The organism is Corallococcus sp. AB011P (genome assembly GCF_003611605.1).
Classification (GTDB): domain Bacteria; phylum Myxococcota; class Myxococcia; order Myxococcales; family Myxococcaceae; genus Corallococcus; species Corallococcus coralloides.
The window spans coordinates 53,934-109,772 of the sequence record NZ_RAVX01000003.1 but is presented as its reverse complement, the minus strand read 5'-3'; the positions used below and the strand labels follow the sequence as shown (position 1 = coordinate 109,772).

Annotated in this window: 54 protein-coding genes and 1 tRNA gene (2 of these 55 running past the window's edge); 21 read left to right on the top strand and 34 right to left on the bottom strand. The window is 69.4% G+C overall.

What is annotated here, in order from left to right; all coding sequences use genetic code 11:
* The 5 genes from D7X30_RS10370 to D7X30_RS41615 all read left to right on the top strand — a co-directional run.
* A protein-coding gene (locus D7X30_RS10370; protein ID WP_120562732.1) for a type VI secretion system Vgr family protein crosses the window boundary here: on the top strand, positions 1 to 1,359 show its 3' portion. Its footprint begins 636 nt before the window's first position; only the last 1,359 of its 1,995 coding nucleotides appear in the window; its start codon lies off the left edge, out of view; its stop codon occupies positions 1,357 to 1,359.
* 26 nt (positions 1,360 to 1,385) lie between these two features.
* Entirely contained in the window at positions 1,386 to 1,976 is a 591-nt protein-coding gene (locus tag D7X30_RS10365) for a toxin-antitoxin system YwqK family antitoxin (protein ID WP_158619227.1), read from the top strand.
* The gene (locus D7X30_RS10360; RefSeq protein ID WP_120562730.1) at positions 1,973 to 2,362 is read left to right on the top strand and encodes a DUF4280 domain-containing protein; all 390 of its coding nucleotides are present in this window, start codon (positions 1,973 to 1,975) and stop codon (positions 2,360 to 2,362) included. The genes D7X30_RS10365 and D7X30_RS10360 overlap by 4 nt, the downstream gene beginning before the upstream one ends.
* Before the next feature lie 42 nt (positions 2,363 to 2,404).
* Positions 2,405 to 3,136 carry a hypothetical protein gene (locus D7X30_RS10355; protein ID WP_120562729.1) on the top strand — a complete coding sequence of 244 codons (732 nt, stop codon included), beginning with the start codon at positions 2,405 to 2,407 and terminating at the stop codon, positions 3,134 to 3,136.
* 313 nt (positions 3,137 to 3,449) lie between these two features.
* Entirely contained in the window at positions 3,450 to 4,067 is a 618-nt protein-coding gene (locus D7X30_RS41615; RefSeq protein WP_147443153.1) for a hypothetical protein, read from the top strand.
* A 52-nt stretch (positions 4,068 to 4,119) separates the two neighbouring features.
* Here D7X30_RS41615 and D7X30_RS10350 read toward each other — a convergent pair whose 3' ends face one another.
* The 3 genes from D7X30_RS10350 to D7X30_RS10345 form a co-directional block, all read right to left on the bottom strand.
* Complete coding sequence (locus tag D7X30_RS10350; RefSeq protein ID WP_147443152.1) at positions 4,120 to 4,437, bottom strand: hypothetical protein; 318 nt, start codon at positions 4,435 to 4,437, stop codon at positions 4,120 to 4,122.
* 78 nt (positions 4,438 to 4,515) lie between these two features.
* Positions 4,516 to 4,680, bottom strand: a complete 165-nt coding sequence (locus D7X30_RS42750) for a hypothetical protein (protein ID WP_233591502.1) — start codon at positions 4,678 to 4,680, stop codon at positions 4,516 to 4,518.
* Between the two features lie 453 nt (positions 4,681 to 5,133).
* Complete coding sequence (locus tag D7X30_RS10345; protein WP_120562727.1) at positions 5,134 to 5,397, bottom strand: hypothetical protein; 264 nt, start codon at positions 5,395 to 5,397, stop codon at positions 5,134 to 5,136.
* A 268-nt stretch (positions 5,398 to 5,665) separates the two neighbouring features.
* On the opposite strand from D7X30_RS10345, the gene D7X30_RS10340 reads away from it, so the two are divergent.
* The gene (locus D7X30_RS10340) at positions 5,666 to 6,493 is read left to right on the top strand and encodes a carboxymuconolactone decarboxylase family protein (RefSeq protein WP_233591501.1); all 828 of its coding nucleotides are present in this window, start codon (positions 5,666 to 5,668) and stop codon (positions 6,491 to 6,493) included.
* An 11-nt stretch (positions 6,494 to 6,504) separates the two neighbouring features.
* Positions 6,505 to 6,738, top strand: a complete 234-nt coding sequence (locus D7X30_RS10335; protein ID WP_120562726.1) for a tautomerase family protein — start codon at positions 6,505 to 6,507, stop codon at positions 6,736 to 6,738.
* An 18-nt stretch (positions 6,739 to 6,756) separates the two neighbouring features.
* On the opposite strand, the gene D7X30_RS10330 is transcribed toward D7X30_RS10335, so the two are convergent.
* The 7 genes from D7X30_RS10330 to D7X30_RS10300 all read right to left on the bottom strand — a co-directional run bounded on the left by D7X30_RS10330 (position 6,757) and on the right by D7X30_RS10300 (position 12,159).
* A complete protein-coding gene (locus D7X30_RS10330; RefSeq protein WP_199724238.1) occupies positions 6,757 to 7,530 on the bottom strand; it encodes a ferredoxin--NADP reductase in 774 nt (257 codons plus the stop codon).
* A gap of 248 nt (positions 7,531 to 7,778) precedes the next feature.
* Positions 7,779 to 8,372 (bottom strand): imm11 family protein, encoded by a 594-nt coding sequence (locus tag D7X30_RS10325; protein WP_199724237.1) that lies wholly within the window; start codon positions 8,370 to 8,372, stop codon positions 7,779 to 7,781.
* Between the two features lie 9 nt (positions 8,373 to 8,381).
* Positions 8,382 to 8,840, bottom strand: coding sequence for an AHH domain-containing protein (locus D7X30_RS10320; RefSeq protein ID WP_233591500.1), 459 nt, complete (start codon positions 8,838 to 8,840; stop codon positions 8,382 to 8,384).
* 91 nt (positions 8,841 to 8,931) lie between these two features.
* Positions 8,932 to 9,741, bottom strand: a complete 810-nt coding sequence (locus D7X30_RS10315) for a sigma-70 family RNA polymerase sigma factor (protein WP_120562723.1) — start codon at positions 9,739 to 9,741, stop codon at positions 8,932 to 8,934.
* A 154-nt stretch (positions 9,742 to 9,895) separates the two neighbouring features.
* Entirely contained in the window at positions 9,896 to 11,158 is a 1,263-nt protein-coding gene (locus tag D7X30_RS10310) for an FAD/NAD(P)-binding oxidoreductase (protein WP_120562722.1), read from the bottom strand.
* A gap of 100 nt (positions 11,159 to 11,258) precedes the next feature.
* Positions 11,259 to 11,720, bottom strand: coding sequence for a DUF6691 family protein (locus tag D7X30_RS10305; protein WP_120562721.1), 462 nt, complete (start codon positions 11,718 to 11,720; stop codon positions 11,259 to 11,261).
* 13 nt (positions 11,721 to 11,733) lie between these two features.
* Positions 11,734 to 12,159 (bottom strand): YeeE/YedE family protein, encoded by a 426-nt coding sequence (locus tag D7X30_RS10300; protein WP_120562720.1) that lies wholly within the window; start codon positions 12,157 to 12,159, stop codon positions 11,734 to 11,736.
* Positions 12,160 to 12,350: 191 nt separating this feature from the next.
* Here D7X30_RS10300 and D7X30_RS10295 point away from each other — a divergent pair, with 191 nt between their 5' ends.
* The 3 genes from D7X30_RS10295 to D7X30_RS10285 are packed head-to-tail and all read left to right on the top strand — an operon-like array spanning position 12,351 to position 14,250.
* Positions 12,351 to 13,052: an MBL fold metallo-hydrolase gene (locus D7X30_RS10295; protein ID WP_120562719.1), complete on the top strand. Its 702-nt coding sequence runs from the start codon at positions 12,351 to 12,353 to the stop codon at positions 13,050 to 13,052.
* A 29-nt stretch (positions 13,053 to 13,081) separates the two neighbouring features.
* Positions 13,082 to 13,393: a rhodanese-like domain-containing protein gene (locus tag D7X30_RS10290; RefSeq protein WP_120562718.1), complete on the top strand. Its 312-nt coding sequence runs from the start codon at positions 13,082 to 13,084 to the stop codon at positions 13,391 to 13,393.
* Between the two features lie 29 nt (positions 13,394 to 13,422).
* On the top strand, positions 13,423 to 14,250 hold the full coding sequence (locus D7X30_RS10285) for a sulfite exporter TauE/SafE family protein (RefSeq protein ID WP_120562717.1): 828 nt from the start codon (positions 13,423 to 13,425) through the stop codon (positions 14,248 to 14,250).
* Between the two features lie 153 nt (positions 14,251 to 14,403).
* Here the strand turns inward: D7X30_RS10285 and D7X30_RS10280 are convergent.
* Positions 14,404 to 14,479, bottom strand: a tRNA-Thr gene (locus tag D7X30_RS10280).
* A 297-nt stretch (positions 14,480 to 14,776) separates the two neighbouring features.
* Between D7X30_RS10280 and D7X30_RS10275 the strand changes: the two genes are divergently transcribed.
* Complete coding sequence (locus D7X30_RS10275) at positions 14,777 to 16,327, top strand: Glu/Leu/Phe/Val dehydrogenase (protein WP_120562716.1); 1,551 nt, start codon at positions 14,777 to 14,779, stop codon at positions 16,325 to 16,327.
* Positions 16,328 to 16,412: 85 nt separating this feature from the next.
* On the opposite strand, the gene D7X30_RS10270 is transcribed toward D7X30_RS10275, so the two are convergent.
* The gene (locus D7X30_RS10270) at positions 16,413 to 16,772 is read right to left on the bottom strand and encodes a PilZ domain-containing protein (protein ID WP_120555309.1); all 360 of its coding nucleotides are present in this window, start codon (positions 16,770 to 16,772) and stop codon (positions 16,413 to 16,415) included.
* A gap of 197 nt (positions 16,773 to 16,969) precedes the next feature.
* On the opposite strand from D7X30_RS10270, the gene D7X30_RS10265 reads away from it, so the two are divergent.
* Positions 16,970 to 17,605 (top strand): DUF6066 family protein, encoded by a 636-nt coding sequence (locus D7X30_RS10265; protein WP_120562715.1) that lies wholly within the window; start codon positions 16,970 to 16,972, stop codon positions 17,603 to 17,605.
* 22 nt (positions 17,606 to 17,627) lie between these two features.
* Here D7X30_RS10265 and D7X30_RS10260 read toward each other — a convergent pair whose 3' ends face one another.
* From D7X30_RS10260 to D7X30_RS10235, 6 genes are all read right to left on the bottom strand, one after another.
* On the bottom strand, positions 17,628 to 19,163 hold the full coding sequence (locus D7X30_RS10260; RefSeq protein ID WP_199724236.1) for a trypsin-like peptidase domain-containing protein: 1,536 nt from the start codon (positions 19,161 to 19,163) through the stop codon (positions 17,628 to 17,630).
* A gap of 81 nt (positions 19,164 to 19,244) precedes the next feature.
* Entirely contained in the window at positions 19,245 to 19,835 is a 591-nt protein-coding gene (locus D7X30_RS10255; protein ID WP_120562713.1) for a nucleotide exchange factor GrpE, read from the bottom strand.
* Between the two features lie 84 nt (positions 19,836 to 19,919).
* Entirely contained in the window at positions 19,920 to 20,168 is a 249-nt protein-coding gene (locus D7X30_RS10250; protein WP_014396380.1) for an RNA polymerase sigma factor region1.1 domain-containing protein, read from the bottom strand.
* Between the two features lie 105 nt (positions 20,169 to 20,273).
* Positions 20,274 to 22,319, bottom strand: coding sequence for an ATP-dependent zinc metalloprotease FtsH (gene ftsH / locus D7X30_RS10245; protein WP_370038138.1), 2,046 nt, complete (start codon positions 22,317 to 22,319; stop codon positions 20,274 to 20,276).
* Positions 22,320 to 22,468: 149 nt separating this feature from the next.
* Complete coding sequence (locus D7X30_RS10240; protein WP_199724235.1) at positions 22,469 to 23,407, bottom strand: hypothetical protein; 939 nt, start codon at positions 23,405 to 23,407, stop codon at positions 22,469 to 22,471.
* 2 nt (positions 23,408 to 23,409) lie between these two features.
* The gene (locus D7X30_RS10235) at positions 23,410 to 23,817 is read right to left on the bottom strand and encodes a (deoxy)nucleoside triphosphate pyrophosphohydrolase (protein WP_120562711.1); all 408 of its coding nucleotides are present in this window, start codon (positions 23,815 to 23,817) and stop codon (positions 23,410 to 23,412) included.
* Between the two features lie 344 nt (positions 23,818 to 24,161).
* Here D7X30_RS10235 and D7X30_RS10230 point away from each other — a divergent pair, with 344 nt between their 5' ends.
* Entirely contained in the window at positions 24,162 to 24,398 is a 237-nt protein-coding gene (locus tag D7X30_RS10230) for a helix-turn-helix domain-containing protein (protein WP_043321491.1), read from the top strand.
* Positions 24,399 to 24,446: 48 nt separating this feature from the next.
* On the opposite strand, the gene D7X30_RS10225 is transcribed toward D7X30_RS10230, so the two are convergent.
* The 5 genes from D7X30_RS10225 to D7X30_RS10205 form a co-directional block, all read right to left on the bottom strand.
* A complete protein-coding gene (locus D7X30_RS10225) occupies positions 24,447 to 25,319 on the bottom strand; it encodes a MaoC family dehydratase (RefSeq protein ID WP_120562710.1) in 873 nt (290 codons plus the stop codon).
* Between the two features lie 59 nt (positions 25,320 to 25,378).
* Entirely contained in the window at positions 25,379 to 26,623 is a 1,245-nt protein-coding gene (locus D7X30_RS10220) for a sigma-54 interaction domain-containing protein (protein WP_370051377.1), read from the bottom strand.
* A 72-nt stretch (positions 26,624 to 26,695) separates the two neighbouring features.
* Entirely contained in the window at positions 26,696 to 28,450 is a 1,755-nt protein-coding gene (locus D7X30_RS10215; protein ID WP_120562708.1) for a hypothetical protein, read from the bottom strand.
* A gap of 187 nt (positions 28,451 to 28,637) precedes the next feature.
* Complete coding sequence (locus D7X30_RS10210) at positions 28,638 to 30,863, bottom strand: hypothetical protein (RefSeq protein WP_120562707.1); 2,226 nt, start codon at positions 30,861 to 30,863, stop codon at positions 28,638 to 28,640.
* Positions 30,864 to 30,959: 96 nt separating this feature from the next.
* A complete protein-coding gene (locus D7X30_RS10205; protein WP_120562706.1) occupies positions 30,960 to 33,320 on the bottom strand; it encodes an FdhF/YdeP family oxidoreductase in 2,361 nt (786 codons plus the stop codon).
* A 228-nt stretch (positions 33,321 to 33,548) separates the two neighbouring features.
* Between D7X30_RS10205 and D7X30_RS10200 the strand changes: the two genes are divergently transcribed.
* The 5 genes from D7X30_RS10200 to D7X30_RS10180 all read left to right on the top strand — a co-directional run bounded on the left by D7X30_RS10200 (position 33,549) and on the right by D7X30_RS10180 (position 38,753).
* Positions 33,549 to 33,986, top strand: coding sequence for a hypothetical protein (locus D7X30_RS10200; RefSeq protein WP_120562705.1), 438 nt, complete (start codon positions 33,549 to 33,551; stop codon positions 33,984 to 33,986).
* Between the two features lie 108 nt (positions 33,987 to 34,094).
* Positions 34,095 to 35,750, top strand: a complete 1,656-nt coding sequence (gene hutU / locus D7X30_RS10195) for a urocanate hydratase (protein WP_120562704.1) — start codon at positions 34,095 to 34,097, stop codon at positions 35,748 to 35,750.
* A 10-nt stretch (positions 35,751 to 35,760) separates the two neighbouring features.
* Positions 35,761 to 36,528, top strand: coding sequence for a hypothetical protein (locus D7X30_RS10190; protein WP_120563258.1), 768 nt, complete (start codon positions 35,761 to 35,763; stop codon positions 36,526 to 36,528).
* A 2-nt stretch (positions 36,529 to 36,530) separates the two neighbouring features.
* Positions 36,531 to 37,796, top strand: coding sequence for an imidazolonepropionase (hutI, locus tag D7X30_RS10185; protein WP_120562703.1), 1,266 nt, complete (start codon positions 36,531 to 36,533; stop codon positions 37,794 to 37,796).
* 87 nt (positions 37,797 to 37,883) lie between these two features.
* Positions 37,884 to 38,753: a class II glutamine amidotransferase gene (locus D7X30_RS10180; RefSeq protein WP_120562702.1), complete on the top strand. Its 870-nt coding sequence runs from the start codon at positions 37,884 to 37,886 to the stop codon at positions 38,751 to 38,753.
* A gap of 1 nt (position 38,754) precedes the next feature.
* Here D7X30_RS10180 and tsaE read toward each other — a convergent pair whose 3' ends face one another.
* The 9 genes from tsaE to tilS form a co-directional block, all read right to left on the bottom strand.
* Positions 38,755 to 39,240 (bottom strand): tRNA (adenosine(37)-N6)-threonylcarbamoyltransferase complex ATPase subunit type 1 TsaE, encoded by a 486-nt coding sequence (gene tsaE, locus D7X30_RS10175; RefSeq protein WP_120562701.1) that lies wholly within the window; start codon positions 39,238 to 39,240, stop codon positions 38,755 to 38,757.
* A 76-nt stretch (positions 39,241 to 39,316) separates the two neighbouring features.
* Positions 39,317 to 40,849, bottom strand: coding sequence for an NAD(P)H-hydrate dehydratase (locus D7X30_RS10170; RefSeq protein WP_120562700.1), 1,533 nt, complete (start codon positions 40,847 to 40,849; stop codon positions 39,317 to 39,319).
* A gap of 14 nt (positions 40,850 to 40,863) precedes the next feature.
* Positions 40,864 to 41,238: a holo-ACP synthase gene (locus tag D7X30_RS10165; RefSeq protein ID WP_120562699.1), complete on the bottom strand. Its 375-nt coding sequence runs from the start codon at positions 41,236 to 41,238 to the stop codon at positions 40,864 to 40,866.
* Positions 41,239 to 41,244: 6 nt separating this feature from the next.
* The gene (locus tag D7X30_RS10160) at positions 41,245 to 41,970 is read right to left on the bottom strand and encodes a pyridoxine 5'-phosphate synthase (protein WP_120562698.1); all 726 of its coding nucleotides are present in this window, start codon (positions 41,968 to 41,970) and stop codon (positions 41,245 to 41,247) included.
* 101 nt (positions 41,971 to 42,071) lie between these two features.
* On the bottom strand, positions 42,072 to 43,466 hold the full coding sequence (gene glmM / locus D7X30_RS10155) for a phosphoglucosamine mutase (RefSeq protein WP_120562697.1): 1,395 nt from the start codon (positions 43,464 to 43,466) through the stop codon (positions 42,072 to 42,074).
* 164 nt (positions 43,467 to 43,630) lie between these two features.
* Positions 43,631 to 44,854: a dihydropteroate synthase gene (folP, locus tag D7X30_RS10150; protein WP_120562696.1), complete on the bottom strand. Its 1,224-nt coding sequence runs from the start codon at positions 44,852 to 44,854 to the stop codon at positions 43,631 to 43,633.
* A 158-nt stretch (positions 44,855 to 45,012) separates the two neighbouring features.
* Positions 45,013 to 47,058: a DNRLRE domain-containing protein gene (locus tag D7X30_RS10145; protein WP_147443151.1), complete on the bottom strand. Its 2,046-nt coding sequence runs from the start codon at positions 47,056 to 47,058 to the stop codon at positions 45,013 to 45,015.
* A 220-nt stretch (positions 47,059 to 47,278) separates the two neighbouring features.
* Entirely contained in the window at positions 47,279 to 49,195 is a 1,917-nt protein-coding gene (gene ftsH / locus D7X30_RS10140; RefSeq protein WP_120562694.1) for an ATP-dependent zinc metalloprotease FtsH, read from the bottom strand.
* A 181-nt stretch (positions 49,196 to 49,376) separates the two neighbouring features.
* The gene (gene tilS, locus D7X30_RS10135) at positions 49,377 to 50,747 is read right to left on the bottom strand and encodes a tRNA lysidine(34) synthetase TilS (RefSeq protein WP_120562693.1); all 1,371 of its coding nucleotides are present in this window, start codon (positions 50,745 to 50,747) and stop codon (positions 49,377 to 49,379) included.
* A gap of 435 nt (positions 50,748 to 51,182) precedes the next feature.
* Here tilS and D7X30_RS10130 point away from each other — a divergent pair, with 435 nt between their 5' ends.
* On the top strand, positions 51,183 to 51,392 hold the full coding sequence (locus D7X30_RS10130; RefSeq protein ID WP_014396356.1) for a TIGR04563 family protein: 210 nt from the start codon (positions 51,183 to 51,185) through the stop codon (positions 51,390 to 51,392).
* Between the two features lie 8 nt (positions 51,393 to 51,400).
* Positions 51,401 to 51,682: a TIGR04563 family protein gene (locus D7X30_RS10125; RefSeq protein ID WP_014396355.1), complete on the top strand. Its 282-nt coding sequence runs from the start codon at positions 51,401 to 51,403 to the stop codon at positions 51,680 to 51,682.
* A 47-nt stretch (positions 51,683 to 51,729) separates the two neighbouring features.
* On the opposite strand, the gene D7X30_RS10120 is transcribed toward D7X30_RS10125, so the two are convergent.
* Positions 51,730 to 52,560: a 5'-nucleotidase C-terminal domain-containing protein gene (locus D7X30_RS10120; protein ID WP_120562692.1), complete on the bottom strand. Its 831-nt coding sequence runs from the start codon at positions 52,558 to 52,560 to the stop codon at positions 51,730 to 51,732.
* Complete coding sequence (locus tag D7X30_RS10115; RefSeq protein ID WP_120562691.1) at positions 52,560 to 55,490, bottom strand: TonB-dependent siderophore receptor; 2,931 nt, start codon at positions 55,488 to 55,490, stop codon at positions 52,560 to 52,562. The genes D7X30_RS10120 and D7X30_RS10115 overlap by 1 nt, the downstream gene beginning before the upstream one ends.
* Before the next feature lie 112 nt (positions 55,491 to 55,602).
* Between D7X30_RS10115 and D7X30_RS10110 the strand changes: the two genes are divergently transcribed.
* Positions 55,603 to 55,839, top strand: partial view of a ChaN family lipoprotein gene (locus D7X30_RS10110; RefSeq protein WP_120562690.1) — the beginning only. It continues 1,323 nt past the right edge of the window; the window shows 237 of its 1,560 coding nt (coding positions 1-237); it begins with the start codon at positions 55,603 to 55,605; the stop codon falls past the right edge of the window.

The window sequence follows — 55,839 nt, the reverse complement described above, 5'->3', positions numbered from 1 at the left end:
CTCACCGAGTGCACGCTGGAGCAGCAGGTCGTCCCGACCGCGCACGCGATGGGGGACTTCGACTTCGAGGTCCCCACCGCGCCCCTGAGCGCGGAGGTGCCCGCGGGCGCCAGCCCCTCGCTGCGGCGCTACGAATACCCCGGCGGCTTCCTGAAGCAGGCGGCTGGAGAGGCGCGCGTGAAGCTGCGCAAGCAAGCCGCCGAGGCGCCGGCGAAGACCCTGAGCGGCCGGGGACGGGTCCGGGCCTTCATCTCGGGAGGCAGGTTCACGCTCGCGGAGCACGACCGGGCCAGCATCAATGGGGACTACGTGCTGCGCCAGGTGGTCCACGCGGCGACGGACGAGGCGTACAGCAACAGCTTCGAGGCCTTCCCGGCGGACGTCCCCTTCCGGCCCGAGCCGCGGACACCCCGCCCGGTGATGGTGGGCGCGCAGACCGCCCTCGTCGTGGGCAAGAGCGGCGAGGAGATCTGGACCGACAAGTACGGGCGCGTGAAGGTGCAGTTCCACTGGGATCAGCAGGGCAAGAGCGACGAGAACAGCTCGTGCTGGATCCGCGTGGCGCAGGGTTGGGCGGGCAAGTCCTTCGGCAGCATGTTCCTGCCCCGCGTGGGCCAGGAGGTGCTGATCACCTTCCTCGAAGGGGACCCGGACCGGCCGCTCGTCACGGGCGGCATCTACAACGCCCAGCAGACCGTCCCCTACGCGCTCCCTGAAAACCAGACGCGGAGCACGCTCAAGACGCAGTCCTCCAAGGAGGGCGACGGTTTCAACGAGCTGCGCTTCGAGGACAAGAAGGACGAGGAGGAGGTCTTCCTCCAGGCCCAGAAGGACCTGAACGTCACCGTCAAGAACGCCCGCACCACGACCATCGAGGAAGCGGACGACACGTTGACGGTGAAGAAGGGCAACCGCGTCATCACCGTGGAGACCGGGGATGAGACCCACGACGTCAAAGGCAAGCGGACGCTGACCGTCACCGGTGAGGAGACGCACACCAGCAAGGCGAAGTTCACCCACGACGTGGGTGGCGACTACGTGCTCACGGTGAAGGGGGACCTGACGCTCGACGTGACGGGCGCGGTGACGATCAAGGCCGGCAAGTCGCTGACGCTCAAGGCCGCGCAGGAGTTGACGGTCACCGCGGGCACGAGCGTCACGCAGGAGTCGGGAACGGACTTCACCAACAAGGCCGGCACCGGCCTGACGAACACAGCGGGGACGGCGCTGACGAACAAGGCGGGAACGAACCTGGTCAACGACGCCGGCATGGAGCTGACCAACAAGGCCAGCATGTCCCAGACCGTGGATGGCGGCGCGATGCTCACCGTGAAGGGCGGACTGGTGAAGATCAATTGAGCCCGCCCGACGAAAAGAACCCCGCGGTGACCGAACGCGATGAGCAGGGCCGCAAGCTCAAGCAATACACGCTCGACGCTGACGGCAAGCCGCACGGCGTGCTGAAGCTGTACGAGGAAGGAACGCTGGCCCAGCAGTTCACCTTCCGCCATGGGCAACTGCATGGCGAAGCGTATGTCTATGAGCAGGAAGAGCCACGACTGCACCAGACCTTCGCCCGGGGGGTGTTGCACGGCCCGTTCACCGCGTTCCACGTCGAGACAAGACAGCCCGCCCTGAAGGCCCACTACCGGGACGGAAAGCTGGACGGCGACCACGAGAGTTTCAGCCCGCGGGGGGCCCTGCTCCGCAAGGCGCGCTACGCGAAGGGCCAGCTCACGGACGAGGTCGTCGAGTTCCATGACAACGGCCAGGTCCGCACCCGGACGCCCTACGTGAGCGGCAAGCCCCACGGCGAGGCCCTGGAGTTCCATCCGGACGGGAAGCTCGCGAGGCGAACGGTCTTCGAGCACGGAATGCCCATCGAGGGACCGGAGGAGTTCGCGCCAGCGGATTCCCGCCCGTGGCTCATCAAGGTCGCAATGGGGCTGCCCCAACTGAAAGGGAAACCGGCATGAGTTTGCAGACCTGCGTGGGAGCCACGATGCAGTGCAGCTTCGGGGTGGCACCGAGCACGCTGGCGGTGTTGCCCACGAACAAGGTGCTCGTCGGAGGTCAGCCGGCGGCGACGATCATGGATCACGCGCCGTTCGTGAACATCCCCCCGTTCGGGATGTGCAACTCGGTGAGCAACCCCACCGTGGCCGCCGCGACGGCCGCCGCCCTGGGCGTACTGACACCCATGCCCTGCGTGCCGGTGACGCCCGCTCCCTGGCTGACGGGAGCGCCCACGGTGCTGATCGGGAACACGCCCGCGCTGAACAACACCTCGAAGCTGATGTGCACCTGGGGAGGCGTGATCCAGACGCTCTCCCCCGGCCAGGCCACGACCCAGGTGCCGTGAGCCAACACCTTTCCCGCAACACCCACCCAGAAGGAGCAGTACATGCCCACGCCGCAGCCGAATGTCGTCGTTTCTCCCAAGCTTCCCCAGGACCTGAACCAGCAGGCCAAGGACATGGAAGACACTTTCAAGAAGCAGCAGAACGATTTCGAGAAGAACCAGCTCGCCTTGGAGACCGCGCAGGCCGAGTGGCAGATCGCCCAGATCGAGGGGGAGTTCGCGAGCGCCGAGTTGGACAGGGAGCGGGCCATTGAAAAGGCCCGCGCCCCGGTCGTCGTGGCGGAGAAGGCCCGCGACGATGCACAGAAGAACTTCCGGGCAATGAAGGGCGAGCCAGGAAAGATCGCCCGCCTTGAGGCCGAGCGCGACAGCAAGAAGGAGGAGTTCGACCGGCAGAAGCGAGCGGCGGACGAGGCTGGCACCGAGCAGAAGAAAGCGGATGATGCCGCCAAGGTGGCGAAGGATCGGAAGGATGCCGCGGACAAGGCTGCCGCCGAGGCGCAGAAGGCGCTGGACAAGGCCGAGAGCGACCTGAAGACCGCGAAGGAGGATGAGCCCAAGCTCACCCCAGACGAGCGCTCCAAGGCCCAGGAGGCGCGGCGCACGTTGGCGGAGGCCGAGTCCGAGCTCAAGAAGGCCCAGGCCCGCTCCAAGGCCGAGGAACTCGAGGCAGAGACGGAGTTCACGAAGGCCGCCAGCGATGCCCGCAAGCGCCAGTTCACCATCATGAAGGCGCTCTCGAGCAAGCCAGGCGCCGTCCCTGCCGGAGGCTAGGAGCGCAAGGCATAACGGACACAAAGCCAGAGTCATACCCAGGAGCGCGAGGGCTCCTTCCGTCCCTCGCGCTCACCGCAGTCGCCATCTGCCCACCCCCACTTCGCGCGATCAGAAGCAGAGCAGTAGCCTTCACTGTTCACCCGTCAGTCCCGCGTCAGCGCCAAGCATTCCCATCTCCTGCATGTCGACATGGGCTCGACGCTCGCCCTTGATGTCTACTCGCTCAATTTCGAAACCGGCTCTGCGCCGACTTCAAGTCTAGCCACCACCAGCGAGGGCCACATCACAAACCCAAATCTTGAGAAAAATCATGAACATGACGCCCGAAGTTAAAACTCCCGCCGGAAAAATAATCACGAACATGGCGACCGAAATTTCCGGAAAGAAAATCACGAAAGAAATGAGAGATCTGGCAGAGTCAACATTCAGGGTGCACCCAGTCGCCATGTGTGTTTGCGTGGGCGTCCGTCACACTGGTGGACGCAAGGCCAAAGGTCGCGCCGTCGATGGAAGGGCGCGGCTTGCCTTCGCTGCCATCAACGGGAAGGAGGGGCGCATCCACCTCATGGACAATCTCACCGTTCTTCAGGAGTTCACTGGCGTCACGGCGGGCACGCTCACGGCCGATCTGATAACAATGGCCAGTAGTCTCAACATCTACGGAAGTGCGAAACGGGGCTCTAAGGCTATCGTCCAGCAGGCGCCATGGACAACACACAATTGCGCCGAATCAAACCTCGCTCTATTCATCTACAAGCTTGGCATGAGGACGCATGATTTCACTATCGCAGCCTATGGCAACAATGATGGGCGGATTGATTTCAAGGCACCGTGCAGCAATTGCGCCCAATGGGTCCGCCAGCACTTCAAAATGCTAACGGAGTATGAGGGTTCCCTCCAAAAAAGTCTGTTCAGGAAAGCGGGATGACCGCAGTGGCAGCGACCGAACTTGGCGTTGTTGATTCGAGCCCACTCGAGACTCAATACTCCCTCCCAGTCAAATCCTTTTCAACTTCAATAAATTGACGCAAGAGCATGGAGCGCCAAGCCCGACTGAGGAAGCAGACGAAACCGGTGAGCGCATAGGCCTCCAACACCCGCACGAAACATCCGAAGCGCCCCGCTCCTCCGCGGTCTACGTCTCTTTGCCACCGCCCCGATCCAAGTGCCTGAGTATCACACACCTTCATCACAGCCCAGCGCAGCAAGAAAATCAAAATGGCAGTCAAAATATACACCTGAAACACCCAGGGCGACCCAACAACCAACGACAACAAACTCAAAATCTTGAAAGACATTCGGCACAACTGCGACATCCTTCTGCCTCAAGAATCCGGCGCACTGAAATATCTTTCCAAACTGGAAACAGGGCGACATCAAAAGAAGATCAAAGAGGTCATCCACACCTGTCCTGCCGGAGCACTAAACATCCGTTGCTCACCAGCAATCATCTCAAACATCAAAGGCGACAAGATCGCATCAATCCACTTGCCGTCAAACACGGGGCGAACCGCGATCGGCTTGAGCTTTGGTCGCCTCACGGTAGCGACTCTCCATGCGGTATCTGGGAAGGGAGGAGCCAGCGATGCATTCCACGCGGCCAGGAAATTGGCCGCGACCGGGACATTTATTCTTGGGGGCGACTTCAATTTCAACAATTGGCGTATCATTGCCGGACTACTTCAATCCAGGATGAAGCGGTGCGAGTTCAACATTGGCACCAAGAACAGGCCAATAACAATTAAACACCATACGCAGCCATTGCAAACTCACTCCAGCGGCGGCATCCTCGACTTCTTTGTAACAAGCAGCAATGTCAATGGATTCACACGCAGACACATCCGAATGGGGGGGGGATCACTTTCCCATCATTCTAACCTGCAAGGTGCATTGAGCTCGCGAACCACCGGTCTTTACCAATACGAAAAAGGCCGACGGCACTGTAGCCGCCGGCCTTGCTCCTCATGAATTCGACGTCAGCTCGAAGACGGGTCTCAGAGCAGGCACTTCAGCGTCGAGGGATCGCACTCGTAACCCTGGTTGCAGTACTTCAACTCGCAACATGGCTGCTTCCAGGCGCCACAGCCCGGCTTGTTCTGGGCGGAGACGTCATCCGAGACCGCATCCGCCGTGGGCGCCTGGACCTCCGCCGAAACGCCTTCCGCCGGGTCGACGTCCGCCGTCTCCGTTCCACCACAGGCCAGCGCAAGGGACAGCCCCATCACAACGAAAGCACTCTTCACGACACGCGTCAGCATCGGGAGCTCCTCTCGGTGAGTACCGCGCCTGTCTGAATATCGGAAACCGGCAACTCCTTGCAATTCAGCAAGGCAAAAAACCAGTCGCACGAAACATCACGTCGCAATGGGATTGAAGCCCGGGTGTAGAGCTTCACGGCGCCCTCATTGTCAAACCTGGGTTCAAAGCCCGTTCACGCCTGCCTCCTGGCGACCGGCGGAAGATGGGCGTACCCATCCCGGCATGAAACCGTGCAACCCGCTGCGTCTGTCATGCGTCCTCGTTGCCGTGACCCTTGCCATCGGGGCCCCCGTGGCGGCGACGCCGGCCCAGGGAGGCCAGGAGATCGCCATCTCGCACGGAGGTTCACGGCCCGTGGGGCTGGCGGAGGCCGAGCACTTCACCGGCACCGTGCACCGGCAAGCCCTCTTCGGAGCGAAACCGCCCGGGCGGACGACCGGTGGCTCCGTCACCTTCGAGCCCGGCGCCCGCACCGCGTGGCATGTCCATCCTCTGGGACAGACCCTCGTCGTCACGGGTGGCACCGGGTGGATCCAGCGCTGGGACGGTCCCGTTCAAGAGTTCCGGGAGGGCGACGTCGTGCGCATCCCCGCGGGCGTCAAGCACTGGCACGGCGCCACGCCGGCCACCCGGATGAACCACATCGCCATCCAGGAGGAGAGCGACGGCAAGGCCGTCACCTGGCTGGAGAAGGTCAGCGACGAGCAATACGCCAAGGGACCGCCTGCGTCCCAGGGAGCCATGAACATGAAGAAGGAACCTTCCGCGCTGAAGAAGCAGATGGGCGACTTCGCGCCCAAGATGGTGCAGCTCACGGATGACGTGCTGTTTGGCGACGTCTGGGAGCGCACGGAGCTCGCGCCCCGCGACCGCAGCCTCGTCACCGTCGCCGCGCTCACCATGGGCGGCAACACCGAACAGCTGCCCTTCCACCTGAAGAAGGCCCGGGAGAACGGCGTCTCGGAGCCGGAGCTCGTCGAGGCGCTCACGCACCTGGCCTTCTACTGCGGCTGGCCCAAGACCCTGTCCGCGATGAACGTCGCCAAGGAGACGTTCAAGACGCCCGCCCCCGCGAAGGACCCGTCCCAGAAGTAGAGGATCGGCGCATGCCCCACGTCACCGTGAAGCTCTACCCCGGCAAGTCCGAGCAGCAGAAGACCCAGCTCGCCGAGCGGATCGTGAAGGACGTCATGGAGGCCCTCGGCAGCGCCGAAGGCTCCATCTCCGTCGCCATCGAGGAGGTCTCCCCGACGGACTGGGCGGAGGCGGTCTACCGGCCGGAGATCGCCGGCCAGTGGGACCGCCTCTACAAGAAGCCCGGCTACAACCCGCTCAAGTAGTCTGCGGGTCGTGGCCGTTCAGCGCTCCGCGAAGGCCTTCTCCGTGACGTAGTGGCCGGCCTCTCCGGGGGTGCCTTCCCGGAAGCCGCGCTCCTCCAGCATGGTCGTCAGGTCCGAGAGCATGCCGGGGCTGCCACAGAGCATCACCCGGTCGGTCTCCGGGTTGAGCGGCGGCAGGCCCACGTCCTTGAACAGCTTCTCGCTCTGGATGAGGTCCGTGATGCGGCCCGTGTTGCGGAAGTCCTCGCGCGTGACGCTCGGGTAGTACGTGAGCTTCTGCTTCACCAGCTCCCCGAAGAACTCGTTGTGGGGCAGCTCGTGGAGGAAGAGGTCGTGGTAGGCCAGTTCCTCTGCCCGGCGGCAGGTGTGCGTGAGGATGACGCGGTCGAACTGCTCGTACATCTCCGGGTCCTTCACCAGGCTGAGGAAGGGCGCCAGGCCCGTGCCGGTGCTCAGCATGTAGAGGTTCCGGCCGGGCAGCAGGTGCTTGAGGACGAGCGTGCCGGTCGCCTTCTTGCTGACCAGTATGTTGTCGCCCTCCTTCAGGTGCTGCAGCCGGGAGGTCAGGGGTCCGCCGGGCACCTTGATGCTCAGGAACTCGAGGTGGTCGTCATAGTGCGCGCTCACCATGCTGTAGGCGCGCAGCAGCGGGCGGGCCTCGACCTCCAGGCCGATCATCGTGAACTGGCCGCTGGCGAAGCGGAAACCCGGATCCCGCGTGGTGACGAAGCTGAAGAGGGTGTCAGTCCAGTGGTGCACGCGCAGCACGGACTCCTTCATGAGACTGCTCACGGTTGTTGCTCCAGAAGAGGGCCGGCGGCGTTCTAGACCACCCGAACGCGCCAGTTAACGGGCGACGTTGTGCGACAGATTCCCCCCTCCGTACCAGAGGAAGAAGCCCGGCGGGCAGCCTTGCGCTTATCGGCGGGTTCAGGTCGCCAGGGGGGGTCCGCCGGCCAGGGCCGCCCTCCTCCGCCCGCTCGGGCGCTTCCTGCCGGGGTGGGCCCCCCCCCGAGCAGCCGCGCCTCGAGACGCCGCCTTCACGCGGGCAGCGCGCGGTCCGGCGCCGTCACGCGCTCGAACGACACGCCCAGGTTCCCGACCCGCTCGAGTCCCTCCTTGACCTCCTCCGAAACGATGAGTGCGGTCTTGAATCTCTTCGGCCTGAAGACACGCGCGCCCTCGGCCTTGGAGGGGTCGATGCGCAGGCCATGGATCCAGCGGTACTCGCCTGCGTACTCAGGAAACGGATCCTCCTCGGAGTAATGCTGAACTTCCCGGCACTTCGCCTCATCAATGCAATCAACAACCTTGACTGCATTGACAACGAAGTAGCTCATTGACTCCTCGCCCACCACCACCGGGAATATCTGCACGTCATCCGGAGCAAGTGCCCTGAAGACGTTTGCAACGGCCTCACTGACAATAGGCACCTGCTCAATCGGACTGAACACGAACGTGCGCTTCGCACCTTGATGCTCAATCAGTGACTTGATGGGCCCGGGGTCCGGAAGGAGGCGGCCCTCTCCAAACATCCAAGGCTCATCAAACTCCCCGCCGGACGCAGGCACCGGTGTCGCGACGAGCCACTGAGGCACGTCAGCCCTGTCAATCCAATAGAAGTCCCGTTCCACCCTGCCCTCCTATTTCACAAGATAGCTACGCAAATCCGAACCCCGCGTAAGCAATTCATCTGCAATCTTCGCAAGCTCATTCATCAACTTGGCCCGACAGGTCTCCGGGGTCCTGCACAGCTTGACGGCCGTCTCCAGCCGTCTCACGACCTCTGCGTGGTATCGCTCGGGATGAGGGCCTTCGTGCCCCTTGAGCCGCACCTTGTTTGCCACGTCCTCAAGTGTCATGGATGCGAGCAGGGCCCTGGAGCGCACCCATCCTCGTTCGTCCGCCGCTTCGGCTTCGCGGAACGCGACCTCCATCCGCATGTCCAGGATGAGCTGCGTGAGGGCGGACTTGAACGCGTCCTCGCTCACCTGGACCGGCTCGACGTCCACCGACTCGTGGACAACCCGCTGCCCGTTCCCGGTATCGACATGGACAACACGGGTGGTCGCGCACCCTGCCGTCAAAAGCAGCAGTGACACCACTGGAACCCATCTCATGGAATCCCCTGGCGGTTCCCCCGGAACCCCGGCGGCGCGGCATCCTGACCCCTTCAATGGGAGCCGCTCCGGCTCAGGCGGGCACCGCGCGAGACAGCGCCTGGCGCACCGCCGCGCGCACGGGCGCGGGCACCGCATCACCGGGAATGCGGCGGCACAGGGACACCGTGCGCTTGAGCGAGTCGCACGCCCCGGTACAGCGCGGGCAGCGCGACAGGTGGTCCTCCAGGCGCACGCAGGTGGCCTGATCCACTTCCTGCGCGGCGAACTCCAACAACTCCTGCGCCAGCTCCGGGCACCCCTGCGCCTGCCCCTGGGCGCCCTCCCCCATAAGCGTGGAGAGGTGCTCGCGCAGCTGGAGTCGCGCGCGGTGCAGCCGGCTCTTGAGCGCCCGCACCTCGATGCCCACCACCTGTGAGGCCTCCTCGGCCGAGAGCCCCTCCACGTCCCGGAGGATGAGCGCCTCCCGGTACGCCTCCGGCAGCGCGAGGATGGCCGCCTGCAGCACCTCCCCCATCTGCCGCGCGTGGGAGGCCATGTCCGGCGTCGCCTCCTCCGCGGCGACGTGGGCCGCCGCGGGTGAATCGAGCGGCTGGAAGTCCTCGGGCACTCCGACGCGCCGGCGGCGCAGGCGGAGGCAGTGCGTGCGAGCCACCTGGTACAACCAGGTGGAGAGCTCCGCGTCACCCCGGAACGCGTGCATGCCCCGGAAGGCCGCGAACAGCGTCTCCTGAAGCACCTCCTTGGCGTCCTCCTCCGAGCCGCACATGCGCAGGCCGAAGCGGTACACCTGCTTCTCGTGGCGGGCGAGGACTTCATCCAGGGCCTTGTCGTCGCCAGCGCGCGCGGCCTCCAGCAACTGCGCATCGGTTCGCGTCGACATCCGTTCGTCACCTCCACCTGGCCTGGCGCCGCCTCCGTGCCGGAAGTGCGCCCGGTCGCCAGGATGCATTCCCAGACGTCTTCCAGGGAAGACATAGCAGGAGCCCGGCGTCAGTGCCGGAGAGACGGGCCTCCCTGCCCCCGGTGCCCGGCCGCTACGCGCGCCCGCGGAGCATGAAATCCCAGTACAGGCGCGGCAACCCATACTTCTTGAGCAGCCACATGTCGCGGCGCTCCACGAACGTGTCGATGAGCGGGATGCTCGGCGCGGGCTTGCCGTCGTAGTCGAACTCGGCGAGCAGCATCTTCCCGTAGCCGGTCACCAGGGGGCAGGAGGCATAGCCGTTGTACCGGGCGGTGAGGGGCTTCCCCTCCATCACCGCGAGCAGGTTCTCCACGAGCACCGGGGCCTCGGCCCGGATGGCCGCGCCGGTGCGGGACGTGGGCAGGTCGCTCGCGTCCCCGAGCGCGAAGACGTTCGGGTAGTCAGGGTGTTGGAGGGTGTGCTTGTCGGCCTTGATCCAGCCCGCGTTCGGGCCCTCCTTGTGGGCGAGCGGGCTCGCCTTGATGAAGTCGGGCGCGCTCTGCGGCGGCGTGACGTGCAGCATGTCGTAGCCCAGCGTCACCCGCTCCTCCCGCCCCTCCCGCTTCACCGCGAAGACCGCCTCCCGCGGGCCGGGGCGCACCTCGACCAGGTCGTGGCCGAAGTGCGTCTCGATGCCGTAGCGCTTCACCACGCCCTCGAGCACGTCCGCGAACGGCTTCACCCCGAAGATGGCCTTGCCGGCCGAGCCGAAGACGACGCGCGACTTTCCCGCGAGCCCGCTGCGGCGCAGGTGGTCCGCCACCAGGTACATGATCTTCTGCGGCGCCCCCGCGCACTTCACCGGCGTGGCCGGGTGCGTGAACAGCGCCGTGCCACCCTGGAACGCCCGCACCATCTCCCACGTCTTCGGCGCCAGCCGGAAGTCGTAGTTGCTGGACACCCACGGCGTCTCCAGCGCCTCGCGCAGGCCCTGCACCTTGTCCCAGTCCAACTGGATTCCCGGGGCGACCACCAGGAAGTCATAGGACAGACACCGCCCACCCCGCGTGCGCACCTCCTGCCGCACCGGATCCACCTCCTCCGCCCGGTCCTGGATCCACTGCGTCCCCTTCGGGATGTAGTCGGCTTCAGGCCGCACGGTGCTCGCGATGTCCGCGGCGCCTCCTCCCACGAGCGTCCACAGCGGCTGGTAGTAGTGGTGGGCCGAGGGCTCGATGAGCGCAACGCCGTGCACGCCCTTGCGCTTCAGCCGTGCGGCGACGGTGAGCCCCGCCGTGCCTCCGCCGATGATGAGCACCCGGTGCCGCTCGGACGCGGGAGCCGGCGTGAGGGAGGGCGGATGGCCATGGGGCTGCTCCTGGGGATTGGACACGCTCTATCTCCATGCGATGGGTCTGCAGGTATGAGCCAGGGCAGGACGAATAGGATTCACCCCCGGGGCCCGATTGTCCGGCGGGCCGTGAAGCCCGGGGCTACGGAGCGGGCGTCGCGCCCAGGCGTGGCGTCCCCGCGCTCGCACCGCGCCGCGTTTGCAGCACCTGGGCCAGGTACATGCCGGCGAACATGGCGGGCACGAAGACGAGCACCCCCGAAGCGCCGCTGGCCAGCGAGGTGAGCGCCGGACCGGGGCAGTAGCCGCCCAGCCCCCAGCCCACCCCAAAGAGGGCCGAGCCCACGAGCAGCTTCCGGTCCAGCCTGCTGACGGAGAAGGTGGGGAACTTCGCGGCGAACAGGGGCCGCTCGCGCTGGTGGATGAGGGGCCGCAGCGCCGCGTGCACGGCGACGGCGCCGCCCATCACGAACGCGAGCCGGAAGTCCCAGTCGCCCGCGATGTCGAGGAAGCCGAGGACGTTGGCCGGGTCCGTCATCCCGCCGAGGCCCAGGCCGAGGGCGAAGAGGAGGCCGCTGAGGAATGCACTGAGGTTGGGACGCATGGGAGCGCTTTCTCTAGAGGACATGGCGGACCAGGAAGACGGTGAGGACGCCGGTGGCCATGAAGGTGAGCGTGGCCGCGATGGAGCGGGCCGAGCCCCGGCTGATGCCGCAGACGCCGTGCCCGCTGGTGCAGCCGTTGCCCAGCCGCGAGCCGAACCCCACCAGCAGTCCGGCCACCACCAGCAGCGAGGCGCCGCCCGCGCTCAAGGACGTGGGGGCCGGGAAGGAGCCAGGGCGCAGCCACGCCAGCAGCAGGCCCCCGGTGAGCAGGCCGGCGAGGAAGAGCACGCGCCAGGCGATGTCGCCGCGCACGGGGGCCAGCAGCGAGCCCACCACGCCGCTGATGCCGGCCACCCGGCCGTTGGCCAGGAGAAGGAGGGAGGCGCTCAGCCCGATGAGCGCCCCACCCAGGAGGGGAAGGAGGATGGAGGAAGTCATGTCCCGTGAGAGCCAGGGTCCGGGGAAGAGGATTCAGCCCGGGGTCCTGCCGCGGGAGGTCCGTTCAAGGCGATGGGGCACGCCCCCGCGCGCCCGGCCGCCACGCTCAGCCTCCGCACGCCGCATCCTGAACGGGGAAGGCCTGAATCCTTTTTCCCGTCCCCCGGCTCTCATGGACAGGAGGCAACGACATGATTTTCCGCCAGCTTTTTGACCCAGAGTCCTCGACGTACACCTATCTCCTCGGTGACGAAGCGACGCGGCAGGCCGTCCTCATCGACCCGGTGCTCGAGCAGGTCGACCGGGACCTGCGGCTGGTGGGCGAGCTGGGCCTCACCCTCACCCACGTCTTCGATACCCACGTGCACGCGGACCACGTCACCGCGTCCGGCGTGCTGCGCGAGCGTACGCGGGCCACGGTGGTGGGGGGCGTGGGAGGAGCCGCCTGCGCCAACGTCCAGGTGCGCCACGGGGACGAAGTGCGCGTCGGCCAGCTCGTCTTCCAGGTGCTCGCCACGCCGGGCCACACGGACGACAGCGTCAGCTACCTGCTGGGCGACCGCGTCTTCACCGGGGACGCGCTGCTCGTGCGAGGCAACGGCCGCACCGACTTCCAGAACGGGAACGCGAGCCAGCTCTACGACAGCCTCACCCGCGTCCTCTTCCGACTGCCGGATGAAACGCTCGTCTACCCCGCGCACGACTACCACGGCCACACGGTGACGAGCATCGGCGAGGAGCAGCGGCACAACCCGCGCGTCGCGGGCAAGAGCCGGGAGGAGTTCATGGCCATCATGGAGAACCTCCACCTGCCCCGGCCCGGGAAGATCGACCTGGCCGTCCCAGCCAACCGCGCCTGTGGGCACACGGCGCCATCACCGCAGGGGGCCTGAGTCCCCTGCCCTTTCAATAGGAGCAAGCCATGACACCCCACCCCTATCAGGACCTCACGCCCTCGCAGCTCGACACGCTCGGCCCCGAGGTGCGGCGCATCGACGTGCGCGAATCGGATGAGTTCACCGGGCCCCTGGGCCACCTTCCCGGCGCGGAGCTCGTCCCGCTGGGCACGCTGGAGGCGGCGGCCGCGTCGTGGCCGCGGGAACAACCGCTGCTGCTCATCTGCCGCTCGGGCGGCCGCTCCGCGAAGGCGGCGCAGGCGCTCGCCCGCGGCGGCTTCCAACACCTCTACAACCTGGCGGGCGGGATGCTCGCCGTACGCGAGCCCCAGGGCTGAAAGCGCGCACCGCGCCGGAAACGGACCCCATGCCCATCCTCGGCTTCTCCCTCGCGGCACTGATTGGCCTGTCGCTCGGCCTGCTCGGCGGCGGCGGCTCCATCATCACCGTGCCCATCCTCGTGTACGTCCTGGGCTTCGGGGCCAAGGAGTCCATCGCCATGGGGCTGGCCGTGGTGGGCGTCACCAGCCTCTTCGGCGCGGCAGGCCACTGGCGCAAGGGCAACGTGCAGCTCCGGGCGGCCCTCGTCTTCGGGGCGGTGGCCATGGTGGGCACCTACGCGGGGGCGCGTCTGTCCGTCTTCGTCTCGGGCGCCTTGCAGCTGCTGCTCTTCGCCACGGTGATGCTCGTGGCCGCCTTCTTCATGTTCCGCAACGGCCGCAAGGAGGCCGCGCTCGCCGCGCGAAAGGAGTCCGCGCCCGTGCCCGAGCCCCGCAAGGCATCCTTCCCCGTCATGGCCCTGGCCGCCCTCGGCGTGGGTGGGCTCACGGGGCTCGTCGGGGTGGGCGGCGGATTCCTCATCGTCCCGGCGCTGGTGCTCCTGGTGGGCCTCCCGATGAAGCAGGCGGTGGGCACGAGCCTGCTCGTCATCGCCCTCAACTCCTTCGTGGGTTTCGCCGGCTACCTGGGCCACGTCGAGGTGCCCTGGCTCTATCTGGGCATCTTCACGGCCATCGCCGTGGCCGGAATCCTCCTGGGCACCTGGGCGTCCCACTACGTCTCGCAGGCGGCGCTCAAGCGGGCCTTCTCCGTCTTCCTCGTCGTGATGGGTGTCTTCATCTTCTTCAAGAACCGGGAAGCACTGACGTCACCGGGCGGAGCGCACGCGGCCCCGGTCGCACCGCACGCACGCTGAGCGGCTCCGGCCGGCGGGTGGCGCTCGCGGAGACAACTCATCGGCCAGCGACACCCGCCGTGCCGCGTCCCGGGCTCGCGGCGACAACCGAAGCCCTGGAGCGCGAAAACGAAAAAGGCCGGCTGCCACAGGGGCAACCGGCCTTTCTCTTCTTGGAGCCGACATCCGGATTTGAACCGGAGACCTACTGATTACGAATCAGTTGCTCTACCAACTGAGCTATGTCGGCGCACCGAAAGCGGCGCCTAAGTACCATCCGCATCCGGACCCGGCAAGGAGTTTCTCCGGGGATTCTCAAGGCCCCGCACGCCCGCCCGCTCCCATCCCCCAGAAGCCCTGACATTGATGACACGGTGCATCCGGTGGGGTGACACACCGCGTCGGCTAAGCCCGCGACTTTTCTCCATAATTTGGAGAAATGGCCTACCGCCAGACTGGTTGAATCCCCGTGGCGGCTGTGCTCATAAGGGCGCCGCTTTCCCCAGTGGCCCCCATCCGGGTGGGCCCTCAAGGAGCACGTTCCATCATGGCCAGCGAAGAGACTTTCATGCGCGCCCCGGCCCCTACGCCCAAGCGCACCATCTACACGGAGGCGATGGAGATCTTCAATTACGCGGCGGATCTCATCGGCCTGGACAAGCGGGTGCGTCTGGAGCTCGAAGAGCCCGACTACGAGCACATCTTCTACGTCACCGCGAAGCTCAAGGACCGGCTCGTGCCGCTGTCCGCCGAGGCGGCGAAGTCCTTCGCCGACCTGTCCGTCACCCAGGTGCGCAACCCCGAAGGCCTGGAGCGCCTGGCCAACGGCAACCTCATCCTGAACGGCCGCGCCCTGCTGGGCTCCGACGTGGCCATCCGCCACGGCCACCTGCGGCTGCCGGACGGGCTGGTGTACCAGCTGGTCCCCGGTGAGTCGCAGCGCTTCAAGGCCTACCGCGTCCAGCACAACCAGGCCCGTGGCCCCTACAAGGGCGGCCTGCGCTACCACCGCGAGGTGTCCCTGGATCTCTTCAAGGCGCTCGCCGCGGAGATGACCTGGAAGACCGCCATCGCGGAGGTTCCGTTCGGCGGCGGCAAGGGCGGCATCCAGCTGGATCCGCGCGAGTACGGCCGCGAGGAGATCGAGGCCATCACCCTGCGCTTCATGTACCGGCTCAAGAGCCTCATCGGGCCGAACATCGACATCCCGGCGCCGGACGTGGGCACCAACCCGGAGATCATGGCGCTCCTCTACCGCCAGTTCTCCGACGGTGAGCGCGAGCGCCACAACCTGCGCGGCATCGTCACCGGCAAGGACGTGCGCATCGGCGGTTCCGAAGGCCGCGGCAAGGCCACCGGCCAGGGCGTCGCGTTCTGCATCGAGGACTACTACGCCGACCGCGGCGAGAGCGTGAAGGGCAAGACCTTCGTCATCCAGGGCTTCGGCAACGTGGGCAGCCACGCCGCCATCATCCTGGGGAACATGGGCGCGCGCCTGCTCGCGGTGAACGACGCCGACGGCTCCATCTTCAACGGCGACGGCATCGACGTGAACGCGCTGGCCGCCTACGTGGCGGACCCCAAGAACCTCAAGCGCTCCGTCGTGGGCTTCCCCGGCGCCCAGCGCATCGAGAAGAAGGACCTCTGGGACGTGCAGGCGGACATCCTCGTCCCCGCCGCCCTGGGTGGTGAAATCACCGCGGACGTCGCGGAGCGCCTCAAGGTGAAGCTCATCGCGGAAGGCGCCAACGGCCCCACCACCCCGGAGGCCGACCGCGTCCTGCAGAAGCGCGGCATCGAGCTCATCCCGGACATCATCGCCAACGCCGGCGGCGTGACGGTGTCCTACTACGAGTGGATCCAGAACAAGCGCATGGAGCGCTGGAGCGAGGCGGAAGTCGATCAGCGCCTCGAGCGCGCCATGAAGCGCAACTACCGCATCATCCGGGACATCTCGCGCAACCAGCCGCGCAAGACGGAGATGCACGACAGCCGCCCGTACTGCATCGGGAAGGCGGTGGACAGCCGCTGCGCCGCGATGATCCTCGCGCTCAAGCGCATCGAGGCCCACTACCTCCTCGAGGGCTTCTCGCAGTAACCGGCCCCAAGCCGTCTCCTGCGTCGCCCCCCGGGGCACGGTGTCTTCCCGCTTCAATGGGGGAAGGGCCGTGCCCCGTGGTGTTTCAGTGCATCACCCGCTCGCGGTCCACCAGGAGCAGCGGCGCGTCGTCCAGGGTCTCGTAGGCCACGATGCGCAGGCCCACGCCGCGGCTGTTGCCGGGCCGCCCGTCCTTGCGGCCAAAGGCCAGCGCCACCTGGTAGCGGACCTCGCACAGGCACGTCATCTCCGTGCCGTCCTCGCCCGCGAACGTCACCTTCAGCTTCTCGCCCAGACCCAGCGAGTCGCGCACCTCGATGAACATGCCCCGCGCGCTGATGTTGCGGCCGATGCCCCGCATCATCCCGTCCTGGGTGGACAGGTACACGGTAAAAATCTTGTCGAAGCGCAGATTGGAGCGGCGTTCCTGGGGCTGCGTGTTCATTCGGGGAGGGCTCCGAAACAGGTGGGGACAGGGGCAAACTACACGGTAGCCAGATGTAGGCAAATAATCACCTACATCCACCCTGACGCACCATGGCGCACCATGTCCCGGTTCACGGGAAAGCGCTGCCCCCGGCGCGGCTGGAGTGGCACCATCCCCGGGCTGCCCTTCCCCCCTTTTTTCCGGAGTTTCCCGCCGTGAATCGCATCCTGGCCGCCGCCTTCGCCCTCCTTGTGCCCACGCTCGCCCTGGCCGACGTCGACTCACGCTTCGCGAAGCTGCGTGACGAGTCCGAGCCCCTGGGCGGGCTGGGGGCCTTCCTGGAGAAGTACGTGGGCGAGTGTGACGGGGCGCTCGTGGATCCGCAGTGCAAGCAGCAGGCGGAGGCCTTCCGCAAGAAGTACACGGGCAAGCGCCTGTACATGATCGTCACCGAGGACGACGCGGGCATGGTGTCCCCCGGTGACTTCAACCCCGGCACCAACGAGTACACCATCAACATCACGCCCTTCTTCTCGGGCGGGAAGTACGGGCTCTGCCACGGGGCGCCGAAGAAGACGGACGCGCAGGGCAACCCGGTGATGAACTACCTCACGGTGAGCGGCACTGCGCCGGACATGTGGAACGGCGGCACGTTCAACCGCATGTTCATGGCTCGGGGCGTGCGCGCGCAGGTCGTCTTCACGCCGCAGTCGGTGTGGACGCTGCCCAAGAAGGGCGGCGGGAAGAACTACGGCGTCAACGCCCGCATCGAGGCCGTCCTCGTCACCGAGGGCCGCACCGGCAACCAGTTGGGGCTGTGGCTCAACGGCAAGGACGCGGGCGGCAAGTAGCGCGCCCGCCTTCGGAGCCGGATCAGCGGGCGATGGCGATGTACTGGAGCGCGTCGCCCCGCTGGACGCGCAGGAGGATGCTGGCCCCGGCGCTGCCCCGCTCCAGGGCGGCCTTCACCGCGGCGGCGTCCTTCACGCGGCGGCGGTTCACCTCCATGACGACGTCGCCCGCGCGCAGTCCGGCCTGCTCCGCCGGGCTGCGCGGCACCACGCCGGACACGAGCGCGCCCAGGAAGGCCTCGTAGCCCAGGGGCGCGGCCACCTCCGGCGTTAGATCCCGCAGCACCAGCCCCAGGTCGTTCGCGCTGCTGCCGCCCCGGTTGGAGAGCCCTTCCGTGGCCTCCTGCGCGGGCCGGGCGACGAGCCGCACCGCCACCTCCTGGGTGCCGCCGTCGCGAAGCAGCGTCAGCTTCGCCTCCGTGCCCGGGGCCAGCAGCGCCACCTTGCGCAAGAGCTGGAGGTAGCTGCCGATGGGCCGGCCGTTCACCGCCACCAGCCGGTCCCCGGGGCGGATGTGAGCCTGGGCGGCGGGGCTGCCCCGGTAGACGTCCTTCACCACCGGCGCCGTGGCGGTGGGGTCCGCGCCGTCCTCGTTGATGACGACGCCCAGCCAGCCGCGCTCCAGCTTCCCGTTCTCCCGCAGGTTGGGCAGCAGGTCCTTCACCAGGTTGATGGGAACCGCGAAGCCGATGCCCTGCCCTTCGCTGATGATGGCGGTGTTCACGCCAATCACCTCGCCCTTCATGTTGAAGAGCGGGCCGCCGGAGTTGCCGGGGTTGATCAGCGCGTCCGTCTGGATGAAGTCGTCGAACTGGCCCACGCCCAGCACGCGCTCCTTCGCCGAAATCATCCCGTGCGCCACCGAGTGGTCCAGGCCGAACGGGTTGCCAATGGCCACCACCCAGTCCCCCACCTCCAGCGCGTCGGAGTCGCCCAGGAACACCGCGGGCAGCGTCCCCAGCCCCGCGCCGTTCAGCTTCAGGAGCGCCACGTCCGTGGAGGCGTCGCGGCCCACCACCTCCGCGGGGAACTCGCGGCCGTCCGCCAGCCGCACGGACACCTGCTGCACCGGCACCTCGCGGGGGCCGTCCCTGGCCGGCGTGACGCCGGAGCCGGTGGGGTTCACCGCCGGGCCCTGCGCGTTGGCCACCACGTGGTTGTTGGTGACGACGAGCCCGTCGGGCGTCAGCACGAAGCCGGAGCCGGTGGAGCGCTTCACCGCGCCCGCCACCGCGCCGGGCCCCACCGTGGTGATGTTCACCACGCCCGCCTCCACCGCGCGGATCAGCGGCGCCAGCGACGTGGGGGGCGTGAAGTGGGGCAGGCCCGCGTAGCCCGCGGGGCGCTCACGCCACAGCGAGGCCACGCCCGCGGTGGCCGGGGCGTCCGCCGGCGCGGGCGTCGGGGAAGCAAAGGAGGCCAGGTGCTCGCGAACCCGGGCCTGGAGCCAGGGCTTGAGCGGATCCTCGGCGGCTCCCGCCACCGGGGCGAGCGCCACCGCGCAAAGGACGCTGAACAGTCGGACGGACACGGGGTGGCAGCTTACACGGCGGGCCATGGCGTCAGGGCCCAACAGACCGGTGGCCTCCACCCTTCCCGGCCCGCGACGCCCGGGGGGTCGCGGGCCCCGAGGGGACTCTCAAGCCTGGGCCGGGGCCACGTACCGGGCCACCTTCACCCGGGCGGGGCGGATGATGCGGTCCTTCAGGCGGTAGCCCGCGCGGAACTCGGCGACCACCTTCTGGTCGTCCGCGGGGACGGGCGTCACTTCCATGTCCGCCGCCTCGGCGACGTTCGGATCGTAGGGGCGCCCCACCACCTGGATGCGCTCGATGCCGGTGGCCTGGGCCTTGGACAGCAGGCTGTCGCGGATCATCCGCACGCCCTGCACCACGGGGGACGCGTCCTGCGGGCTGGCGTTCAGCACCAGGTCCAGCTCGTCGATGGCCTCCAGCAGCGTGCTGGCCACGTTGCCACGCTCCACGTCGAGCATGCGCTCACGCTCGCGGGTGATGCGCTGCTTGAACTCCTCGCGGTCCTTGGTGAGGTCCTGGAGCCCCCGGGCCAGCTCGTTCACCCGGCGGCGCGCCGCCTCCAGCTCCGCCTGGAGCCGCGCCACCTCGCCATCCTGGGTGGCCTCGGCCTGCGTGTCGGAGTCAGCCGCCTCCGCCTGCGTATCGGCGGGGGCCTGCGTCTCCGGGGTTTCGTCGCTGCGGGGATTGCCGTCCATTGTCGAACCTGCGCCAGGGGTTGGAAGAAGCGGACCTCGATGAACGGCGCGAACGTAACCGCGAGGACGGTCCTGTCAACGCGCCTAGTGGTTGGACGGGGCCTGGGGCGGCGCTTCCGCCATGAAGCCGTGATCCACCTGCCCGGTCACCTCGTCGATGATCTCCACCTGCGCGGCGCGAAGGGAGTAGTAGAGGAGCCACCGCTCGGCGGCCGTCAGAGTCCCCGCGGGCAGCGCCTCCTCGATCTCCTGCACCGTGAGCCGGCCGTCCTTCAGGCCCTTGGCGAACAACGCTTTCCGCGCGACGTAGCTCTTTCCAATGCGGTTCTCCACGGCGACGCCTCCTTGTCGTTGGAAAGTAATTTCGCCCACCGGTCACCGCAGGCTGGCGGTGGATCCGGTGGGCGAAGGGCTGCCCGGAGGGCAGGCAGGCACACGCTACGAGTCGAGCTTGCCCTCGGCGTGCTGCGTGGGTGGCACCGGCGGCTCGGACTCCGTGCCCCCCACGGGGTGCGCGGAGATGACCGTGCGCGCCTCCGGGTGGAGCAGGCCGCGCTGCGCCTGCACCTTGGGCCCCAGGATGGTGATCATCGCCTCCTCCTCGATGACCTCCGTCGCCAGGAGCCGCGCCGCCAGCGCCTCCACCTTCTCGCGGTTCGTGTGGAGGACGTCCCGGGCGCGGTCCAACGCCTCGGAGACCATCTTGCGGACCTCCTCGTCGATCATCCGCGCCGTCTGCTCGGAGTAGCTGCGCGACTCCGGCAGGCCCGCGGACCGCAGGAAGCCCGGCCCCTGCTCACCGCTCAGCGCCACCGGCCCCAGCGTGCTCATGCCGTAGTCGCGGACCATCATCTTGGCGATCTCCGTCGCCTGCTTGATGTCGTTGGACGCGCCGGTGGACACCTCTCCGATGAAGATCTCCTCCGCCGCGCGGCCGCCCATCATGCCCGCCATCTTGTCGCGCAGCTCGTCCAGCGACATGAGGTAGCGGTCCTCCAGAGGCAGCGACATGGTGTAGCCCAGCGCCGCCAGGCCGCGCGGGATGATGGACACCTTCGTCACCCGCTCCGCGTAGGGCAGCATCCAGCCCACCACCGCGTGGCCCGCCTCGTGGTGCGCGACGATCTCCTTCTCGCGCTCGTTCATGCGGCGGTTCTTCTTCTCCAGGCCCGCCACCACGCGCTCGATGGCCTCCTCGAAGTCCGCCCGCATCACCGCGTCGCGGTTCTTGCGCGCGGCGAGCAGCGCCGCCTCGTTCACCACGTTGGCCAGGTCCGCGCCGGCGAAGCCCGGCGTGCGCGAGGCAATCACCTTGAGGTCCACGTCCTGGGCCAGCTTCACGCCCTTGGCGTGGATCTCCAGCACCCGCTCGCGGCCGCGCTTGTCCGGGCGGTCCACCAGCACCTGCCGGTCGAAGCGGCCCGGGCGCATCAGCGCGCTGTCCAGGATCTCCGGACGGTTCGTCGCCGCCAGGATGATGAGGCCCGCGCGGCTGTCGAAGCCGTCCATCTCCGCGAGCAGCTGGTTGAGCGTCTGCTCGCGCTCGTCGTGACCGCCGGCCACGCCCGAGTTGCGGCTCTTGCCGATGGCGTCCAGCTCGTCGATGAAGATGATGCACGGCGCCTTCGCGGTGGCCTGGGCGAAGAGGTCGCGGACGCGGGCCGCGCCCACGCCGACGAACATCTCCACGAACTCCGAACCGGAGAGGTTGAAGAAGGGCACGCCCGCTTCACCCGCCACGGCCCGCGCCAGCAGCGTCTTGCCCGTGCCCGGAGGCCCCACGAGCAGCACGCCCTTGGGGATGCGGCCGCCCAAGCGGCGGAACTTCTCCGGCGTCTTGAGGAACTCGACGATTTCGCGGAGCTCCTCCACGGCCTCGTCCACGCCGGCCACGTCCTTGAAGCCCACGCCGGTGTCGGACTCCGCCTGCACCTTCGCGCGCGTCTTGCCAAAGGACATGACGCTCTGCGGGCCCTGGCCCATGCCGCCGGACATCCGGCGCATCATGAAGCTCCAGAAGAGGATGAGCAGGCCCATCGGGATGAGCCAGATCCACAGCACCTCGCTGAAGCTGGACTGCGGCACGGCCTCGAACTGGATGCCCTTCTGCTCAAGCAGGGGCACCAGGCCCTCGTCACCGGGGACGCGGTAGGCCATCCACGGCAGGGCGCTGGGCTCGCTGCGCAGCGTGCCTCGCTCGCCCGGAGGGGGCTGGGCGTTCTCCTTGAGGAAGCCCTTCACCCACTCGTTTGAAATCTGGACACGGCTGAACTGGTTGTTCTCCACCGCGTCGCGCAGTTGGCTGTACGACACCCGGCGCACGCCCGCGTCCTGAAACACGTTCCGGAACAGCAGGAACCCCAGGACGAGCAGGAGGATGTAGCCCAGTGGTGAGCCGAACTTGAACCCACCTTTCGTGGGTGTTGGCTTGTCGCTCTTCTTTCCGCGCGGGCCCATCCCCGGCGGCAGGTCCTGTGGCTTCATCGTCGGCACGCTCGCCCTCCCCCTCCCCCGTACACACCGACACCATGTCGTGTGACGGTTCCCTCAGCCGGCCAAAGATGGTCACCCCCGCCAAGCCGTCAACCGCCGGGCGTGATCGGACGACAACGAACGAGGTCGGGACTGTCCGATCAGCGGCAGTCGACGCGGACCAGGGGCTCGCCCGCGAACTCACTGCCCAACAGGTAGCCGCGGCCGTCCTGGAGGAAGGTCACGGCCTCCGACTGGGCCTGGCTGGCGCCGGGCACCTCCACCACCTGCGCCTGGACGAAGTCCTCCAGCCGCTTCGCGTCCGGGCGGCGCAGCTCCCACACGCGGGTGTACGTGCGCACCAGCAGGCGCTCGCCGGAGGGGTGCAGGGCGGCGGCCGTGGACAGGCGGTCCACGTCATCCGGCACGCGCAGGGTGCCCAGCTTGCGCGCCTTGCCGGTGGCGCCGGGCTTCAGGCCCTCCACCGAGTACAGGTCACCCAGGGACGCGCGCGTCTTGGTGAGGATGCCCACCTGCCCGGAGCGGCTGTCGACGATGAGCGACTCGGCGTCATGGGCGCCGTCCTCGTAGGTGAAGGGCAGCGCCTCCACCGCGAGCGTGGCGTTGGTGACGGACGCGGGCTCCGGCAGCCGGAACAGGCGCACCTCCTTGCGCCGCTCGAAGTTGTCGCCGGTGTCCGCCAGGAAGATGCAGGACTCGTTGCCGCCGGGCGCGCACGGGCCCACGGCGATGTCCTCGATGTCGCGAGGATCCGCGCCGGTGAGGCTCAGCGTGGCCTTCACCGCGCCCGTCTCGTCCAGGGCGAACAGCTCGAAGGCGTTGTTGGAGTCGTTGTGTCCCCAGAAGATGCCCGGGTGGCGCTGGCTGGCGGCCAGGCCGGACAGCTCCGGGACCTGGCGGGGCACGGCGCCCGTCTGGCGGCCGTCCGTGTAGAGCAGGCAGCCCTCGAGCCCCGTGGCGGGCACCTGGTGCATGCCGGCGTCCGGGGCGCTGGAGGCCGAGGGCGTGGGACGGGAGCTGGAGCAGGCGGCGGACAGCAGGAGGCCCGCGGCGGCGACCAGACGCGTGGTGGGGCCCACGGTCAGTGGTCCAGGTCCAGCAGCCGGGCCAGGGTCTTCGCGTCCGCGTCGGGGAAGCGGTACTGGCCCATCTCCTCCAGCGCCACCCAGCGGTGGTCATGCACGCGCAGGTGGTGGATCTCCGCGTCCGGGTGGCTCAGGCGGCAGCGGAACACGCGGAAGTCGATGTCGTAGGTCGGGTACTCGTGGCGGGTGTGCATGACCTGCTCGAGCACCTGGATCTGGACCCCCATCTCCTCGAGCAGCTCGCGGGCGAGCGCCACCGTGTCCTGCTCCCCCTCCTCCACCCGGCCGCCCGGGAACTCCCACAGGAGGGGCAGCGACGCGGTGGGAGGACGCTGGGTGATGAGGTAGCGACCCATCTCGTTCTGGAGCATCGCGCCGACGACGCGCACGTGACGACGGGTCATTCACTTCTCCTCGATTGGGGTCCCACAGATGGAAGACAGGGTGCGGCGGCGTAACACAGCCCCTGTCCGGCGCCAATGCGCAAGGCCCCTCCTGGGCAGCAGCGTGCGCACGGCCGGGACGCGCCGCCACCCCACCCAGCCCTGTCGTCCAGGGGCGGAGCCAGGGTCGCCCAAGCGGGGTTCCGGCGGGCCCGGAGGGGGCCTGGAGCCGCCTGGATCCTGGGGGAAGCGGGCTGTTGGGGACTTCACGTCCCGGGGAGGCGCCCCCCGGCCGGGCCACCGTCCGCGAGGGGTGCGTGTGGGATTCAAGTGACGTGCGGGCCGGATGGCGCCATGCTCGGGGGATGACACAGAGTCGGAGAGAGCGGGCCGAAGCGCTTGGCGCCGCGCTGAAGGCAGCGCGGCAGCAGGCGGGGCTCTCCATGGAGGAAGTCGCGGAGCATCTGGAACTGGGCGTGGAAGTCCTGGCCCGCGTCGAGCGAGGGGTGATGGTCCCCACCATCCCCACGCTGAGCCGGCTGTGCGCCCTGATGAAGCTGGACCCGGACAGTCTGCCGGACCTCCCGGAGCTGAGTGATTGACGCGTCTGGCGGGCCCCTTTCCGGCCCGCCGGCGCGTCGCCCGTCTCTTCAGCCCAGCCGCCCCACGAGGTGCGGCTTCCCCTCCTCCGACAGCACCCGGAACGCCACGCCCGCGGACTCGCGAGCCGTCTGGAACGTCACCCGGGATGGCAGGAAGAGGGGCTTCTTGAAGTCGCAATCCAGTTGGAGCGCGTCCGCGTGGGATGCATCCCCCAGCTCCGCCACGCAGCGCGCGAGCGTCCACATGCCGTGCGCGATGGCTCGAGGGAAGCCGAAGGGCTTCGCGGTGACGGCGGTGAGGTGGATGGGATTGAAGTCGCCGGAGGCCCGCGCGTAGCGGCGCCCGGCGTCAGCGGGGATGCTCCAGGGCGCGGGGCGGCTGGAAGCGAAGCGAGTGTCCTCCGGCGGCGGGGCCTTGCGCGCGCTGTCCTTGTCCTTCCGGTCCGCGTGGCGGCGCAGCATGGTGCTGACGGCCTGCCACAAGAGCTCGCCGCTCTCCTGGGCTTCGACGCGCGTCTCGATGTCGAACTCCTGGCCCGCGGGCACTTCGCGCTGACCGTCGAAGCGGCAGGCCACGGTGAGCGCGGCGGTTTCCAGCAAGCGGTGGTGCTGCTGGATGCGGTTGCGCACGTGCACGGTGCCCAGCACGGAGTACGGGAAGTCGGGCTGGCCCAGGAGCTGGAGGTGCAGCGGCGTGGCCATGACTTGAGGGTACGTGAGCGGAAGGAAGCCGTCGGCGTCGAAGCCGCACGCGGTCCGGTAGCGCTCCAGCAGCACGGGCGACGCGCGACAGCCATGCGCCCGCAGCGTCAGGGCCGGAAGCGTGTTGCGGCCCCGGGTCTTCCCGAAAGGGATGGCCGCGCGCAGGAGCGTGGCGGGCATCGCCGGGAGCGAGTGCAGGTCGAGGATGGGAGCGGACATGCGGAGGATTCTCCGACACCCGCTCCCGCCGCGCGCGGGATTTGTGAGCCCCGCTTGCGTCAGCTCTTGAGCCCGTGCCGGCGCAGGAGCCGGTACAGGTAGACGCGGTCCATGTCCGCGGCGGCGGCGGCCTGGGACACCTTGCCTCCATGCAGCTTGAGGAGCGCTTCGACGTAGTCGTGCTCGAAAACTTCGAGCGCCCGGCGGCGCGACTCCGCATACGTCAGCGAGGCATCCACCGCGCGAGGGGCAGCGTGGGCCAAGGGATTCGCGGCATCCGGCGCCGTGGGCGGAAGCGCGCTCTGGAAGACGAGGCAGCGCTCCAGGTGGTTGCGCAGCTCGCGCACGTTGCCCGGCCAGGCGGCGCGCTGGAGGCGCGTGAGGAAGTCCGGCGTGGTGAGCTTCGCGAGCTGTTCGGGCGTGGCGCCCAGCCCCGCGAGGATGCGCTCGACGATGAGCGGGATGTCCTCCGTGCGCTCGCGCAGCGACGGGAGCGGGATGCCCACCACCGCGAGGCGGAAGAACAGGTCCGCGCGGAAGCGGCCCGCCTGGACCTCCGCGCGCAGGTCGCGGTGCGTGGCCGCGATGACCCGCACGTTGACCGCCTGGTGCGTGTTGGAGCCCACGCGGCGGATCTCCCGGTTCTCCAGCACGCGCAGCAGCTTCGGCTGGAGCTCGGCGGGGAGTTCGCCAATCTCGTCCAGGAAGATGGTGCCTCCGTCGGCCTCCTCGAAGGCGCCCACGCGGCGCTGAATGGCGCCGGTGAAGGCCCCCTTCTCGTGGCCGAACAGCTCGCTCTCCAGGAGGTTGGCCGGGAGCGCACCGCAGTCCACGACGAGGAACGGCGCGTTCGCGCGAGCCCCGGCGCGGTGGATGGCGAGCGCCGCGCGGCTCTTGCCCGTGCCCGTCTCCCCTTCCAGCAGCACCGTGGCGTTGCACGCCGCGGCGCACGCCATGCGCTCGAAGCTGGCCCTCGCCGCGGCGGACGTGGCCACCAGCTCCCCGAAAGTCGCCTGCCCTGTTGCAGGCTCGTGCGTCACCGGCGGGAGCGCCTCCGCGGGCTCCGGAGCGACCTGCATCCGGAGCGCCCGCTGCGCCTCATCGCGGTTCAACGGCGCGGGCGCCACCGTCTCGTCCCGCGCTTCGTGTCGCGCGGCCGAATAGCCGCCCGTGGATCCGCTCCGCACCCGGGCTCGTGACTGGCGCCACCGGACCCCATCCACGTAGGTCCCTGGACCTTCATCCTGGGCCCGCGCGCGCGCCCCCTTCTGCTCCGACTTCATCTCGCAGTGGAAACGCGGCACGGCGGACTCCTCGCTCGGCAGGTTCATTGAGGAAACGGTCCCCCCGGACCGGTGACGGATGGTGGACCGCGCTCAGTAGGCGCGGAGGATCTTCAGGCGCCAGCCCTGCGGCCACAGCTCGTCGTAGGAGCCCCGGTAGCCGCTGTAGTCCGAGCCATACAGCTGGAGCTCGCCCGCGGTGCCAGGCCGCCACACCGCCGTGTAGAGCGTCTGCCCGTTCACCACGTACGGCTCCAGCAGCTTCAGTCGCCAGCCCTGCGGCCACAGCGAGTCATACGTCGCGCGGTACGACGCGTACGTGACGCCGTACACCTGCACCTCGCCCTCGGTGCTGGGGCGCCACACCGCCGTGTAGTACGTCTGCCCGTTCACCACGTACGGCTGCAGCAGCTTCAGACGCCAGCCCTGCGGCCACAGCGAGTCATACGTCGCGCGGTACGACGCATAGGTCGCGCCGTAGATTTGAATCTCCCCTTCCGTGCTGGGGCGCCAGACGGCCGTGTAATACGTCTGCCCGCTCACGACGTACGGCTGGAGGATCTTCAGGCGCCAGCCCTGCGGCCACAGCTCGTCGTACTTCGCGCGGAAGGCGGTGTACGTGGCGCCGTAGAGCTGGATCTCCCCTTCCGTGCTGGGGCGCCAGACGGCGTTGTAGAGCACCTGCGTGCCCACCACGTACGGCTGCAGCGTGTGCAGCCGCCAGCCCTGCGGCCAGAGCTGATCATACTTCTCGCGGTAGTCCGCGTAGGTGCGGGCGTAGGCCTGGATCTCCGACTGCGTGCTCGGCTCCCACACCGCCGTGAAGGTGCCCGGGAGGTTGGGGACGCCCACGTCCGTGTACTGGGTGATGCGGCACGCGGCCGTGTTGGGCAGCGGCACCTCGTTGCGGCGCAGCGCGCAGGCGCGGAGGGCGGCGGCGGCCGCGGCGTTGTCCGCGCTGTAGTAGGTGGAGCCCGGCGTCATCCAGATGGGCGACGCGGGCGAGTGCGGGTTCTTCGCCACCTCCGACGTCGCGGTGGCGCGGATGCCCAGGTCCAGCGCCACGCCGTCGTCGTAGCCCAGCTGGTTGTTCGTGCCCATGCGGTGGCAGCCCAGGCACACGTTGCCGGCGACCTCCACCTTGTAGGCCTTCCACGTGGCGAAGTCGGCGCCGATGAAGCGGTACGGCTGGTCGCGGTTGAAGCCGTAGTCGCCCGCGCCCGGCAGCTTGTTCACGCCCGTCAGCTGCGTCAGGTACGGCGAGCGGATCAGCGCCCCGTTGTCATGGCAGCGCACGCAGCGGATGGACGCCGTGTCCGCGGGCGTCTTCCAGCTCCACGCGCCCGTGCCCTTGGAGGGCGCCTTCACGGCCGCGCCGTAGAGCGTGCCCAGCGCCTGGTAGAAGCAGGTGGCGCCGTTCTTCTTGTTCGTCTGGATGACGGCGATGTCGCCGTAGTAGTTCGCCGCGTTCCCCTGCTTGCGGCAGTGCGCGACGATGGACACGTCCGCCGTGTCCTTCAGCACCTGGAAGCGGCTGCCGGGGTCGCACTGCTCGTTGAGCCGGTTGGGCCGGTCACACTTGCCGTTGACGTGGTTCGTCGTGGGCACGAGCGTGCCCAGCTCGCAGTTGAAGTCCGGCACCGTCGCGCCGATGGCCGCGTCACACTTGGCCGCGTACTGCTCCAGCGTGTCCGACAGCGCCGATGACTGCTGGGCGAGGACGGGCTCGCCGGAGGACGACACGAGCCGGTGCTCGGCGTTCACTCCGGTGCCTTCACCACACGCACCCAGTCCAACCGTGGCGGCCAGACCCAGCAGGGCCCACGCCGCGCGCAACGAAGTCTTCATGACGACTGCCTCTCGCTTCCCTGGAGACACGGCGACGACGCGCGCGTGGAGGCATGCCATCCCGTCAGCCGACGGACGGACCTGTGACCCGGGACCCCTCCCAGGCGTGTTCCAGCACCCCTCGTGGGCCTTTACGCCGGGGCTTCTGGATATTCCCGGACAATTCCCGGGGGCTTTTCCGGCGTGGTCAGCGCACGGTGAGGTCGACCACGAAGCCGGCGGCGGCGTCTCCCTCGCGGGAGGCGTCGATGACGTCGGGGCGTTCGTCGCCCACCCACAGGCCCAGCACGTCGTACACCAGCCACTGCGCCAGGGACCGGGATGCCCCCTGCGCGGCCTCGCGCGGCACGCCGGACAGGGCGCCCTGCGCCTCCATCGAGGCCCGGGCCAGCCGGGCCGGCATCACCCACAGCTCCGGGCGCACGAAGGCGGGCACCAGGAAGAGGCAGAAGGCGGCCTCGGTGCGGGAGAGCAGCGCGTCCAGGCGCTCACGGCCCAGGCGGAACGTGGGCAGCCACTGCCCCTCTCCGCGCTGCTCCAGCTTCGCCACCGGCACGCGGACGACCCGGCGCGTGCGCACGAAGCCCTCGCGCTCCACGGACACGATGAAGGCGATGTCCGACGCGGCTTCCGGCGGAGGTTCGGGGTGGCGGTGCACCGTCATGGACAGTGACAGCGGCGACGCCACCAGCGAACCCAGCGCCGCTTGCACATGCGCCAGCTCCGAGCGCAGCCCTTCGAGCAGGCCCGCGATCAGCTCCGGCGTCTCCTCGCGGAAGCGCTGGAGATGGCGCTGGGCGGCTTCCGACTCCACGCGGCCCACCGCGCCTACGAGCAGGTCCTCCAGGTCGCGGTCGCGCAGCCAGGTGCGTCCGCCCACGGGCACCGCGCGCGTCACGTGCAGGTGGCGCAGGGAGGCCGTCAGCGTCGCGGGCTCGGAGGGCTCGGAGGGAGGTGCGTGCTTGTCCTGCCCTGCTCCGGCCTGGAGGTAGGACTGGAGCGAGCGGGCGCGGAAGCGGGCCCGGGGAGACGGATGCTCCAACATCTTGCGCACCAGCCGCCGATCCGTGGCGTTGCGGACGAGCGACAGCGTGGCCAGCTCCGCCTCCGACGAGGCTTCATCGGGTGCGCACCACAGGAGGAACTCGATGGCCGCCTTGCGCAGCACGGGCTTCCTGCCCATGCGCCAGGTGACCTCCTTGCGCCAGGCGACCAACCCATCCAGCCCGGGCCGCGCGGGCGTGCGGAAGCGCGGCCACATCTCCGCGCACTCCTCCGCCAGCCACACCAGGTGCGTGAAGCCGGGCAGCGACTCCAGCTTCGCGCGGGCACGGGTGCGCCGCTCGAACGCCTCCGGCACGCCACGCCGCACGGAGGCGCGGAACAGGCGCTCCTCCAGCCACAGGAGCGTGAGCGCCAGCGCGGGCTCGGCCTTGCGCATCGTGCCCTGGCAGTGGTCGAGCACGAAGCGCGCGTGGCCCAGGTCGGCGGCGGTCTCGAAGTCGCTCTGCACGAGCGCGCCCAATGCGCCGCGCAGCCCGTCCACCGGAGGCGCGTCGAAGAGCGTGAGCAGGTCGCAGAGGTTCTCCACCACCGCGGGCGGCCCACCCACCTCCACGGTGCGCGCCAGCAAGAGCCCCGCGCGCGAGCACCAGTCCGGCTCCTTGCGCCCGTTGGGATAGCACGCGAGGAAGCCGCGCATGCCGCTGCGGCCGTCCTGCGACGTGGCCAGCGCGAAGAGGCGCTCACCCAGCACCTCACTCGCCTCACGCCACGGCATGCGCGCGGCGCGCGTGCGGATGAAGTCGGTGAGCTTGTCGCGGCCACCGTCGCGGGTGTCGGGGAGCAGCGAGCGCAGCTGCTCCAGCAGGTCCACGGACTTCGCGCCCGTGCCCATGACGTACTTGAGGTCCACCTCCACCGCGTCCTGGAAGCGCAGCGCGCGGCCGTCGTAGGTGCAGGGCACGTCACGCACCAGCGTCGACAGCGTCTCCGGGCGGCGCTTGAGGTAGCGCGTGAGCACCGTGGAGACCGTGACGGTGCTCTCCTTCTGGATTCGCTCGGCGCTCTCCGTGTCGCCCGCCTCGCGAAGCGCCGTCACCGCGGCGTCCCGCCTCGCGAGCAACTGCTTCAACAATCCCGGGCGCGGCTCTTCGTAGGGCCAGAGCAGCTCGCTGAGGGTGGCCAGGAGGAAGAGGAGCTCGGCCGGGGTGCGCTCTCCCGGGGACAGCCGCTCCCACGCGGCGGCCTGGGCGCGCGTGCGCTCCTCCAGCGAAGCACCGCGCACCCAGCGGGCGAAGTCCTCGCGCCACTCCGCGCTCGACGCCACGGCCTCCTGGGGCGCCGCCGCGGCGACGCGCGCGTGGAGGGCCTGGAGCGGCTCCGGCCAGGAGGCTTCAACCAACGGCTGCATGGGACCTCGAGAGGCTCACGCGAATGGCGCGCGGGTGCAAGCCATGAGCGCCACGGAGCCTGGGCGCGAGGCCCACGACCTGGATCATCAACGGCATCACCCGGACCTCGGAGTGCTGACGGGGACCAGGGCCGTGGGCTCCGGACTGGGGGCCACGGTGATGATCACGGACTTCGACGTGGGCGTGCGGCTCTTGTCCGCGAAGCTGCCCACCGGCACCAGCACGTTCGCTTCCGGGAAGTAGGTGGCCGCGCACTGGCGCGGGATGTTGTACGGCACCACCAGGAACTCGCGCGCCACCCGCGTCTCTCCCTGGAAGTGGCTGGTGAGGTCCACCTTCTGCCCCGCCGTCAGCCCGCGCGCCTTCACGTCCTCCGGGTGCAGGAACACCACGCGCCGGCCCTGGTGGATGCCCCGGTAGCGGTCGTCCAGTCCGTACACGGTCGTGTTGTACTGATCATGCGAGCGCAGCGTCATCATCATCAACTGCCCGGGCTCCAGCCGGTGGCGAGGCATCTCGTGCACCGTGAAGTGCGCCTTGCCGTCCTTCGTCGTGAAGCGCCCCTCGCGCGGACCGTTGGGCAGCGCGAACCCACCGGGCTGGTGCACGCGGCGGTTGAAGTCCTCGAAGCCCGGGATGCACCGTTGGATCAGCTCACGCACCCGGTCGTAGTCCTCCACCAGGGACATCCACGCCACCTTCGAGCGCGCCCCAAGCACCGCTTGCGCCAGCCGGGCCACGATGACGGGCTCGCTGAGCAGGTGCTCGGACGCGGGGGCCACGGCGCCGCGCGACGCGTGCACCATCCCCATCGAGTCCTCCACCGTCACGAACTGCCGCCCCGACGCCTGCACGTCGTGCTCGGTCCGCCCCAGGCACGGGAGGATGAGCGCGCGCTGTCCATGCACCAGGTGCGCGCGGTTGAGCTTGGTGGACACGTGCACCGTGAGCCGCGCACGCCGGAGCGCCCGCGCGGTGAACTCCGTGTCCGGCGTGGCCGACAGGAAGTTGCCGCCCATGGCGAAGAACACCTTCACGCGCCCGTCGTGCAGCGCCTGGATCGTCCCCACCGTGTCCAGGCCGGTGTGGCGCGGCGGCGCGAAGCCGAACTCCTTCGACAGCGCGTCCATGAACTCCGGCTTCGCGTGCTCCCAGATGCCCATGGTGCGGTCGCCCTGCACGTTGCTGTGACCGCGCACCGGGCACACGCCCGCGCCCTGCTTCCCAATGCTGCCGCGTAGGAGCGTGAGGTTCACGATCTCCTGCACGTTGCCCACCGCGTTCTTGTGCTGCGTGAGCCCCATGGCCCAGCAGAAGATGGTGCGCTCCGAGCGCGCCAGGATGTCCGCCGCCTCTTCAATCTGCTCGCGCGCCACCCCGCTCTGCTCCACCACGTCGTCCCAGGACACCGTGGCCAGGTGCGCCACGTACGCGTCGAAGCCCGTCGTCTTGCCCTCGACGAAGGCCCGGTCCACCACCGTGCCCGGCGCCTTCGCCTCGCGGTCCAGCAGCGCCTTGCCCAGGCCCTGGAGAAGCGCCACGTCGCCGTTGATGCGCACCTGGAGGAACAGCTTGTTCAGCGCCGTGCCCGGGCCGAACAGGTGCAGCACCTCCTGCGGGTGCTTGAAGCGGTTGAGCCCCGTCTCCGGCAGCGGGTTGACGCTGACGATTTCGCAGCCCCGGCGCGCGGCGGCCTGGAGCGCCGTCAGCATGCGCGGGTGGTTGGTGCCCGGGTTCTGCCCGATGACGAAGATGGCCTGCGCGTGGTCGAAGTCCTCCAGCGTCACCGAGCCCTTGCCAATGCCAATCGTCTCCGACAGCCCCGTGCCGCTGGACTCGTGGCACATGTTCGAGCAGTCCGGCAGGTTGTTGGTGCCGAACTGCCGCACGAACAACTGGTAGAGAAACGCGGCCTCGTTGCTCGTGCGGCCGGAGGTGTAGAAGGCCGCCTCGTCCGGCGAGCCCAGCGCGTGCAACTCCTCCGCCACCAGCGCGAAGGCCTCATCCCAGGAGATGGGCTCGTAGTGCGCCGCGCCCTCGCGCAGCACCATGGGGTGCGTGAGCCGGCCCGCCTTGCCCAGCCAGAGGTCGGACTGCTCCGCGAGCCGCGCCACGCTCCACTCGCGGAAGAACTCCGGCGTCACGCGCTCGCGTGTACCCTCCTCCGCCAGCGCCTTCGCGCCGTTCTCGCAGTACTCCTGCACGGACCGGTGGGATGGATCCGGCCACGCGCAGCCCGGACAGTCGAAGCCGTCCTGCTGGTTGACCTTCCAGATGAGCTTGCCGCCGCGCCACGGGCCCGCCTCGCCCAGCACGTGCTTGAACGCGCTCAGCACCGCCGTCACGCCGCCCGCCACCGTCTTCACCGGCCCCACGTCCGGAGCCCGGTTCTCCAACGGAGGCTGGGCCGCCGGCACCGCCAACGCGCTCCCCTCCCCGTCCTGTCCCTGATCCATGTCCCACCTCTGCGCGGCGCGACTCTACCCCGCCCGCGCCTTCCCGACAGGCGGGGGTCCTGGGCCGGCCGGCCCGGCATCTCTGAAGCGGACGCGTCAGGACTCCTGAGTCCCCGCGACTCCACGGAAAACCATGATTTCAAGCCTGACAGGGCCCTTGTAGACTGGGCTTCACGCGGAGTGCTCCCCGGCGCTCCGCGTCAACCCCCGCAGCAGGAGGCATCCCCCATGAAGGCCTTCCGTTCCGCCATCGTCGCCGCGCTGTTCCTGTCCCTCCCCGCCCTGGCCGCGCCGGTGGTCCACAGCATCTGGTCCAGCCGAGGCCTCTACGTCTCCGACAGCACCGGGCGCTACACGGTGACCAGCTCCAACACGGTCGTCGCCTGGAACCAGTCCACCAACACCGCGTTCGTGAACTTCCACGGGTTCGCGGGCGGCAACGAGTACGACTTCGAGCTGGTGGGCTCGCCGGCCATCGCGACCACCGTGGACGACATCACCGGCATCTGGAACATCCGCCGCAACGGCGCGTTCATCTGCACCGGCTGCACGGGCACCGCATACTGGCTGAGCCTGCCCGCGGGCCAGGGCAACTACTTCAAGTTCTACGACTCCACCAACGTGTTCCACTTCAGCGCCTACATCGACTCGCGCAAGGACTACTGACGCACGGCGTCCAGCGTGTCGTGGAGCAACGCTGGCCCTGCACGCAAGCCCCCCGCGGCCCCGGGGGTTCGGTTAGGGTGCGGCGCCCCCTTTCCAGGAGTCTTCCGCATGTCCCGCATCATCCGCGCCTCTCGCGGCACCACCCTCTCCTGCAAGGGCTGGGTGCAGGAGGCCGCGCTCCGGATGCTGATGAACAACCTCGACCCGGAAGTGGCCGAGCAGCCCGGCGACCTGGTCGTCTACGGCGGCACCGGCAAGGCCGCGCGGGACTGGCCCTCCTTCGACCGCATCGTCTCCAGCCTCCAGAGCCTCACCGATGACGAGACGCTGCTCGTGCAGTCCGGCAAGCCCGTGGGCATCCTGCGCACGCACCCGGACGCGCCGCGCGTGCTCATCGCCAACTCCAACCTCGTGGGCCACTGGGCCAACTGGGAGCACTTCCACGAGTTGGAGAAGAAGGGCCTGATGATGTACGGCCAGATGACGGCCGGCTCGTGGATCTACATCGGCACGCAGGGCATCCTGCAGGGCACCTACGAGACCTTCGCCGCCGCGGGCCGCTTCCACTTCGGCAGCGAGGACCTGGCCGGCCGCCTCATCCTCTCCGGCGGTCTGGGTGGCATGGGCGGCGCGCAGCCCCTGGCCGCGACCATGAACAACGCCGTGTTCCTGGGCGTGGAAATCGATCCGCACCGCGCGCAGCGCCGCGTGGAGACGCGCTACCTGGACGTCGTGGCCAAGGACCTGGATGAAGCGCTGGCCCTGGCGAAGGATGCACAGCAAAAGCGAGTGGGCCGATCCATCGCCATCATCGGCAACGCGGCGTCGGTGTTCCGGGAGCTGTACAAGCGCGGCATCAAGCCGGACCTCGTCACGGACCAGACGAGCGCGCATGATCCGCTCAACGGCTACATCCCCACGGACCTGTCGCTGGAGGCCGCCGCGGAGCTGCGCAAGCGCGACCCCGAGGGCTACGTGAAGCGCGCCCGCGAGTCGATGATCATGCACGTGCAGGCCATGAACGACTTCCAGGCCGCCGGCAGCCACGTCTTCGACTACGGCAACAACCTGCGTGGCCAGGCGAAGGTGGGCGGCATGCAGAACGCCTTCGAGTTCCCCGGCTTCGTGCCCGCGTACATCCGCCCGCTGTTCTGCGAGGGCCTGGGGCCCTTCCGCTGGGTGGCGCTGTCCGGAGACCCGGAGGACATCCGCCGCACGGACCGCGCGGTGCGCGAGCTGTTCCCGCAGAAGGCGTCGCTCAACCGCTGGCTGGACATGGCCCAGGAGCGCGTGGCGTTCCAGGGCCTGCCCGCGCGCATCTGCTGGCTGGGCTACGGCGAGCGCGCCAAGGCGGGCCTCGCGTTCAACGAGCTGGTCCGCAAGGGCGAGGTGAAGGCGCCCATCGTGATTGGCCGCGACCACCTGGACTGCGGCAGCGTCGCGTCCCCCAACCGCGAGACGGAGGCCATGAAGGACGGCTCGGACGCGGTGGCGGACTGGCCCATCCTCAACGCGCTGGTGAACGCGGTGAACGGCGCCTCGTGGGTGTCGTTCCACCACGGCGGCGGCGTGGGCATGGGCTACTCGCTGCACGCGGGCCAGGTCATCGTCGCGGACGGCACGCCGGAGGCCGCGCGCCGCATCGAGCGCGTCCTCACGTCCGACCCCGGCATGGGCGTGCTGCGCCACGCGGACGCGGGCTACCCGGAGGCCATCGACGTGGCGAAGGAGCGGGGCGTGCGCATCCCCGGCCTCACCGCCTAGAGTGCGGCGGATGCCACGACGCGTCCGAGCCTTCGTGATGACCGCGGTGATGGGTGTGCTCGCGGGCTGCACGCCCACCACCGCCGGGCCCATGGTGATGCGCCTGGGCCCGGGCATGCCCAAGGAGAACTTCTTCCAGTTGGGCCTGCGCGCCGGCCCCCGCCTCAACGCCCCGCAGCTGTCGGAGCGTGGGGCGAACGACCCCTTCCAGGGCGACGCGAAGCCCTTCCAGAACGAGCAGTGGGGCATCGACATCGACGGCTCGGTGACGGTGCCCGTGAGCGACCGGCTGTCGTGGCACCTGGGCCTGCAGGGCGAGTTCGTCGGCCTGCCGGTGCCCGCCTACGGCGTCTACACCGGGCTGTCGTACTACATCGGGTCGGAGCGGCTGGGGCTGGCCCCTGCCCTGTCCGTGCGGGGCGCGTCCGACTTCGGCCTGGGAAACGACGACAACCAGAGCGGCGTGTTCGGCGACGGCAACGGCACTGTGTTCGGCCCCGCCACCAGCAGCCTGTTCGGCGTGGAGGCCACCTGCGCGTTCACCGTGCAGCCGGAGCCCGGCATGTCGCTGGGCCTGGTGCCGTTCTTCAGCGTGCAGCAGTCGCTGGTGAACCCCGGCTCGCAGGTGACGACGCACTTCTACGGCGCCGTGGTGGCGGCGCAGCTCAAGTTCGGCGAGTCGCGCACGAAGCTGGAGCTGTCCGGCGGCTTCGGCCGGGCGCACTCGGGTGACACCAGTTGGAACGCGCCTGTCATGGGCGCACGCGGAGGACGCTGAGCATGGAAGCCCTGGACCTGTGGGTGCGCAACACCTCCGAGGTGCTCACCGTGGAGGGCACCCACCGCGAGCCCGCGGAAGCAGCCCTCACCCCGCGCCCGGGAGCGGGCATTGGCGTGAAGGACGGACGCGTGGCCTACGTGGGCCCGGAGTCCGGCCTGCCCAAGGGCGCGCTCACGGACGCGACGGAGATCATCGATGCCGAAGGCGGCTTCGTGGGCCCGGGCTTCGTGGATCCGCACACGCACCTGGTGTTCGCGGGCGAGCGCTCCGCCGAGTTCGACCTGCGCAACCAGGGCGCCACGTACCTGGAAATCGCCAAGGCCGGCGGCGGCATCGCCAACACGGTGAGCGCCACGCGCGCCGCGAGCGAGGAGGAGCTGGCCACGCTCGCCCTGCCCCGCCTGGAGCGGCTGCTCGCGCAGGGCGTGACGACCGCCGAGGTGAAGAGCGGCTACGGCCTGAATCTGGCGGACGAGCTCAAGATGCTGCGCGCGGTGCGCCGCTTGAGCGCGCTGTCTCCGCTGGAGCTGGTGCCCACGCTCCTGTGCGCGCACTCGGTGCCCCCGGAGTACAAGGACCGCCGCGCCGAGTACCTGGACCTCTGCATCAACGAGATCCTCCCGGCCGTGGCGCGCGAGGGCCTGGCGCGCTTCTGCGACGTCTTCACCGAGGACAGCGCCTTCACCGTGGAGGAGTCCCGCCGGCTGCTCAACGCGGGCAAGGCGCTGGGCCTCACGCCGCGCCTGCACGCGGATCAGCTCACCGCGTGTGGCGCTTCGGCGCTCGCCGCGGAGGTGGGCGCCGCCAGCGCGGACCACCTGGAGCAGGTCACGGACGAGGGCATCCGCGCGCTCGCCGCCGCGAACGTCACCGCCGTACTCGTGCCTACCTCCACCCTCTTCCTGCGCATGCGCCCCTACGCGCCCGGCCGGAAGCTGCGCGACGCGGGCGTCAACATTGCTTTGGGTTCCAACGTGAATCCTGGCTCCTCCATGACGGAGAACCTGGCGTTGGTGCTGGGGCTCGCCTGCCTGGAGAACGGCCTGTCAGCCGCGGAAGCCTACTGGGCCGCTACCCGAGGGGCCGCGCAATGCTTGGGGTTGCAACGGCAGGGGCGTCTAGCCGTGGGTGATGCGGGCGACCTGGTGGTCTTCTCCTGTCGCAGCTACCGGCATCTGCCTTATCATCTGGGTATCAGTCACGCGCGTGTGGTGGTGAAGGGCGGGCGAGTGGTGTTTCACGCGCGTATGAATCACTGCCCCTGAGTGGATGCCGCTGAACAACAGGCATCAGACGAGGGGGCAGGTGGAACTTCCCTCGTGGGCCGGCCGTTGTAGAGATCAGCTGCCACCATGTGCCGATTATTTGGATTCAGGAGTGCTGTTCCCGCCGCTGTCCATACCGCCCTTGTGACGGAGAGGAATTCCCTCCTCATCCAGTCGCGTGAACACAAGGACGGCTGGGGCATCGCCACGTACGGGCCGGAGTCCTCGCCGCTCGTCGCGCATGGCGTGGGCCCCGCGCACTGCGACCCTGACTTCGAGCGTGTGTCGAGCCAGGTCTCCGCGCGCACGGTGGTGGCGCACATCCGGTTGGCGAGCGTGGGCGCGGTGGAGTTGCGCAACTCGCACCCGTTCTACTTCGGCCGCTGGTCCTTCGTGCACAACGGCACGCTGCGCGAGTTCGCGAAGCACAAGGCGACCGTGGAAGCGCTCATCCACCCGGAGCTGCGCGTCAACATCAAGGGCACCACGGACAGCGAGCGCTGCTTCTACCTGTTCCTGTCGCGGCTGTCGGCGCGCGGGCCGCTCGACGGCACGGTGGGCGTGGAGGCGATGGCGCAGGCGCTCGCGGAGACGATGACGCTGGTGTCCACGCTGACGGACGTGCCGGGGAGCCGCGAGCCGAAGGAACGCTCCGCGATGAACTTCCTCGTCACGGACGGCGAGGCGATGGTGGCCACGCGCCGCAACCGCACCCTCTTCATCTCGTCCGGCATCGGCGGTTGCCCGGAAGTCCTGCGCGCGCCGAACACGGGCGTGCCGCTTCAGCAGTTCCTGGTCGCCAGCGAGTCGCTGTGCGGCGGGCCGCACTGGGTGCCGGTGGATGAAGAGGACGTGGTGGGCGTGGACTCGCGGCTCACGTTCCACCGCTGGAAGGTGCAGACGCTGGCGGACGGGGTGCTGAACCCGCGGCCGCAAGAGCAGCACGCGACGGTCTGAGTCAGCCCAGCCACGCGTCGAGCAACGCGGACGGACGCGCGCCGAAGGCCTCCACGTCGAGGCTCCGCGCGTCCTCTCCCTCATGGCGGAGCGTGACGCGCAGGAAGTCGCGCGGCGCGGCCTGGGGGATGCGGTCCAACCACTCCACCAGCATCGCGTGGTCACCGCCCACCAGGTCCAGGAACCCGGTGGCGTACAGCTCGTCGTAGTCCGTCAGGCGGTACAGGTCCGCGTGGTACAGCGGGATGCGGCCCGCGTACGGGTACACGATGGCGAAGGTGGGGCTGGCCACCTCCGACTGCGCCACCCCCGCCCCTTCCGCCACGCCACGCACCAGGTGCGTCTTGCCCGCGCCCAGGTCGCCAATCAGCCCCACGAAGTCCCCGGGCTGGAGCAACTGTCCCAGCTTCACGCCCAACCGGTGCGTCTCCTCCGGAGACGGAGACACCAGTCGCCGCGAGCGCGTGGGCTGCGCAGCTCCGCTCATCGCGTCCTCCGCGCCGCGACAAGGCCGCGGCCCACGAGCACGTCCGCCCTGCGATGAGACATGAGGCGCGGCATCGTCATCGCTCCCACCGCGTCCAGACGTGGCCCAGGCCCACCAGCAGGTCCGTGGCGATGAGGCCCATCAGCCCGCGCTGCTGGGCCATCAAATCGCCCGCGAGCCCGTGCGCGTACACCGCCGTCCATGCGGCCTTGGGCAGCGGAATCCCCTGCGCGAGCAGCGCGCCGCACACGCCCGACAGCACGTCGCCCGTGCCACCGGTGGCCATGCCCGCGTTGCCCGTGGGGTTGATGAACACGCGCCCACCGGCCTCCGCGATGAGCGTGCGCGAGCCCTTGAGCACCACCGTGCAGTTGAGCGACGTGGCCAGGTTGAGCGCCACGCCCACGCGGTGCGCCTGCACGTCCTTCGTCGTCCGGCCCCACAGCCGCGCCATCTCCCCGGGATGCGGCGTGAGCACCACGGGCCCCTTCGCCTGCCGCAGCACCTTGAGGTCCTCGGCTACCGCGTTGAGCGCGTCCGCGTCCAGCACCGCGGGCACCTCCACGGACGCCAGCAGGTCGCCAATCAGCGCGCCCGTCTCCGGGCCCCGGGGGATGCCCGGCCCCATCACCAGCGCGTCCTTGCCCTCCAGCGCGGCCTTGAGCGCCTCCAGGTCGGCCTTCCCCAGCGGGCCTTCACCCGGCAGCGGGATGCCCATGATCTCCGGCGAGTGCGCCATCACCCACGGCAGCGCCTCCGGGCGCGTGGCCACCGTGACGAGCCCCGCCCCGCTGCGCAGCGCGGACAGGGCCACCATCGCCGCGGCGCCCGTCTTGCCCGGGCTGCCCGCCACCACCAGCACGTGGCCGTAGGTGCCCTTGTGCGAATCCGCGCGGCGCTTGGGCAGCGCCTCGCGCGCGTCCTTCTCCTCCACGCGGAACAGCTCCGCCCCGGACACCGCGCGAGTCGACTCACCGCCCAGGCCGATGTCCACGCGCCGCACGTCGCCGCACAGCGACGCGCCGGGCTCCAGCTCATGCGCGGGCTTCACGAAGCCAAAGGCCACCGTGACGTCCGCCTCCACGCACGGCGAGAAGGGCTCCGCCGTGTCGCTCTGCAGGCCGGACGGCACGTCCGCGGCCACCACCTTCGCCCCCGCGCGCCGCCACCGCGCCACGGTGCCGATGGCGTCCGCGAAGACGCCCTCCGGCGCGCGCTTGAGCCCCGTGCCGAAGAGGGCGTCCACCACCACGTCGCCCGGGCCCGCCTCCGGCAGCGCCTCGAAGGCGCGCGGCGACTCGCCAAAGCCCTCCAGCGCCTGGAGGTTGCGCTTCGCCTCCGGGGTGAGCTTCTCGGTGTCCCCCACCAGCGCCACCACCACCCGGGCGCCTCCCTCCAGCAGGAAGCGCGCGGCGACCAGGCCGTCCCCGCCGTTGTTGCCGGGGCCGCACAGCACCGTGAAGCGCCCGCCGGGGCCCGCGACGCTCCGGGCGGCCTCCGCGAGCGCGCGGCCCGCGTTCTCCATCAACAACCCGGACGGCATCCCGTGTTGGTCCTGGGCGGCCTTCTCGGCCTCACGCATCTGGTTCGCGGTGAGCACGCGCTGCATGGCTTCCAACCTCCCTACTTCGTCTGGAGCACCACCGTGGCTGCGGCCACGCCGGCATCATGGGTGAGCGCGAGCATCGCGTCCCACCCCCGCGCTTCCATCACTTCACGGGCCACGCCGGAGAGCACGAAGCGCGGCGGACCGCCCTCGCGCACCACCTCCATGTCCCGCCACTTCACGCCCGGAGGCACGCCCATCGCCTTCACCAGCGCCTCCTTCGCCGCGAACCTCGCCGCGTACGCGCTGGCCGCGTCGTGCCGGGGCGCGCAGTACGCGCGCTCCCCGTCGGTGTACACGCGCTGAAGGAACGCCTCCGCGCGCGGACCGTCGAGGATGCGCTGGATGCGCTCGATGGAGCAGAGGTCCAACCCCAGTCCGACGATGGGCATGCGGGCCTACCCCGGGTCGCGCATCAGTTCGAGCATCTCACGCACCGCGCGCTCGAAGCCCACCAGCACCGCGCGCGCCACGATGGCGTGCCCGATGTTCAGCTCGTCGATCTCCTGGATGCGCGCGATGGCCTGCACGTTGTCGTAGTTGAGCCCGTGCCCGGCGGCCACGCCCATGCCCAGCTTGGCGCTCGCCTTGGCCGCGTCCACGATGCGCGCCAGCTCCCGCGCGCGCTCCTTCTCGTTGCGCGCCTCGCAGTAGCGGCCCGTGTGCAGCTCCACCCGGTCCGCGTTCACCTTGTGCGACGCGCGCACCTGGTCCAGGTCCGGGTCGATGAACAACGAGACGGCGATCTCCCCGTCCTTGAGGTTCTTGATGATCTTCGCGATGGACTCGCGCTGGCCCGCGACCTCCAGGCCGCCCTCGGTGGTGAGTTCCTCGCGCCGCTCGGGGACGAGCGTCACCACGTCCGGCTTGTACTCGTAGGCGATCTTCACCATCTCCGCGGTGGCGGCCATCTCCAGGTTCAGGAGCGTCTGCACCGTCTCGCGGAGGATGCGCAGATCCCTGTCCTGGATGTGGCGCCGGTCCTCGCGCAGGTGGATGGTGATCTGCCGGGCGCCGGCCAGCTCCGCCATCGCCGCGGCCGTCACCGGATCCGGATACACGGTGCGCCGCGCCTGCCGCAGCGTCGCCACGTGATCCACGTTGACACCCAGTCGCTGTCCCATCGTCCCGCTCCTTGCGCTGGCGCGGTGCGGGATTGTCCAGGGACCCGGGCCCGCGCCGGCCCCTCTATTCGTGGCCGGCGTCCGGAAGTCAACCGCTGTCGCTAGCCGTTGAGCGCCTTGGAGAGCGCCTCGACGATTTCGCGGGCGTACGCCTCGTTGCGCGCCGCGTCCTCGCCTTCAATCAGGACGCGGACCTTGGGCTCCGTGCCGGAGAAGCGCACCAGCACGCGGCCGTTGCTGCCCAGCTTCTGCTCCACGTTCTTGATGGCCTTCATCACCGTGGGCAGCTCACCCAGCTCGCGCTTCTGCTTCACCACGACGTTGAGCAGCGTCTGCGGCACCGGCTGGAAGATGGAGGCCAGCTCCGACAGCGGCTTCTGCTGGCGGCACATCACGGCCAACAGCTGCAGCGCCGCGAGCGTGCCGTCGCCCGTGGTGGTGTGGTTCAGGAAGATGAGGTGGCCGCTCTGCTCGCCGCCCAGGCTGTAGCCGTTGCGGCGCATCTCGTCCACGACGTGCCGGTCGCCCACGCGCGTGCGGACCACCTTCACGCCCCACTGGGACACCGCGCGCTCCAGGCCGATGTTGCTCATCACCGTGGAGACGAGCGTCTTCTTCTTCAGCTCCTTGCGCGCGACGAGCTCACCCGTGCAGATGGCCATGATGGCATCGCCGTCCACGACGTTGCCCTTCTCGTCCACGACGATGAGGCGGTCCGCGTCGCCGTCCAGCGCGACGCCCAGGTGGGCACCGTGCTTCACCACCGCCTTGGCCAGGCCCTCCGGGTGGAGCGCGCCGCACTTGTGGTTGATGTTCTTGCCGTCCGGGGACACGCCCAGCGCGATGACCTTCGCGCCCAGCTCCTCCAGCACCGCGGGCGCCGTGCGGTACGCCGCGCCGTTGGCGCAGTCCACCACGATGGTCATCCCCTCCAGCGTCAGCTCGCGGGGGAAGGTGGCCTTCAGGTAGACGATGTAGCGGCCGCGCGCGTCGTCCAGGCGGATGGCCCGGCCAATCTTGGTCGCCGTGGGGCGGATGTTGTCGATTTCGCCGCTGGAGACCAGCTCTTCAATCTTCGCTTCCGTCTCGTCCGGCAGCTTGAAGCCGTCGCGCCAGAAGAACTTGATGCCGTTGTCCTGGTACGGGTTGTGGGACGCCGAAATCACGGCGCCCGCGTCCGCGCGCATGGACGTGGTGAGGTTGGAGATGCCGGGCGTGGGCAGCGGGCCCACCTGCTCCACGTCGACGCCCATGGAGATGAGGCCGGCGGACAGGGCCTGCTCCAGCATGTAGCCGGAGAGGCGCGTGTCCTTGCCCACGATGACGCGGTGGCGGTGCGGACCGTTGCGGATGAGGTACGCCAGGGCGCGGCCGAGCTTCATCGCGACCTCGGCCGTCATCGGATAGACGTTGGCCACGCCACGAACGCCGTCCGTGCCGAACAGCCGCTCCGTCTTCTGAGCTTCCTTGGGGGGCATGTCCATCCTGTACGCCATGTGTGCCGCTCCACCTTTCCCATTGCCGGAAGGGCTCCGGCCACTCGCGTCCGGGGCTTATACCCCGTCCGGCACGTGGGCCCGAAGCTAGGGATGCGGTGTCACCCAGGCAAGCGCCCAGGCGTGCGGACCTGGCCTGTCTACGACGCCGGGGCTTGCCCCCGTCAGCCGCCGTACAGGTCGCCGCCGCCCCGGGCCCTCCGGATGGCGTCCGCCACGGCCAGCGCGTCCCGCGCCTCGCCCACGTCGTGCACCCGCACCACGTCCGCGCCCCCCAGGATGGCCATGGCCGCCACGGAGCCCAGGGTGGCCGCCAGGCGCTCCTGGGGGCCCTTGCCGCCCGTCAGCTTCCCGAGGAAGGACTTGCGGCTGGTGCCCACCAACAGGGGCTGCCCCAGCCCCCGCAGCTCCTCCAGGCGGCGCAAGAGGAAGAGGTTGTGCTCCAGCGTCTTGCCGAACCCGATGCCCGGGTCCAGAAGGATGCGCTCGCGAGGGATGCCCGCCTCGGTGGCCTGGAACATGCCCTCCTCCAGGTAGTCCATCACCTCGCCCACCACGTCCTGGTAGCGAGGCGCCTCCTGCATCGTCTTCGGCATGCCCTGGGTGTGCATGAGGCAACACGCCGCGCCCGCGGCGGCCACCACGCCGGCCAGCGCCGGGTCCGAGTGGAAGCCGGTGACGTCGTTGATGAGGTGGGCGCCGGCCTTGAGCGCCTCCTTCGCCACCGCCGCCTTCGTGGTGTCCACGGAGATGGGCACGGTGGAGCGGCGCTTGATGCCCTCCACCACCTGGAGGATGCGCGACAGCTCCTCGTCCGCGGACACCGGGAGCGAGCCCGGGCGCGTGGATTCACCGCCCACATCGAGGATGTCCGCGCCCGCGTCCACCAGCTTCAGCGCGTGCTCCACGGCGCTGGCCGCGTCCGGGAAGCTGCCGCCGTCGGAGAAGCTGTCCGGCGTCACGTTCACCACGCCCATGAGGTACGTGCGCGTGCCCCACTCGAACCGGCGCCCGCTCAGGGTCAAGGCCGGCATGGGCGCGGGGGACAGCACCTCCTCCAGGGCCCGCGCCAGGCCGTCCGTGCGAGGGGACTTGCGGGCGAGCGAAATCAGCCGGTCGAACTGCTGGCGGCTGCCGGACAGGAGCACCTCCCCCGGGTGGTCCACGTGCCCGCCCGGCGTCCAGGTGGGCAGCTTCTCCCGCTCCTTGGAGCCGTACGGCGGCACCAGCTCCTCCTCGTAGGAGGGGCGGCCCCCGGTGACGAGCACGTGCGCGTAGCCCAGCTCGCGCGACAGGTGTTCGCGGTTGCGGGGGGACAGGTTCAGGCGGCGGAGGACCAGCGACAGGTCGTCGGGACGGTCGCGGGAGATGAGGCGTGCGCGCAGCACGGTCAGGACCTCTTCGGAGCGTGAGGACGGCGAACATTCAGTGTCGCCGCTTCGCCGGGTCCAGGGAAGGGAGGACGGCAGGAACGCGCAACGGGCCCGGCGACTCACAAGGGAGGCACCGGACCCTGCGTGCGCCGCTCACACCGGCCGCGAAGCCATCACGGCGTGAACTGGATGAGCCCCATGTCCGTCTGCCCCGACGACACGAACGTCGTGGCGCCCACCGGCGTGGAGCCCTCGAACGTGAAGGCCAGCCGGGTGGAGCCGTCCGGCAACACCGCCATGAACGCGTTGGACACCTGGGTCCCCAGCATGCGCGACCAGCGATGGGTCCCCGTGGGGCTGAAGCTGGCCACGAACCGGAGCGCACCGCCCCGGGGCAGGCCGGGCGTGCCCAGCTCGCCGCCGCCCAGGTCCAGCGTGTACGCCGACACGCGGCCCTTCACCACGAGGTTGCCCGCGCCATCCACCGCCACCTGCTCGGCCACGTCCCCGGAGGGATATGTCGTCAGCACGCGCACCCAGCCCTCGCCGCCGGACGCGGTGAGCGTGCCGAACACGCCGTCATCCGGACGCACGTCGTGGGTGTCGTCATGGCTCGAATACGTCTGGCCCTGAAAGGTGAACGTCCCGTTGAAGCCTCCGGCGAACGCAACGCCCCCGTCGGGCAGGGCCGCCAGGCCGCGGATGCGGCCGATGGCTCCCCCCTTCAGTCCGTAGCCCCACACCGGCGCTCCGCTGGAGGTGAAGCGCGCCACGAAGGCCGTGCCCACGCGCATGCCCGGCGTCGCGAGCGTGGCGTTGTTGCTGCGGCCACCCATCAGGATGTTGCCCGCCGCGTCCGTGGCGAGCGCGTTCGCCTCCGTGTACTCGTCCACGGTGTAGAAGGCCTGCGACCACTGGTGGCCGCCGTCGTAGTCGAACTTCGCCAGGAAGAGGGACTGGGTCGAATCATCCCGGCTCTCGCTCATCGGGCCCGCGTAGATGTCGCCGCCGCCCAGGTCCATGTAGCCCTTGAAGTGGCCCGCGACGATGACGCTCCCGTTGGCGTCGGTGGCGACGGCGGAGGGGACGGCGATGGTGGGATAGACCGCCCCCTCCGCCCAGCCCGGTCGCTTCTCCGCGCGGAAGCCGTGCGCCCAGACGGGATTACCGGTGGGGGACAGCTTCAGCACGAACATCCCATCCCCGGCTCCGGCGGTATTGGGATCGATGTACGGCAGCGCGCCGGTGCCGAAGTCCGGACTGCCCAGGTAGGTGCCCACCACCAGCACGTTGCCCAGCGGCGTCACCGTCATCGCTTCCATGGACACCTGCTGCCCCACCCCGTACGCGCGCGACCACTGGTGCTGGGCCGCCGTGCTGAAGCGCGCCACCAGGAAGCCCGAGGGCCCCGGCAACGCCGCGCCGCCCGCCTGCGCCGGACCGTCGCTGTACCTTCCCCCCAGCACGAAGCCGGTGCCATCCGGCAGGTTGAGGAGCGCCGCCGCGTTCTCCCGCGCCGCTCCCCCCAGCCTCTTCGCCCAGGCCTGGGAGGGCGTACTGCTCCCCCGGTACGTGCACCAGTCGTAGCGGAAGACCGTGTCCAGCTGCGGCCGTCGCGAAACGTTGGACGCCTCGCGCGAGGAGAACTCCGCCCCGTCATCTCCCAGCGGGAGGACGCCTACGTCCAGGGTTTCGCGGTCGAGCGCCGCGCCCTTCACCTCCGCCGTCAGCCACGCGTCGTTGGCGACGGACGACACGGTGGCGATGGCGGGGCCCTCCACCGGCCGGTTGTTCCAGGTGAGGGTGCTCTCCCAGACACCTCCCGTCACCGGATGGAACGACAGGCCCGTGTTCGTGCCCTGCTTCGCGTACAGCCGCAGCCGCGCCTGGACGAGCTCGCCGCCCTCCCCCTCCAGGTGGAAACGCAGATACGACTGATAGCGCGTGGGAGCCGAGTCCACGTACAGCGTGGACTGGCTGCTCATGTTCAGGTTCGGTTGGTCATTCCGCACCGCGCCGTCGTGCTCCGCCACCATCGTCCTCGCGTCCAGATAGGTCCGTGGCTGGCAGATCGTGGGCAGCGCCGCCTGCGCCACCGCCTTCAACGCCCCGTCCTGGACCTCGTCCCGCGCGTCCACCGCTCCGCCGCACCGTGGCAACAGCGCCAGCATCGCGAACGCCGCGGCCCCCTGCGCGCCCCGCTTCCATCCGTTCCGCATCGTCGTGTCGTCCCCCAACGAGGCCTTCCCAGCCCCGCGGTCCCTTGAAATTGCATCCGCGGTGCCAGCGCGAATCCGCTCGCGGACAGGAGACACGGCCCCAAGGGAGGGAATCCTGAGGGCCCGGAGTGGTGCCTGGAGTTCACAAAGACAAACGAAAAGGCCCTCCCCGGTACGCGGGAAGGGCCTTCGTCACTTCAGGAGGAAGCCTTGAGAGGCGTTACGCCTTCTTCGGCTCCATGTTGGGCAGGCCCTCGAGCGCGTCGAGGATCTTCCGCTTGTCCTTCTTCTCCGTCGGCTTCGGCGAGGAGCTCACGCGCGGCGCCGGGCGCTCGCGGGTGAGCTGGCCACCCTGGAGGATGATGTTCACGTCCTCGGCGTCGAGCGTCTCGTACTCCACCAGGGCGTCGGACACGCGCTGGAGCACGTCCAGCTTGTCCGTGAGCAGCTGCTTGCCGGTGGTGTAGCAGCCCACGACGATGCTGCGGACCTCCATGTCGATCTGCCGGGCGGTGTCCTCGGAGTAGTCCTTGGACGAGTTGAAGTCGCGGCCCAGGAAGACCTCACCGTCGCTCTTGCCGAACGCCAGCGGGCCCATCTTCTCGCTCATGCCCCAGCGGCACACCATGGCGCGCGCCGTCTCCGTCGCACGCTCGATGTCGTTCGCCGCGCCGCTGCTCATCTCGTTGAACATGAGCTCTTCGGCGATGCGGCCACCCATGGCCATGGTGATCTGATCGAGGATCTGCTTGCGGTAGCCGTTCACCTTGTCCTCGGTGGGCAGGCTCCAGGTGACGCCCAGGGCCTGACCGCGCGGGATGATGGTGACCTTGTGCAAGGGGTCGCAGCCGGGCAGCAGCTTGGCGAGGAGCGCGTGACCGGCCTCGTGGACGGCCGTGTTCCGCTTCTCCTTGTCGGTCATGATCATGGACCGGCGCTCCGGCCCCATGAAGACCTTGTCCTTCGCCTGCTCGAAGTCCGCCAGGTCCACGCGCTCCTTGTTCTGACGCGCGGCCATCAGGGCCGACTCGTTGACCAGGTTCTCCAGGTCCGCGCCCGTCATGCCGGGCGTTCCGCGGGCGATGACCTCCAGTTCCACCTCCGGGGCCAGCGGCACGCGGCGGGTGTGCACCTTCAGCACGCCCAGGCGGCCCTTGAGGTCCGGACGAGGAACGATGATGCGGCGGTCGAAGCGGCCCGGGCGCTGGAGCGCCGGGTCCAACACGTCCGGACGGTTGGTGGCGGCGATGAGGATGACGCCGTCGTTGGACTCGAAGCCGTCCATCTCCACCAGCAGCTGGTTGAGCGTCTGCTCACGCTCGTCGTGACCGCCGCCCAGGCCCGCGCCACGGTGGCGGCCCACGGCGTCGATTTCGTCGATGAAGATGATGCAGGGGGCGTTCTTCTTGCCCTGCTCGAAGAGGTCGCGCACACGGCTGGCGCCGACGCCCACGAACATCTCCACGAAGTCCGAGCCGGAGATGGAGAAGAACGGGACGCCCGCCTCACCGGCCACCGCGCGGGCGAGCAGCGTCTTGCCCGTGCCCGGAGGGCCCATCATCAGGACGCCCTTGGGGATGCGGCCGCCCAGCTTGGTGAACTTCTTGGGGTCCTTGAGGAAGGCGACGATCTCCTCCAGCTCCTCCTTGCACTCGTCCACGCCGGCCACGTCCGCGAACGTGACCTTGTTGTGGCTCTCGCTGAGGAGCTTCGCCTTCGACTTCCCGAACGTCATCGCCTTGCCGCTGCCGCCCTGGAGCTGGCGCATGAAGAAGATGAAGAACAGGAACAGGAAGACGACGGGCATCCACTGCCCGAGGATGGTCAGCCAGAGGCTGTTCTGCTCCTCGCGCTCGTACTTCACGTCCACGCCAGAGGCGCGGAGCTGGTTGAGCACGGCCACGTCCGGCGCAGGCCCCGTCGTCCGGAACTTGTCGTTCGAGTCACTGAACGTACCGGAGTAGGTGTTGCCCTTGACGGAGACGGCACGGACCTTCTTCTCCTCCACCTTGGTCAGAAGCTGGGTGAAGGTCGGTTCCTGCACCTGCTCGTTGCCTTGGGAGAAGAAATTGTAGAAGGCGACGAAGAGGACGATCAGGATGACCCAGAGCCCGATGGTCTTGTAGGTCGAACGCACGTTTCAGCTGCCCTTTCGGTACTCGGCGGGATGAGGGCCGTGCCAGGAAGAACCCTGGCGAAGTTCGTCATGTGCCCGGCGCCCGCCCGTGTGCAGGCCAGCGACGGACCGTATCAGCAACAGCAAAAAGCCCTCAACTATTTAGGGGACCGCGACCATCCCCCGATTCGAAGCCTCGACTCTATAACGGAGGGGTCTTCCGTTCGCTCGTGAGCGGAGGAAAGGCCCACAGCGAGTGTCGGGAAGCCACCTCGCGCGAAGCCGCTCCAGGTTCGACGGAGCGCGGCAGGACGCCGGGAAGCCATAGCGGAGCACCGCGCGCGTCCACCACCACCGGTTGCGCGTCGCGCTCCTCCGAGGGAACGCGGGCATCCACCATCACGTCCTGCACCTTGCGGTGGCCCGCGCGCGTCCGGACGCGGTCGCCCTGCTTTCTCGAACGCACCGTGAGTGGCCACGCCGTCCCCTCCTCCAACATCAGGGCCAACACGCCCGGGGGCGGAAATCCTTCCGCGGCCACCAGGAATCGCCACGCGCCGAAGTCTCCCTGGGCCCCCGGCCCCGCGAGCACCAGCGGCGCGGGCGGTGATTCCCCTCCAGGCCCCACGCAGCGCACCCGCCCGCCGGTGGCCTTCAGGAGGAAGCCGTCGCTCAGCGGCATGACGCCCCCGCGCGCCACCACCTCCCGCGCGCGCTCCAGCGTGGCGTGGTCCACCCGGGCGCCCGCCGCGCCCAGCAGCCGTGCGAGCACGCGGCGCCACAGCGGCGGCTCCAGGGCGCGAAGGCCCACTGCGTCCAGTCCGCCCCCCGGCAGCGCCAACCGCGCCCACGCCCCGTCCGCCAGCCCGTCGAGCAGGGCCTCGTCCTCGGAGGCGAGCCGCGCGAAGGTGGCCAGGTGCTCCACCGTGCTGAAGCCCGCCGCGCGGTTCAGCGCGGGGAGCACATCCTGGCGCATGCGCGTGCGGAAGTAGGAGGGGTCCGCGTTCATCGGATCCACCACGAACCCCACCTCCTCGGTTGCCAGGAAGGCGAGCACGTCTTCGCGCGAGCACGCGAGCAGCGGCCGGAGGAGCAGGTCCGCGCGCGCGTGGATGGCGCGTGCGCCCCGGAGCGCCGTTCCCCGGGACAGGCGCATGAGCAACGTCTCCGCCTGGTCGTCGAGCGTGTGGCCGGTGGCCACGAAGTCCAGACCGCGCTCCTGTCGCAGGACCTCCAGGGTCGCGTACCTCGCCTCGCGCGCCCGCGCCTCCATCCCCGCCCCGGGCGACAGCTCGAGCCTCCGGACGTGGCAGGTCAGCCCCAGGCGCTCGGCCAGTCCTACGACGGAGGTCACCTCCCGCGCGGCCTCCGCCCGGAGGCCGTGGTCCACCGTCACCACCTCCACGCGCAGCGCCAGCGCCTCGCGCACGCGCGCCGTTCCCACGAGCAGCGCGGTGGAGTCCGCGCCTCCGGAGACGGCGAGCAGCACCGAGCGCGAGCGGGCGCCGTGCTCGGAATACGAGCGGGCGAGCTTGCCGGGCAGCGAGGAACTTTCAGGAGATGCGCGAGGCATGGCGCCAGCGTTCGGAATGGAGTGTCAGATGACCGGGTTACAGATTCGCGGTGGACGGAAGGCGTGGGGATGCATTCCATGATCCCCACAACGGAAGGACGCGGGGCGGAAATAGAACGGCGCTTCGCGGTTGTTGGTCGGACGTTCTGGACTTCATGACGTTGGACCTAGGGGTCCCCCCCCTCCCCCTCTGGGTCCACGGGGCCGCTCGGAGATTCGCTCCCTGCGGTCCCTCTTTCCGAAGCGCCCCGGTCTCCCTCGCGGAGGCCGGGGCGTTTCTCTTTCCCTACCTGCCGCCCATTGTCGGAAGTGGGGCGTTCAGCCCGCGGGCGCACGTTTGAGTGCTCCGAAACCGTTGACCCTTCAGGGCGTCTGTCGGATAACCGCTCCGGTGTGTTCAGGTCGTCACCTCGAATCCGCCCCGGAGACCCAGGCATGGCAGGCACCGACAAGCGCAAGCAGTCGCTGTACTTCCCCGAGGAGATGCTGAAGGAGATCCAGGAGGAAGCGAACCGGCAGGACCGTTCCCTCTCATGGGTGGTGCAGCAGGCCTGGAAGATCGCCCGCGACCGCATCAAGTCATTCCCTGCCGTGAACGATGTCACGGGCGACGAGCGCACGGACCCGCGCGAAGAAAGGCCTTAGACAGGGCAATGGCCACCACGGATCACCGCAAGCAATCACTCTATTTTCCCGAGGACATGCTGGAAGAGATCCAGCGTGAGGCGACCCGGCAGGATCGTTCCCTGTCGTGGATCGTCCAGCAGGCATGGAAGGTCGCCCGCGCTGACATCCGCCGCATGCCTTCGGTCAACGACGTGCTGGGCCCCCTGCCTCCACGGCCGGTGGCTGCCGCGGCGCAGACGGCCACCTCCGCTCCGGCGGTGGTGACCTCCAGCGCTCCGGCCTCCTCGGACGAGCCCTCCAAGCCTTAAGGGCTCCGTCCACCCCGGCCCCCGCAAGTCCGACACCGCGCGCGACGTCAGCGCGGGGCGGGCCGGGAGGGCCGGGCGCAGTTGGTGAAGACGATGCGCGGGGCTTCCTTCAGCGCCTGGACCGGGCTGGGGTACGTGCTTTTCATGTACGCCGCCGCGATGTTGGCGTCCGTGCCTCCCAGCTTGCGCGCCGTCACCGGGTTGCGGTCCGGGTCCTGTCCCGCGTTGCCCAGGATGCTGCCGTAGCCGTCCCCTCCCTCCAGCAGGAACGTGGACATCGCCACCCGGTAGCGGATGGACGCGTCGTCGCGCGCGGGGATGGACACGTCGCGGCCGCGCACCCGCAGCGCCGTCACCCGCTGGCCCGCGGGACGCCCGCAGTCCACGCGCAGGGTGGTGCCCTCGGACACGTGGAGGAACGCGCCGGACGGCGACACGATGGCCTGCCCTTCCAGGGCCAGCGCCTCCACGGAGTGCTCGAAGAGGTCCACGAGCTGCTTCTCCGTGAGGTCCACCGTCACGAGGAGGTTCTCGAAGAGGATGACCTCGTGCAGGACGCCGTCGGTGAGCGGCCCCGTGCGCAGGGACGTGCGGGTGACACACAGGCCTTCGTCGCGCAGCGAGCCGCCGTTGATGATGCCCAGGTCCGTGGGCTTCGCGGCGCCGTCCTCCGCGTGGAGGAACGCGTCCGCGGCCAGCTGCCCCAGCGCGTTGTTGTCGTGGCGGGTGAAGGCGGAGCCCAGCTGGACCTCCTCGCCCAGGTAGCCCACGACGGCGTCGGGGTCGTCCACCAGCGGGGCGCAGGAGTCGTTGTACGCGAGGCAGCCGGGCAGCAGCGTGAGCGCGGCGAGCGCGGCGGTGAGGTGGCGGCGGTCCATCAGTAGGAGGCCCTCAGGGTGAGGTAGCCGGACACGCCCTCGCGCGGCAGCAGGCCGGGGACGCGGTCCGGACGGGGCACGTCGTCGCGCAGGTCGTGGTCGAAGAGGTTCTGTGCGTAGAGCGTCACCTCGAAGTGCTCCCAGATGGGCTCGGTGCGCAGCTGCGCGGTGATGAGGCTGTAGGCGGCAATCTCGTAGCGGCGGATGAGCTCCAGCGTGGAGCGGTTGTTGTTGCGGCGCTCGGCGCCGGAGCGCACCACCACGTCCAGGTTCACCCAGTCCCCCAGGGGCATGGACACGCCCGCGTTGAAGCGCGCCTGGGGCACGTCCGTGAGCAGCCGGGACTGCTCCGGCAGCTCCAGGTCCTGCGCGCGGGACAGGCTGGCGTTGACCCACGCGGCGGCGCGCTTGGACGCCTCCAGGCGGGCCTCCGCCTCCACGCCGTACACACGCACGCCCAGCTCGCGGTTGCGCAAGGGGACAATGTTGCCGCTGGTGTCCACCGGGGTGATGGGCGAGGCGAAGTTCTGCAGGAAGGCGTTGGCGCGCACACGCACGCGGGTGTCGCCCGCGGCCTGGACCAGGTCCATGCCCAGCTCGAAGGTGTCCACGGTGGTGGGCTTCAGGAGCGGGTTTCCCTCGAAGCGGCCCTGGTTGTAGTCGGTGTCGGGGATGCGCTCGACCAGCTCCTGGGGCGTGGGGGCGCGGAAGGCACGGCCGTACAGCGCCTTGAGCACCAGCGCGTCCGACGCCGCGATGACCAGACCCACGCGCGGGTTGACCCGCACCACCATCTTGCTGGCGTCGAGCGTGCCCGTCGCCTCCGCGTCGGGGAGCTGGGTGGCGTCCAGGCGCAGGCCGAAGGTGAGCGTGAGCGCGGAGAGCACGGTCCACTGGTCCTGCGCGGAGAGGCCCAGGTTGAGGCGGCGGGAGGCCGCGCCCTTCGTGAGGTCCACCAGTCCTTCAGGGGCGGCGGGGCTGGGGCGCAGGCGGCCGTCGAGCGTGAAGTTCGTCGTGTAGTCGTACTGGGACAGCGACTGCTGTTCGGCGACGAAGCCCAGGGTGAGGTGGTTCTCCTTCGCCAGCGCGAAGTCCGCGTCCACGGAGGCCGTCACGGTGCGCACGGTGACCCGAGTCTGCTCCTGGAGTCCCTCCGGGAAGAGGCGTTCCACGCCATCGCCGGTGCGGAAGTCGAGCGGCGTGAGCTGGAACAGCCGGTCGGTGGACTGCTGATCGAAGCCCAGCCGGGCGCGCACCTGGCCGCCGTCGGAGAGGGGCCGCTCCCAGGTGAGGTCCGCGAGCAGCACGTCCCAGGACAGCTGGGAGTCGTTGCCCACGGTGTCGAACAGGCCGACGAGCGCGTCGCGCTTCTCGGAGAGGTAGCGCGCGGTGACACCCAGGCGGCCGGCGCTGTCCAGGCCGTAGGACACACCTCCGCCCGCGTTGACGAGGAAGCGGCCGTCACGGGTGCGGCCCGCGGGCTGGTCCACGTCGCGCAGGCCCTGGGCCACGGACTCGTCGTCGAGCGCGTCGTGGTCGATGACGAGCGAGTCGCCTTCCTGCGTCCAGAGGTCCAGGTCCGCGAACAGGCGCAGGTCGCCGGTGGTGTGCGCGGCGGACAGGTGGCCGTCGGTGGCGAGCGCCAGGCGGCCGTCGTCGCGGGGGACACCGCCGGTGGTGATGGCGCCGCGGACGCCGTCGGCGTGGTTGGTGACCAGGTTGACGACGCCCTGGAAGGCGCCCGCGCCGTAGACGGCGGAGCCGGGGCCGCGGATGACCTCGATGCGCTCCAGGTTCTCCACCGGCAGGTTCATCAGCGCCTTGCCGTCGAAGAAGTTGTTGAGGCGGTGGCCGTCGAGAAGGAAGAGCACCTCCGCGTCGTTGCGCAGGCCCCGGATGGCGGTGCGGTGGAAGCCCTGCACGTCGCGGCTGACGGACACGCCGGGCACCACGTCCAGCACGTCCGCCACCGTGCGGGCGCCCAGCGCGATCATCTGCGCGCGGTTGAAGGAAGCGCCGATGGCCGGCACGGTGCGGACGGCCTCCTCCTGGAGGGTCGTCACCGCGAGCACGTCCTCCGCGCTGTAGAGCGCCAGGTCGTCGTCCATGGTGCTGCGGGATGAGGACGCGCGGGAGTCAGTGCGAGGTTCCGGAGGCACGTCCGCGTTGAGCGCGGCCATGGCGTCGTCGGAGCTGTTGCCCGCGCGGCCGGAAGTCCGCGAGTCCGTACCGCTCGCGCGAGCCGGGGCCCGAGGGTCGGACGCCTCCGTTCGGGTCGGCGCGCGCGAGCCGTCCGTTCGGGCAGTGCGTGAATCCGGCACATCCGTCCGGGTCGAAGCGCGCGGGTCCGTACCGCCCGTGCGGCTCGAAGCACGCGGGTCCGTCCCCTCCGGACGACCCGAGGAAGGAGGCGGCGTCGGAGCGCTCCCCGGGTCATCGTCCTCCCCTGCCCCCGACGGCGGCGCGAAGGCATCGATGTCGGGCGAGGACCTCGGGGCTTCACGGGTCCCCTTGCGGACCGGCGGCACTCGGACCGGCGGTGGCTCCGGAGCCTGCGTCCCCACCATCACCCTGGCGGGCCGGAGCGCGGACATGAAGAGCGGTGTGCGCGCCCCATCCACCATCGCCGCTTCGACGAAGTACTCCACGCCGGGTGACACCATGTGCTCGGCGGGAATCACCGCGCGGTACAGGTCTCCGTACTGCCGCTCCATGGGGACCTGGACGTACGGCTCGCCCGGGCCGCGATAGCGAACGAAGAGCTCCAGCACCTTGCCGCCATCCACCAGCGTCGCATCCAACTGGAGGGGCTGCCGGACCTCGGCGCGCGGCGGCGACGCGTGCAGCAGCGCGGCCTCTTGTGCGTGGACGGGGGCCGCGGCGAACACCACGGCACAGAGGATGAGCGAGCGAGGAAGAACGGTCCGCAAGATTGACGACGATGGTCCGTTGCAGGGCCATGCGAGTCAAGCAAGCCACCTGCCCGCGTCCCGCTGATTTTTTGCCGCCCCCGCGAGCGCATGCGACGGTGCCTGTCGCTCCATGCGCGCGTCGCTTGCCCTTCACCTCGCTCTCTTCCGCCGCCAACGCGCCCAGATCGCCCGGGTGGTCGAAGGCCGCACCGAAGCCTTCCGCGCCTACGAGGCTCGCTACCGCCGGCGCACGAGCACCTATCAGCGCGTGGTCCCCCTGACCCACGTGCACCAGCGCATCGCGGCGTCGGACCTCGTCTACGTCGGCGACTACCACACGCTGCCGCTCGCCCAGCAGACCTACCTG

Excerpts from the sequence above, each read along its gene's own strand:
- D7X30_RS10360 (WP_120562730.1), top strand. The coding sequence starts at position 1,973 with ATGAGTTTGCAGACCTGCGTGGGAGCCACGATGCAGTGCAGCTTCGGG.
- D7X30_RS10355 (WP_120562729.1), top strand. The coding sequence starts at position 2,405 with ATGCCCACGCCGCAGCCGAATGTCGTCGTTTCTCCCAAGCTTCCCCAG.
- D7X30_RS41615 (WP_147443153.1), top strand. The coding sequence starts at position 3,450 with ATGAACATGACGCCCGAAGTTAAAACTCCCGCCGGAAAAATAATCACG.
- D7X30_RS10350 (WP_147443152.1), bottom strand. The coding sequence starts at position 4,437 with ATGTCTTTCAAGATTTTGAGTTTGTTGTCGTTGGTTGTTGGGTCGCCC.
- D7X30_RS10345 (WP_120562727.1), bottom strand. The coding sequence starts at position 5,397 with ATGCTGACGCGTGTCGTGAAGAGTGCTTTCGTTGTGATGGGGCTGTCC.
- D7X30_RS10335 (WP_120562726.1), top strand. The coding sequence starts at position 6,505 with ATGCCCCACGTCACCGTGAAGCTCTACCCCGGCAAGTCCGAGCAGCAG.
- D7X30_RS10315 (WP_120562723.1), bottom strand. The coding sequence starts at position 9,741 with ATGTCGACGCGAACCGATGCGCAGTTGCTGGAGGCCGCGCGCGCTGGC.
- D7X30_RS10305 (WP_120562721.1), bottom strand. The coding sequence starts at position 11,720 with ATGCGTCCCAACCTCAGTGCATTCCTCAGCGGCCTCCTCTTCGCCCTC.
- D7X30_RS10300 (WP_120562720.1), bottom strand. The coding sequence starts at position 12,159 with ATGACTTCCTCCATCCTCCTTCCCCTCCTGGGTGGGGCGCTCATCGGG.
- D7X30_RS10295 (WP_120562719.1), top strand. The coding sequence starts at position 12,351 with ATGATTTTCCGCCAGCTTTTTGACCCAGAGTCCTCGACGTACACCTAT.
- D7X30_RS10290 (WP_120562718.1), top strand. The coding sequence starts at position 13,082 with ATGACACCCCACCCCTATCAGGACCTCACGCCCTCGCAGCTCGACACG.
- D7X30_RS10285 (WP_120562717.1), top strand. The coding sequence starts at position 13,423 with ATGCCCATCCTCGGCTTCTCCCTCGCGGCACTGATTGGCCTGTCGCTC.
- D7X30_RS10275 (WP_120562716.1), top strand. The coding sequence starts at position 14,777 with ATGGCCAGCGAAGAGACTTTCATGCGCGCCCCGGCCCCTACGCCCAAG.
- D7X30_RS10270 (WP_120555309.1), bottom strand. The coding sequence starts at position 16,772 with ATGAACACGCAGCCCCAGGAACGCCGCTCCAATCTGCGCTTCGACAAG.
- D7X30_RS10260 (WP_199724236.1), bottom strand. The coding sequence starts at position 19,163 with ATGGCCCGCCGTGTAAGCTGCCACCCCGTGTCCGTCCGACTGTTCAGC.
- D7X30_RS10255 (WP_120562713.1), bottom strand. The coding sequence starts at position 19,835 with ATGGACGGCAATCCCCGCAGCGACGAAACCCCGGAGACGCAGGCCCCC.
- ftsH (WP_370038138.1), bottom strand. The coding sequence starts at position 22,319 with ATGAAGCCACAGGACCTGCCGCCGGGGATGGGCCCGCGCGGAAAGAAG.
- D7X30_RS10235 (WP_120562711.1), bottom strand. The coding sequence starts at position 23,817 with ATGACCCGTCGTCACGTGCGCGTCGTCGGCGCGATGCTCCAGAACGAG.
- D7X30_RS10230 (WP_043321491.1), top strand. The coding sequence starts at position 24,162 with ATGACACAGAGTCGGAGAGAGCGGGCCGAAGCGCTTGGCGCCGCGCTG.
- D7X30_RS10225 (WP_120562710.1), bottom strand. The coding sequence starts at position 25,319 with ATGTCCGCTCCCATCCTCGACCTGCACTCGCTCCCGGCGATGCCCGCC.
- D7X30_RS10215 (WP_120562708.1), bottom strand. The coding sequence starts at position 28,450 with ATGAAGACTTCGTTGCGCGCGGCGTGGGCCCTGCTGGGTCTGGCCGCC.
- D7X30_RS10210 (WP_120562707.1), bottom strand. The coding sequence starts at position 30,863 with ATGCAGCCGTTGGTTGAAGCCTCCTGGCCGGAGCCGCTCCAGGCCCTC.
- D7X30_RS10205 (WP_120562706.1), bottom strand. The coding sequence starts at position 33,320 with ATGGATCAGGGACAGGACGGGGAGGGGAGCGCGTTGGCGGTGCCGGCG.
- D7X30_RS10200 (WP_120562705.1), top strand. The coding sequence starts at position 33,549 with ATGAAGGCCTTCCGTTCCGCCATCGTCGCCGCGCTGTTCCTGTCCCTC.
- hutU (WP_120562704.1), top strand. The coding sequence starts at position 34,095 with ATGTCCCGCATCATCCGCGCCTCTCGCGGCACCACCCTCTCCTGCAAG.
- D7X30_RS10190 (WP_120563258.1), top strand. The coding sequence starts at position 35,761 with ATGCCACGACGCGTCCGAGCCTTCGTGATGACCGCGGTGATGGGTGTG.
- hutI (WP_120562703.1), top strand. The coding sequence starts at position 36,531 with ATGGAAGCCCTGGACCTGTGGGTGCGCAACACCTCCGAGGTGCTCACC.
- D7X30_RS10180 (WP_120562702.1), top strand. The coding sequence starts at position 37,884 with ATGTGCCGATTATTTGGATTCAGGAGTGCTGTTCCCGCCGCTGTCCAT.
- tsaE (WP_120562701.1), bottom strand. The coding sequence starts at position 39,240 with ATGAGCGGAGCTGCGCAGCCCACGCGCTCGCGGCGACTGGTGTCTCCG.
- D7X30_RS10170 (WP_120562700.1), bottom strand. The coding sequence starts at position 40,849 with ATGCAGCGCGTGCTCACCGCGAACCAGATGCGTGAGGCCGAGAAGGCC.
- D7X30_RS10165 (WP_120562699.1), bottom strand. The coding sequence starts at position 41,238 with ATGCCCATCGTCGGACTGGGGTTGGACCTCTGCTCCATCGAGCGCATC.
- D7X30_RS10160 (WP_120562698.1), bottom strand. The coding sequence starts at position 41,970 with ATGGGACAGCGACTGGGTGTCAACGTGGATCACGTGGCGACGCTGCGG.
- glmM (WP_120562697.1), bottom strand. The coding sequence starts at position 43,466 with ATGGCGTACAGGATGGACATGCCCCCCAAGGAAGCTCAGAAGACGGAG.
- D7X30_RS10145 (WP_147443151.1), bottom strand. The coding sequence starts at position 47,058 with ATGCGGAACGGATGGAAGCGGGGCGCGCAGGGGGCCGCGGCGTTCGCG.
- tilS (WP_120562693.1), bottom strand. The coding sequence starts at position 50,747 with ATGCCTCGCGCATCTCCTGAAAGTTCCTCGCTGCCCGGCAAGCTCGCC.
- D7X30_RS10130 (WP_014396356.1), top strand. The coding sequence starts at position 51,183 with ATGGCAGGCACCGACAAGCGCAAGCAGTCGCTGTACTTCCCCGAGGAG.
- D7X30_RS10125 (WP_014396355.1), top strand. The coding sequence starts at position 51,401 with ATGGCCACCACGGATCACCGCAAGCAATCACTCTATTTTCCCGAGGAC.
- D7X30_RS10120 (WP_120562692.1), bottom strand. The coding sequence starts at position 52,560 with ATGGACCGCCGCCACCTCACCGCCGCGCTCGCCGCGCTCACGCTGCTG.